54 protein-coding genes and 1 pseudogene (2 of these 55 only partly in view) are annotated in these 56,451 nt (G+C 63.7%); 30 read left to right on the top strand and 25 right to left on the bottom strand.

Translation table 11 applies throughout. The features are described from left to right. Nucleotides 1-298 carry the beginning of a hypothetical protein gene (locus AC0L2J_RS16770; protein WP_473392128.1) on the bottom strand. 530 nt of this gene lie to the left of the window's left edge, so the window shows 298 of its 828 coding nt (coding positions 1-298); it begins with the start codon at nt 296-298; its stop codon lies off the left edge, out of view. A 78-nt stretch (nt 299-376) separates the two neighbouring features. On the opposite strand from AC0L2J_RS16770, the gene AC0L2J_RS16765 reads away from it, so the two are divergent. Further along, a complete protein-coding gene (locus tag AC0L2J_RS16765; protein WP_473392125.1) occupies nt 377-538 on the top strand; it encodes a hypothetical protein in 162 nt (53 codons plus the stop codon). 228 nt (nt 539-766) lie between these two features. On the opposite strand, the gene AC0L2J_RS16760 is transcribed toward AC0L2J_RS16765, so the two are convergent. Both AC0L2J_RS16760 and AC0L2J_RS16755 read right to left on the bottom strand, forming a co-directional pair. Beyond that, nucleotides 767-1,147, bottom strand: coding sequence for a cupin domain-containing protein (locus AC0L2J_RS16760; protein WP_473392121.1), 381 nt, complete (start codon nt 1,145-1,147; stop codon nt 767-769). A 423-nt stretch (nt 1,148-1,570) separates the two neighbouring features. After that, a complete protein-coding gene (locus AC0L2J_RS16755) occupies nt 1,571-2,026 on the bottom strand; it encodes a hypothetical protein (protein ID WP_473392117.1) in 456 nt (151 codons plus the stop codon). Between the two features lie 401 nt (nt 2,027-2,427). Between AC0L2J_RS16755 and AC0L2J_RS16750 the strand changes: the two genes are divergently transcribed. After that, nucleotides 2,428-3,543, top strand: a complete 1,116-nt coding sequence (locus AC0L2J_RS16750; protein ID WP_473392113.1) for a transposase — start codon at nt 2,428-2,430, stop codon at nt 3,541-3,543. A gap of 461 nt (nt 3,544-4,004) precedes the next feature. Here the strand turns inward: AC0L2J_RS16750 and AC0L2J_RS16745 are convergent, their stop codons facing one another. Then, a complete protein-coding gene (locus AC0L2J_RS16745; protein WP_473392109.1) occupies nt 4,005-4,610 on the bottom strand; it encodes a hypothetical protein in 606 nt (201 codons plus the stop codon). Nucleotides 4,611-5,078: 468 nt separating this feature from the next. On the opposite strand from AC0L2J_RS16745, the gene AC0L2J_RS16740 reads away from it, so the two are divergent. Next, nucleotides 5,079-6,329: a multidrug effflux MFS transporter gene (locus tag AC0L2J_RS16740; protein WP_007611867.1), complete on the top strand. Its 1,251-nt coding sequence runs from the start codon at nt 5,079-5,081 to the stop codon at nt 6,327-6,329. A gap of 53 nt (nt 6,330-6,382) precedes the next feature. Continuing rightward, entirely contained in the window at nt 6,383-6,526 is a 144-nt protein-coding gene (locus tag AC0L2J_RS16735; protein ID WP_473392103.1) for a hypothetical protein, read from the top strand. Nucleotides 6,527-6,613: 87 nt separating this feature from the next. Here the strand turns inward: AC0L2J_RS16735 and AC0L2J_RS16730 are convergent, their stop codons facing one another. Next, on the bottom strand, nt 6,614-8,221 hold the full coding sequence (locus AC0L2J_RS16730) for an ABC transporter substrate-binding protein (protein ID WP_007611869.1): 1,608 nt from the start codon (nt 8,219-8,221) through the stop codon (nt 6,614-6,616). Nucleotides 8,222-8,501: 280 nt separating this feature from the next. On the opposite strand from AC0L2J_RS16730, the gene AC0L2J_RS16725 reads away from it, so the two are divergent. From AC0L2J_RS16725 to AC0L2J_RS16690, 8 genes are all read left to right on the top strand, one after another. After that, nucleotides 8,502-9,632: a M20/M25/M40 family metallo-hydrolase gene (locus tag AC0L2J_RS16725; RefSeq protein ID WP_473392100.1), complete on the top strand. Its 1,131-nt coding sequence runs from the start codon at nt 8,502-8,504 to the stop codon at nt 9,630-9,632. Nucleotides 9,633-9,799: 167 nt separating this feature from the next. After that, complete coding sequence (locus AC0L2J_RS16720; protein ID WP_007602533.1) at nt 9,800-10,741, top strand: ABC transporter permease; 942 nt, start codon at nt 9,800-9,802, stop codon at nt 10,739-10,741. A 21-nt stretch (nt 10,742-10,762) separates the two neighbouring features. After that, the gene (locus AC0L2J_RS16715) at nt 10,763-11,650 is read left to right on the top strand and encodes an ABC transporter permease (RefSeq protein WP_007611875.1); all 888 of its coding nucleotides are present in this window, start codon (nt 10,763-10,765) and stop codon (nt 11,648-11,650) included. Between the two features lie 128 nt (nt 11,651-11,778). After that, entirely contained in the window at nt 11,779-13,428 is a 1,650-nt protein-coding gene (locus tag AC0L2J_RS16710; RefSeq protein WP_473392096.1) for an ABC transporter ATP-binding protein, read from the top strand. A gap of 297 nt (nt 13,429-13,725) precedes the next feature. Further along, nucleotides 13,726-15,231, top strand: coding sequence for a M81 family metallopeptidase (locus tag AC0L2J_RS16705; RefSeq protein WP_473392093.1), 1,506 nt, complete (start codon nt 13,726-13,728; stop codon nt 15,229-15,231). A 13-nt stretch (nt 15,232-15,244) separates the two neighbouring features. After that, nucleotides 15,245-16,417 carry a M20 aminoacylase family protein gene (locus tag AC0L2J_RS16700; protein WP_473392089.1) on the top strand — a complete coding sequence of 391 codons (1,173 nt, stop codon included), beginning with the start codon at nt 15,245-15,247 and terminating at the stop codon, nt 16,415-16,417. Beyond that, nucleotides 16,410-17,831 carry an amidase gene (locus AC0L2J_RS16695; protein ID WP_473392087.1) on the top strand — a complete coding sequence of 474 codons (1,422 nt, stop codon included), beginning with the start codon at nt 16,410-16,412 and terminating at the stop codon, nt 17,829-17,831. Before AC0L2J_RS16700 ends, AC0L2J_RS16695 begins: the two co-directional genes overlap by 8 nt. A 147-nt stretch (nt 17,832-17,978) precedes the next feature. Next, on the top strand, nt 17,979-18,869 hold the full coding sequence (locus AC0L2J_RS16690; protein WP_007611887.1) for a crotonase/enoyl-CoA hydratase family protein: 891 nt from the start codon (nt 17,979-17,981) through the stop codon (nt 18,867-18,869). A 114-nt stretch (nt 18,870-18,983) separates the two neighbouring features. Here AC0L2J_RS16690 and AC0L2J_RS16685 read toward each other — a convergent pair whose 3' ends face one another. Further along, nucleotides 18,984-19,961, bottom strand: a complete 978-nt coding sequence (locus AC0L2J_RS16685) for an NADPH:quinone oxidoreductase family protein (RefSeq protein ID WP_473392082.1) — start codon at nt 19,959-19,961, stop codon at nt 18,984-18,986. Further along, on the bottom strand, nt 19,961-20,566 hold the full coding sequence (locus AC0L2J_RS16680) for a DsbA family protein (protein WP_473392078.1): 606 nt from the start codon (nt 20,564-20,566) through the stop codon (nt 19,961-19,963). The genes AC0L2J_RS16685 and AC0L2J_RS16680 overlap by 1 nt, the downstream gene beginning before the upstream one ends. 110 nt (nt 20,567-20,676) lie before the next feature. Here AC0L2J_RS16680 and AC0L2J_RS16675 point away from each other — a divergent pair, with 110 nt between their 5' ends. Beyond that, nucleotides 20,677-21,699, top strand: a complete 1,023-nt coding sequence (locus AC0L2J_RS16675; protein WP_007611891.1) for a methionine synthase — start codon at nt 20,677-20,679, stop codon at nt 21,697-21,699. A gap of 4 nt (nt 21,700-21,703) precedes the next feature. Continuing rightward, complete coding sequence (locus AC0L2J_RS16670; protein ID WP_473248656.1) at nt 21,704-21,931, top strand: hypothetical protein; 228 nt, start codon at nt 21,704-21,706, stop codon at nt 21,929-21,931. Here the strand turns inward: AC0L2J_RS16670 and AC0L2J_RS16665 are convergent. The 3 genes from AC0L2J_RS16665 to AC0L2J_RS16655 all read right to left on the bottom strand — a co-directional run bounded on the left by AC0L2J_RS16665 (nt 21,928) and on the right by AC0L2J_RS16655 (nt 23,954). Continuing rightward, nucleotides 21,928-22,545 (bottom strand): hypothetical protein, encoded by a 618-nt coding sequence (locus tag AC0L2J_RS16665; RefSeq protein ID WP_063995837.1) that lies wholly within the window; start codon nt 22,543-22,545, stop codon nt 21,928-21,930. The genes AC0L2J_RS16670 and AC0L2J_RS16665 overlap by 4 nt on opposite strands. A gap of 107 nt (nt 22,546-22,652) precedes the next feature. Then, nucleotides 22,653-23,180: a xanthine phosphoribosyltransferase gene (gpt, locus tag AC0L2J_RS16660; RefSeq protein ID WP_007611893.1), complete on the bottom strand. Its 528-nt coding sequence runs from the start codon at nt 23,178-23,180 to the stop codon at nt 22,653-22,655. A 36-nt stretch (nt 23,181-23,216) separates the two neighbouring features. Next, on the bottom strand, nt 23,217-23,954 hold the full coding sequence (locus tag AC0L2J_RS16655; RefSeq protein ID WP_473392075.1) for a competence/damage-inducible protein A: 738 nt from the start codon (nt 23,952-23,954) through the stop codon (nt 23,217-23,219). Nucleotides 23,955-24,231: 277 nt separating this feature from the next. Here AC0L2J_RS16655 and AC0L2J_RS16650 point away from each other — a divergent pair, with 277 nt between their 5' ends. The 5 genes from AC0L2J_RS16650 to AC0L2J_RS16630 all read left to right on the top strand — a co-directional run bounded on the left by AC0L2J_RS16650 (nt 24,232) and on the right by AC0L2J_RS16630 (nt 29,224). Beyond that, nucleotides 24,232-25,650: a circularly permuted type 2 ATP-grasp protein gene (locus tag AC0L2J_RS16650; protein WP_007611895.1), complete on the top strand. Its 1,419-nt coding sequence runs from the start codon at nt 24,232-24,234 to the stop codon at nt 25,648-25,650. A 4-nt stretch (nt 25,651-25,654) separates the two neighbouring features. Then, entirely contained in the window at nt 25,655-26,599 is a 945-nt protein-coding gene (locus AC0L2J_RS16645) for an alpha-E domain-containing protein (protein ID WP_473392071.1), read from the top strand. A gap of 109 nt (nt 26,600-26,708) precedes the next feature. After that, complete coding sequence (locus AC0L2J_RS16640) at nt 26,709-27,557, top strand: transglutaminase family protein (protein WP_007611900.1); 849 nt, start codon at nt 26,709-26,711, stop codon at nt 27,555-27,557. A gap of 123 nt (nt 27,558-27,680) precedes the next feature. Then, complete coding sequence (locus tag AC0L2J_RS16635; protein WP_007611902.1) at nt 27,681-28,439, top strand: proteasome-type protease; 759 nt, start codon at nt 27,681-27,683, stop codon at nt 28,437-28,439. A 26-nt stretch (nt 28,440-28,465) separates the two neighbouring features. Next, nucleotides 28,466-29,224 carry an SDR family oxidoreductase gene (locus AC0L2J_RS16630; RefSeq protein ID WP_063995833.1) on the top strand — a complete coding sequence of 253 codons (759 nt, stop codon included), beginning with the start codon at nt 28,466-28,468 and terminating at the stop codon, nt 29,222-29,224. Nucleotides 29,225-29,394: 170 nt separating this feature from the next. Here AC0L2J_RS16630 and AC0L2J_RS16625 read toward each other — a convergent pair whose 3' ends face one another. Then, nucleotides 29,395-30,633: an MFS transporter gene (locus AC0L2J_RS16625; protein ID WP_473392069.1), complete on the bottom strand. Its 1,239-nt coding sequence runs from the start codon at nt 30,631-30,633 to the stop codon at nt 29,395-29,397. 158 nt (nt 30,634-30,791) lie between these two features. Between AC0L2J_RS16625 and AC0L2J_RS16620 the strand changes: the two genes are divergently transcribed. Continuing rightward, entirely contained in the window at nt 30,792-32,042 is a 1,251-nt protein-coding gene (locus AC0L2J_RS16620; protein WP_473392068.1) for a NupC/NupG family nucleoside CNT transporter, read from the top strand. 103 nt (nt 32,043-32,145) lie between these two features. Continuing rightward, entirely contained in the window at nt 32,146-34,272 is a 2,127-nt protein-coding gene (locus AC0L2J_RS16615) for an O-linked N-acetylglucosamine transferase, SPINDLY family protein (protein ID WP_473392066.1), read from the top strand. A 12-nt stretch (nt 34,273-34,284) separates the two neighbouring features. Here AC0L2J_RS16615 and AC0L2J_RS16610 read toward each other — a convergent pair whose 3' ends face one another. After that, entirely contained in the window at nt 34,285-34,824 is a 540-nt protein-coding gene (locus AC0L2J_RS16610; protein WP_007611910.1) for a cupin domain-containing protein, read from the bottom strand. Nucleotides 34,825-34,977: 153 nt separating this feature from the next. Further along, nucleotides 34,978-35,265, bottom strand: coding sequence for an usg protein (locus AC0L2J_RS16605; protein WP_007611911.1), 288 nt, complete (start codon nt 35,263-35,265; stop codon nt 34,978-34,980). 374 nt (nt 35,266-35,639) lie between these two features. Between AC0L2J_RS16605 and AC0L2J_RS16600 the strand changes: the two genes are divergently transcribed. Both AC0L2J_RS16600 and groL read left to right on the top strand, forming a co-directional pair. Continuing rightward, a complete protein-coding gene (locus AC0L2J_RS16600) occupies nt 35,640-35,954 on the top strand; it encodes a co-chaperone GroES (protein ID WP_007611913.1) in 315 nt (104 codons plus the stop codon). Between the two features lie 44 nt (nt 35,955-35,998). Next, nucleotides 35,999-37,639, top strand: a complete 1,641-nt coding sequence (gene groL, locus AC0L2J_RS16595; RefSeq protein ID WP_007602475.1) for a chaperonin GroEL — start codon at nt 35,999-36,001, stop codon at nt 37,637-37,639. Between the two features lie 118 nt (nt 37,640-37,757). Here the strand turns inward: groL and AC0L2J_RS16590 are convergent, their stop codons facing one another. From AC0L2J_RS16590 to AC0L2J_RS16580, 3 genes and pseudogenes are all read right to left on the bottom strand, one after another. Beyond that, nucleotides 37,758-38,045 carry a GIY-YIG nuclease family protein gene (locus AC0L2J_RS16590; protein WP_473392063.1) on the bottom strand — a complete coding sequence of 96 codons (288 nt, stop codon included), beginning with the start codon at nt 38,043-38,045 and terminating at the stop codon, nt 37,758-37,760. Between the two features lie 67 nt (nt 38,046-38,112). Continuing rightward, nucleotides 38,113-38,859, bottom strand: a pseudogene (lepB, locus tag AC0L2J_RS16585) (signal peptidase I). Nucleotides 38,860-38,966: 107 nt separating this feature from the next. Then, nucleotides 38,967-39,800: a LysR family transcriptional regulator gene (locus AC0L2J_RS16580; RefSeq protein WP_007611916.1), complete on the bottom strand. Its 834-nt coding sequence runs from the start codon at nt 39,798-39,800 to the stop codon at nt 38,967-38,969. A gap of 132 nt (nt 39,801-39,932) precedes the next feature. On the opposite strand from AC0L2J_RS16580, the gene AC0L2J_RS16575 reads away from it, so the two are divergent. From AC0L2J_RS16575 to AC0L2J_RS16565, 3 genes are all read left to right on the top strand, one after another. After that, nucleotides 39,933-40,526 carry a cysteine hydrolase family protein gene (locus AC0L2J_RS16575; RefSeq protein WP_473392060.1) on the top strand — a complete coding sequence of 198 codons (594 nt, stop codon included), beginning with the start codon at nt 39,933-39,935 and terminating at the stop codon, nt 40,524-40,526. Between the two features lie 13 nt (nt 40,527-40,539). Beyond that, nucleotides 40,540-41,178 (top strand): glutathione binding-like protein, encoded by a 639-nt coding sequence (locus AC0L2J_RS16570; protein WP_473392057.1) that lies wholly within the window; start codon nt 40,540-40,542, stop codon nt 41,176-41,178. 111 nt (nt 41,179-41,289) lie between these two features. Continuing rightward, nucleotides 41,290-42,654 carry a caspase family protein gene (locus AC0L2J_RS16565; RefSeq protein WP_473392054.1) on the top strand — a complete coding sequence of 455 codons (1,365 nt, stop codon included), beginning with the start codon at nt 41,290-41,292 and terminating at the stop codon, nt 42,652-42,654. Between the two features lie 18 nt (nt 42,655-42,672). On the opposite strand, the gene AC0L2J_RS16560 is transcribed toward AC0L2J_RS16565, so the two are convergent. From AC0L2J_RS16560 to AC0L2J_RS16530, 7 genes are all read right to left on the bottom strand, one after another. After that, complete coding sequence (locus tag AC0L2J_RS16560; protein WP_473392050.1) at nt 42,673-44,109, bottom strand: NAD-dependent succinate-semialdehyde dehydrogenase; 1,437 nt, start codon at nt 44,107-44,109, stop codon at nt 42,673-42,675. Nucleotides 44,110-44,136: 27 nt separating this feature from the next. Continuing rightward, nucleotides 44,137-44,796, bottom strand: a complete 660-nt coding sequence (locus tag AC0L2J_RS16555; RefSeq protein WP_204511621.1) for an ATP-binding cassette domain-containing protein — start codon at nt 44,794-44,796, stop codon at nt 44,137-44,139. Beyond that, a complete protein-coding gene (locus tag AC0L2J_RS16550) occupies nt 44,797-45,498 on the bottom strand; it encodes an ABC transporter ATP-binding protein (RefSeq protein ID WP_473392047.1) in 702 nt (233 codons plus the stop codon). Continuing rightward, nucleotides 45,495-46,238, bottom strand: coding sequence for an ABC transporter ATP-binding protein (locus tag AC0L2J_RS16545; protein WP_473392045.1), 744 nt, complete (start codon nt 46,236-46,238; stop codon nt 45,495-45,497). The genes AC0L2J_RS16550 and AC0L2J_RS16545 overlap by 4 nt, the downstream gene beginning before the upstream one ends. After that, entirely contained in the window at nt 46,235-47,278 is a 1,044-nt protein-coding gene (locus tag AC0L2J_RS16540) for a branched-chain amino acid ABC transporter permease (protein ID WP_473248645.1), read from the bottom strand. Before AC0L2J_RS16540 ends, AC0L2J_RS16545 begins: the two co-directional genes overlap by 4 nt. 5 nt (nt 47,279-47,283) lie before the next feature. Continuing rightward, nucleotides 47,284-48,204: a branched-chain amino acid ABC transporter permease gene (locus tag AC0L2J_RS16535; RefSeq protein WP_063995820.1), complete on the bottom strand. Its 921-nt coding sequence runs from the start codon at nt 48,202-48,204 to the stop codon at nt 47,284-47,286. A 106-nt stretch (nt 48,205-48,310) separates the two neighbouring features. Next, nucleotides 48,311-49,555, bottom strand: coding sequence for an ABC transporter substrate-binding protein (locus AC0L2J_RS16530; protein WP_063995819.1), 1,245 nt, complete (start codon nt 49,553-49,555; stop codon nt 48,311-48,313). Nucleotides 49,556-49,738: 183 nt separating this feature from the next. Between AC0L2J_RS16530 and AC0L2J_RS16525 the strand changes: the two genes are divergently transcribed. Both AC0L2J_RS16525 and AC0L2J_RS16520 read left to right on the top strand, forming a co-directional pair. Further along, nucleotides 49,739-50,572 (top strand): MurR/RpiR family transcriptional regulator, encoded by an 834-nt coding sequence (locus AC0L2J_RS16525; protein WP_473248644.1) that lies wholly within the window; start codon nt 49,739-49,741, stop codon nt 50,570-50,572. A gap of 22 nt (nt 50,573-50,594) precedes the next feature. Then, the gene (locus AC0L2J_RS16520) at nt 50,595-51,419 is read left to right on the top strand and encodes an SDR family NAD(P)-dependent oxidoreductase (RefSeq protein WP_473392040.1); all 825 of its coding nucleotides are present in this window, start codon (nt 50,595-50,597) and stop codon (nt 51,417-51,419) included. A gap of 68 nt (nt 51,420-51,487) precedes the next feature. On the opposite strand, the gene AC0L2J_RS16515 is transcribed toward AC0L2J_RS16520, so the two are convergent. Next, the gene (locus tag AC0L2J_RS16515; protein WP_473392037.1) at nt 51,488-52,561 is read right to left on the bottom strand and encodes a DUF2778 domain-containing protein; all 1,074 of its coding nucleotides are present in this window, start codon (nt 52,559-52,561) and stop codon (nt 51,488-51,490) included. A gap of 656 nt (nt 52,562-53,217) precedes the next feature. On the opposite strand from AC0L2J_RS16515, the gene AC0L2J_RS16510 reads away from it, so the two are divergent. Together AC0L2J_RS16510 and AC0L2J_RS16505 are read left to right on the top strand one after the other, a co-directional pair. Then, nucleotides 53,218-53,742, top strand: a complete 525-nt coding sequence (locus AC0L2J_RS16510; protein ID WP_473392034.1) for a FecR domain-containing protein — start codon at nt 53,218-53,220, stop codon at nt 53,740-53,742. Between the two features lie 104 nt (nt 53,743-53,846). Then, entirely contained in the window at nt 53,847-55,736 is a 1,890-nt protein-coding gene (locus AC0L2J_RS16505) for a CHASE2 domain-containing protein (RefSeq protein WP_473392031.1), read from the top strand. Between the two features lie 26 nt (nt 55,737-55,762). Here AC0L2J_RS16505 and AC0L2J_RS16500 read toward each other — a convergent pair whose 3' ends face one another. Further along, nucleotides 55,763-56,451, bottom strand: the end of a protein-coding gene (locus AC0L2J_RS16500; RefSeq protein WP_473392028.1) for a glycosyltransferase family 39 protein. 814 nt of this gene lie beyond the right edge of the window; only the last 689 of its 1,503 coding nucleotides appear in the window; the start codon falls outside the window, past its right edge — the gene reads right to left on this strand; its stop codon occupies nt 55,763-55,765.

Below are 56,451 nucleotides of genomic sequence, written 5' to 3'. Positions count from 1 at the left end.
TGCCGCACGCAACGCCCGCGCTCAGCATGGTAACCAGGAGCCGCCGCCCGTCAGCATTGAAGAACCAGCGGCGGTAGACTTTGACACCCCGCGGTCCGACCCAGTCGACGTCGTTGAGTTCATCCTTCCAGAACGAGGAGAACTCGGGATCTTGGGGATTCTGAACTGTCACCTCAGAGTAGGCCAGCTTCTCCGTCAGCAGCGGGCCGGCCTGGCTGGGCAGCACAGTGGTGATGATGTGCAAGGCCACAAAGATCAGCGCCGTCCGAATACGGCCGACAATCGACTGAAAATTCATCAAGCATGCCCCGGAATCCAACGGAGCTGTCATAGCCAATAGCTTTTGCGGACTGCTTGAACCGAAAGGTGACATTTTATGGATTTACTCTGCCAGGCTACGCCTCGGCACGACCTTAAAGCTGATCTGGCACAGAGCGCCGGCGGCACCGACAGCGAAACCTGCTCCACCCCCGCCGAGTACGGCAAGAACCGCTACAACCCCGCCACCGGCCACATGCAGGTCTGCGTCCCGCGCTAACCACGCCCGCGCGGCAACGCCACCAAACCCCAGGACTTCACCCCGAACAATCGGGTGAACGTCCAAAGCCACGGATTTGCAACAAATCCGCCATTCCACCCAGCAAAACTTTGCAAATCCGTTGCCTCGACTCGGCTCCTTGAATCTTGCAAATCCGTGACACGAGGTCATGCGGCGACGTTGCAGATCCGTCACCCACCGGCTTAGCGGAGTGCCGTTCTTCGCCGCCTACTTGACGAACTCCGTCATCGTCTTGCCCTTGTCCACCACGAAGACGTTCATCATCTTCAAAGACGTGGACCCACCTACCTTGAAGCCGGCGTGCGGAACGTCGCGGGCGTTGATGATGGCGGCACCCGTCGGCAATTCACGATGGCTGCCATCGGGCAGATCGAGGGTGGCGCCCTGGAGCACGTAGACGATCTCCTCGCCCGGATGGATGTGCCTTGCCAGCGCCTCGCCCGGCGGCACCTCCACCACCACTACGACAACGTCCATGTCCTTGCCGGTCAGGTCGCCTCGCTTCAATTCGGTTCTGGTGATTGAGCTCTGGGCGCCGGCAGGACCGGCCAGGATTGCAAGAAGCAGCAGAGACATTGCGGAACGCATGCGAAGCCTCCCAAAACAGATGAAAATCAAGTGGTCAGAAGCTGCGAAAGCCGGAGATTATACCGCAACGCCAGGCTGCGCCATCCCTTTTGGGCAACGCAGGAACGGCTACAGCCCGCTCCGCATGCAGATCGTCATCCCTGGCTAACTCATGTTAATCGCGGCAGCAGGAATGGCGCGCTCAATGGAGTCGCCCGCGAAGCTTGTTGATAATCTCCCGCAGGCCGTTCGCGTACTCCTCAATAAGCCGCAGAATCTGCTCGGAGCGCGACGGGCTCACTTTCGGCGCTTCTACGTCGGGAGACCGCTCTTGATCGGGCTGTGTCATTGCTCGCAGTCGAGGCCGACCCGAAGAGGCTCTCTTGATTCAAATCAATGCCCATGCAGGCCTGCGTCCCGCGCTAAAAAGCCTAAGCCAACCTCTCAGCTGGGTTTCAAGGCCCCAAACCCGAGCGGACTTGCGTTGACAAACAGAACGGCAACAATCGCCGCCAATCCAATCAGCACCACAACGGGGACGTAGCCGAAAAGGAAATCGGTCGACTTTTTGAAGCTGGTGGCTTCCCGTGTGTCGCTGAGCGAAAGCAGTTTCTTCACTTTGCCATCCGCCCGCTCTTCCGCCGCGAGGTTCTCCCGGATCCAGTAAGCAGCGTAGACAGTGAGGAAGAACAACGCACCGGCCATCGCGTAACGTGAAGGATGATCCGGCCTTATGTTCTCTTTGGAGGTCAAGGCAATCATTCCCCCAATCACCGCTACCAGAATAGTGACCGCCCACGAGAAAATGTCCCATTGCTTCTTCCTGCGATAGTCGAGCTCGTAGCGTGCGAACTCCAGAACCTTAGGATCAGACTCGGCTTTTTGCGGGACATCGGACATCTCTCTACCTCCAGTACTACCGCCTCCCGGAGCCTACCTCGGCTTTTACCGATTGCAATCCAAGATAGTCAGTAATGGGCCCGCCCAAGATGGCGCGTTGGAATGCCAACCGGGCTCTACGCGCAGGCGCGCCGGGCCAAGAGGTCCCGGCCTCCGGTCACGATCCCTCGCGCAAGGACACGCCCCCGCGGCAACGCCACCAAACCCCAGCACTTCACCCCGAACAATCGGGTGAACGTCCAAAGCCACGGATTTGCAACAAATCCGCCATTCCACCCAGCAAAACTTTGCAAATCCGTCGCCCGCACAAGGCACCGTAAGAGTTGCAAATCCGTCACCCGCCAGGCGCCGACCTTCTTGCAGATCCGTGACACGGCAGCACGTGCGCGCCACGTTTGGACATGGCCGCCGATCACGCCCGACGAACACGATCCACGTCACCGAGACCGTCAGACATCAAGACGCCGGAGCGCTGTCCCCACTGCAACAGCACGCGGCTGGTAAAGAAGGGCACCCGTACCAAGAAGCTGGAGACCGTGGCGATGATGAAGTGCAAGGCCTGCGGCCGCACGTTCACGCCGGGCCCGCGCGCGCTGCGCAACAAGACCTATCCGCTCACCGAGATCCTTGAGGCGATCACCACCTACAACCGAGGCCACAGCCTGGCCGAGACCAGTGCCCTCTTGTCCTCGCGATACGGACATACTGTCAGCGGGCCGACCATCTCGCGCTGGGTGAACCAGCACCTGGCACTGACCACATACTCGCGGCTGCGTTCCGCCGGCAAGCGGCTCTACAGCCCGCGCCGGCTTATCCGCACCAGCAAGCTCTATCACCGGCAGGTCTACGAGTTCGCGTATCACCGCGCCAAGCTCGACCTGCTGCGCAAGGGAATGCTCGACCCTTTCATCCAGAGCAGGGCATCGCAGCCTTTTCAGAGGCTTGCGAATTTTATTGAAAGTATCCCGACAGCCTGCCCGCACGCGCTCTTCACCCGTGAGGACGCGGTACGCGGTTCGCAGCTTGGGGCCGCCTTCATCGACACCGGCAGCCTGCAGGTTATCGAACGCCAGAACGCCGCCACTGACACCGCAGCCCTGATCATTCCGGGAGTCGGCAGCAACCACCAGAGGCACGCCCTCTTACAGCGGTTCATGCTGGTCAACGATGCTGCGACCATCGCCGTCGAGGTGCCAATCTGGCTGGATGAAGCGGGTATTGCCAGCCTGGAGGCCGAGCATGGCATTGAGCTGGTGCCCAAACAGGTGAGCCCGGACGGTGGCCACGCGCCGAGGCAGGTCACCGGACACATCGACTTCCTGCAGGTGCGCAATGGCTGCCTGCATATTCTGGACTACAAGCCGGATGCCCGTACCAACCAGCCGTTTGCCCAGCTCACGATCTACGCGCTGGCACTGACCAGGCTGGTGCCCGGCCTGCGGCTGTTCAACATCAAGTGCGCCTGGTTCAACGAGACCGCCTACAACGAGTTCTATCCGCGCAAGCTGGTGCTTTGAATGATCTCTCTCCCGACCGGCGGATTGCTGGCGGGAGGCGCTACCGGCACACTTCCACGGCTCGCAAGGGCAACGCACCTCCGTGCTAAACCAAGAAGAAAAAGGAGGTCGCGATGCGTACAGCGAGCGCCTTCCTAAGGCTTGCATGGAAGGGGCTTGAACTCGCGTTCAGCTTCACCATCAGGCTCTAGGAAAAAAGGAAAGGCCCCATTCGCGTGGGGCCTCCCTAGCTAAACCAAGCTCGTGCGTTAGCGAGCAAAGGATTCATACGTCAAAATCAAAAAAACTTCAAGTTGTATTGATGTCTATCGCACCGCAGCCGGCACGCATCAAGGGTCAAGACGAGCGGCAGGGCCGCCCTTGACGCGCGCCGGCCGCGGTGCAAGGGGCTGGGCATCACCTACGCCGCAGTCTCGGCATAGGTGCCGTCGCATCAGCTGCGGATTTCGCCCCACGAGTGGCTAGGTGTAGCCGCGCTCATGAAGATCGGTCGCGCGCGTGAGTTTGAGCGGGTCTACCCAGTCCATCCCGCTCGGCTGAATGAAGGTGCCTTTGACGTCCAGATGACTGGCGATCGGGAGGCGGGTGCCACGGCCGGCATACGACCTCCACCTGGGAGGCATCAGCATGCCAGGCGCCGCCTCATCAAAAACCCGCGTCTCGTCGAATGCCCAGATTTTCGAATAGTTGCCCTTGAAGGACCGTTGGAGCAGAGCCCGAGGGATTCCAAGCCTCGCGGAGGCCGGCGCAAGCAGCATCTGTTCAAGGACATCAATGATACGCCGATTGAAGGCCTCGCCTTCTTCTGGGCTCAGGTAATATTGCGCGCGATAGCCACAGCGGCCGTTGAACAGCTGATCGAAGAGGTGCTCTGACAACGGAATCTGGCTAACGATACGGTAAGTATCCGGTGGCGCTTCCTTGTCTTCAGCCGGTTGCCACTGGAATTCTACCTGCTTAACCGCCAGAGCCGTTTCCGTGGCAATGGAGAGCTGGGCAATCAGGGCGTCGCTTGAAACCTCTTCCAGCAGACGCTTGCGGCGATCCGCACCGAAAAGATTGGTCACATCCCAATCTGAGCTAGGAACTGATCGCATCGCTCGTCTCGTCTCCGTTGGCACCTCAAGAATCTGGTAAGGCTCACAGCTTAGAGTCAGGTCCAAGAGACGGCCAAGAAGTTGTGCTGACCGTTTCAGCGTTTCTCGGATAACTAGCTCGAAAGAGGCCCCAAGGGGCCGTTTAGCACAAATTTTAGCACGCGCTTAGCACAACACATAAAAACATAAGCAAAACAAGCTACTTACTGCTTGACAAGAGGACTTAAAATCCCTCGGTGCGCAAGCGCTGTGCCGGTTCGATCCCGGCTGCCCGCACCACGAGAGCTGCGCGGATGATCCCGCCGCGCGCCGCGGCCCCGAGCGCTGATACCTCATCAATCTTGTCCGCTCCTGCTCCGCCTGTCAGCTATCCCGAAACGTCGCTTGTGCAACGCAGCATTGAAGATAGATAAGGGCCTCAAATCAGAGGTGCGCTTCTTGTCCGACGTCAATGCCGACGATTGGGTGTCCTCGGGACACCGTCCGATGGGTTTTCCCGAATTCGTCATCGTGATCGCGTCGATCATGGCGCTGAATCCGCTTGCGATGGACATGATGCTGCCGGCGCTGCCCAATATCGGGGCAGCCTTCCAGATTCCCAACGCCAATCATCTTCAACTGGTGCTGTCGACCTTCCTGATCGGCTTTGGCGCGGGTCAGTTCGTCATGGGCCCGTTGTCGGATCGCTTCGGCCGCCGCCCGGTGCTGCTCGGCGGGATGGCGGTCTATGCGGTGGCGAGCGTGCTGGCGATTGCCGCGCCTTCGTTCGAGACGCTGCTGCTGGCGCGAGCACTGCAGGGCTTCGGCACCTCGGCGACGCGCGTGATCGCGACCTCGATCGTGCGCGACTGTTACGTCGGCCGCCGCATGGCGAGCGTGATGTCGCTTGCGATGATGATATTCATCGCGGTCCCCGTGATCGCGCCCTCGTTCGGACAGGCGGTGCTGCTGGTGACGGCGTGGCGCGGCATCTTCGTCGTGCTGATGCTCTACGGTCTGCTCGCGCTCGCATGGTCCGTGCTGCGGCTTCCGGAGACCTTGCCCGAGAGCGAACGCAGGTCGCTTGCCCCGGCCGACGTGCTCACGGCCTATTGGCAGACCGTGACCCATCGCCAAACCCTCGGCTACGCACTCGCAGCCGGCAGCGTCATGGGCGCGCTGTTCGCCTACGTATTTTTGGCTCAGCAAGTTTTTGTCGGCATCTATCACCTCGGCCATTATTTTCCGCTGGCCTTCGCCGCGATCGCGGCCGGCACCGCCATTGCCGGCTTTCTCAACGCAAGATTCGTCGGGACCCTCGGCATGCGCGTGATCTCGCACGGCGCCCTGACGCTCTACACCACGGTGGCAGGCGTGATGCTGCTGACGGAAAGCCTTGGCGCGTTGCCACTTCCCCTGTTCATGGTGCTTTCGGCGCTGATGATGTTCTCGTTCGGCATGATGGTCGCGAACTTCACCGCGCTCGCCATGGAGCCGCAGGGCCATATCGCCGGCACGGCGTCCTCGCTCTACGGCTCGATCACCACGCTGATCGGCATCGCCATCGGCATGGCGATCGGACAAAGCTTCGACGGCACGCTGCTGCCGTTCTCGGTCGGCTTTTTCGTGTCGTCACTCGCCGCGCTCGCGATCGTGCTGGTGGTGGAGAGGGGACGGCTGTTCAAGCCGCATCATCGCGCCATCGGGTGAGGAACTTCGCGGCGCTCTCGATGTTGTACTGCAACATTCGAGAGGAAGGCGAGATGGAACACGAGAGCAGATTCGATCAGCCCGCGCGCGAGATCGAGCGGCCCGCCCCACGGCAACCGGTTTCTGAGCAGCAGCCGGACAGAAGCCTGCCGTTCGCAGGTGAAGGGCTCGAGCAGCTGCGCGACAGCCACTGCTAGAAGAGGTCGAGCCAGTACCGCTTCATGGAAACGGCGCCGCGGAGGGATCCACGGCGCCGTTTCGCTTTTAGACCAGGAGCCTTCGCCCTACTCCGACTTGTCGACGTTCCAGAACAACGGGGTCGCGGGACCGTCGAGCACGCCGGTCAGCGATTTGCGCCAGCCGCTCGGCAGGAGATACTGCCCCAGCGGGATGTAGATCACCTGCTCATAGGCTTCCTTCTGGATGTCAGCGGCGATCTTCTTCTGATCGTCGAGCGAGGCGGCGCGAACGAAGTCGTCCTTGAGCTTTTCGATCTTGGCGTTCTCGGCCCAGCCGAACCAGCCCTTCTTGCCCTGGCCGCCGATCGAGAGATTGGCGATCGGGTTGGAGACGTCGGCCGCGACCCAGTTCGTGAAGAACATGTTCCAGCCACCCTCCTTCGGAGGCTTCTGGCTGGCGCGGCGGCTCACGACCGTCTGCCAATCGGTCGCTTGCAGGTCGACCTTGAAGCCGGCCTCGCGCAGCAACTGAGCCGCAACGATCGGCTGTGCCTTCAGCGTCGTTACATCGCCGGGGGCCATGATCACGATCGGGGTGCCGTCATAGCCGGATTCGGCGAGCGCCTTCTTGGCTTCGGCCATGCCGTTGCCCTTCACCAGCGTCTCCCCGCCGACTTCGGTCGCGAACGGCGTATCGCACACGAAGAAGGCACCACAGATCTTCTGATATTTGGCGTTGCCGACGAGCGCGTCGAGAACGTCCTTCTGGTTTATCGCCAGCAAGGCAGCACGGCGCACTTTGACATTGTCGAACGGCGGATGAAGGAAGTTCATTCGGCCGAGCGTCTGGAAACCGAACTTGTTCGAGACCTCGATCGTGATCTCCTTGTTCGCTTCCAGCAACGGGAGCATGTCGTAGGGCAGATTTTCCACGAAGTCGATGTCGCCCGACTGCAACGCGTTCACCGCGGTCTGCGAGTCCGGCATGGTGATCCACTCGACGCGGTCGACCTTCACCACCTTGCCGCCGGAGGTCCAGCTCGACGGCTCCTTGCGCGGCACGTAATCGGTGTTCTTGACGTAGACCGCCTTCACGCCTGGCTGGAATTCCGACTGCACGAACTTGAAAGGACCCGAACCGATCTGCTCGGGGATCTGCTTGTCCGGCGGCGTCTCGGCGAGGCGCTTCGGCATCATGAAGGCAACGCGGGAGGACGGCTTGCCGATCGAGTCGAGCACGAGGCCGTAGGGCTCCTTCAGCTTCAGCGTGATGGTCTTGGCATCGGTCGCCTCGATGCTCGCGGTGAAGTCGAGCAGTTTCTGGCCCATGCCGTCGACTGCGGCCCAGCGCTTGAGCGAGGCAACGCAGTCCTCCGCCGTCACCGGCGCACCGTCATGCCACTTCAGGCCGTCGCGCAGCGTGAACGTGTAGGTGAGCTTGTCGTCGGAGATCTTCCAGTCCGCCATCTGCGGCTGGATCTTGAAGTTCGAATCGGGCGCCACGAGCGTGTCGTAGATCATGTAGCCATGGTCGCGCGTGATGTAGGCCGTGGTGAAGATCGGATCGATGATGCGCAGATCCGAGTGCATCACCGCCGTGATGGTCTTGCCGGCCGCAAGCACCGGCGAGGCCAGTGCGGTCGAAAGCGCGACGACCGACAGCGCAAGTTTGGAGGCGAACGCGCGAGGCCCCCGGCGCATCAACTTAAACATAAAAAGTTCTCCTGACGTGAAACTGTTCAAAGGCAGGTTATCGATTGAGCATCCGGTTCGTTCTTTAGGCGAACTAACCTCATGCAATGCCTTTATCTTTTCGAGACTTGCAGACAGTGCCGAGCGCGTCAATCCGGTTTCGCTGCAAGCCCAAGCGGCGCGCGCACGGGCTCCACAAGGATCGGTTTGGCTCTACAACGCTCTCCGCCTGTCCTGCCCTGCGCCGATGCAATGCGCGTTCCATGTTCCGAAGCCCAAGAGACATTGGAGAGACATTGAGATGAATCCAGCCAATCTTCCCTTCGATTCCGAAGCAATGCTCCAGGGTCTGCGCGGCTGGGTGGAATGCGAAAGCCCGACCTGGGACGCGAACGCCGTGAACCGCATGCTCGATATCGCAGCGCGGGAGATGGCGATCATGGGTGCGACGATCGAGCGCATCGCCGGTCGCCAGGGCTTTGGCGGCGTAATCCGCGCCCGCTTTCCGCATCCGAAGCAGGGCGAGCCGGGCATCCTGATCGCCGGACATATGGATACGGTCCATCCCACGGGCACCATCGAGAAGCTGAAATGGCGCCGCGAGGGCAGCAAATGCTACGGACCCGGCATCTACGACATGAAGGGCGGCAATTATCTTTCGCTGGAAGCGATCCGCCAACTGGCCCGCGCCTCGTTCACGACGCCGCTGCCGATCACCGTGCTGTTCACGCCCGACGAGGAAGTCGGCACACCCTCCACGCGCGATATCATCGAGGCGGAGGCCGCGCGCAACAAATACGTGCTGGTGCCCGAGCCCGGGCGCGCTGACAACGGTGTCACCACCGGACGTTACGCCATCGCGCGCTTCAATCTCGAGGCGATCGGCCGGCCCAGCCACGCTGGGGCGACCTTGTCGGCGGGCCGCTCTGCTATCCGCGAGATGGCGCGGCAAATCCTCGCCATCGACGCGATGACGGGCGAGGACTGCACGTTTTCGGTCGGCGTCGTGCATGGGGGTCAATGGGTCAATTGCGTTGCCACGACCGCCACCGGCGAAGCGCTTTCGATGGCCAAACGCCAAGCCGACCTCGATCGCGGCGTCGAGAGGATGCTGGCGCTCTCCGGTACAACCAATGATGTCACGTTCAAGGTGACGCGCGGCGTGACACGGCCGGTCTGGGAGCCCGACGCCGGCACCATGGCGCTTTATGAACAGGCACGCGTTATCGCCAAGTCGCTCGGCGCAGAACTGCCGCATGCGAGCGCCGGCGGTGGCTCCGACGGCAATTTCACCGGCGCAATGGGCATCCCGACTCTCGACGGCCTGGGCGTGCGTGGCGGCAACGGCCACACGCTCGAAGAGTATATCGAGGTCGAAAGTCTGGTCGAACGCGGCCGGCTGATGGCGGGGCTGCTCGCGACGCTCGAGTAGTGGCGCGAGCCACGCCACCAAAACCGAGCCAGGTCGCCAAAACAAGGTGACCGCACTGCAAAAACCGTGGCCCGGATGGCATGGGAATTGCTGAAATGTTAGGCTGGTGGCAGAACGCAGCCCTCAGCCGCTGTCTCTGATTTGACTCTAATCTGACGGGATCCAACTTGCTCGGATATCTCCTTCGCCGAATTCTCGCCGCCGTGCCCGTGATGGGCGTGGTGGCGCTGTTCGTCTTCCTCCTGCTCCGCCTCACCCCGGGCGATCCCGCCGCGATTCTTGCCGGCGACAACGCCACGCCGGAGCGGCTCGAGCGCATCCGCACCTCGCTGGGCCTCAACGAGCCGCTGATCGTGCAGTTCATCACCTGGCTGAACAAGCTGCTGCATGGCGATCTCGGAACTTCACTCATCTCCAACCTTCCGGTGATGAAGATGATCGGCCAGCGGGTCGAGCCGTCGATCTCGATTGCGCTGTCGACCATCATCCTCGCCGTCATCGTCGCTGTTCCCCTGGGCGTGATCGCGGCCTGGAAGCACGGCACCTGGATCGACCGTTTCGTGATGGGCCTGTCCGTGCTCGGCTTCTCGGTGCCGGTGTTCGTGGTCGGCTACATCCTGATCGAGGTCTTCGCGATCGACCTGCGCTGGGTGCCGGTGCAGGGCTTCCGCAGCATCTCGAACGGTTTTGGGCCGTTCTTCGAGCGCATCATTCTGCCGACCTGTGCGCTGTCCTTCATCTACATCGCGTTGATCGCGCGCATGACGCGCGCGGCGATGCTCGACGTGCTCGGGGAGGATTACGTCCGCACCGCGCGCGCAAAAGGCATCAACGAAGTCGCCGTGATGATGCGCCATGCGCTGCGCAACGCCGCCGTGCCCGTGATCACGGTGATCGGTACCGGCTTTGCACTTTTGATCTCCGGGGTCGTCGTCACCGAAAGCGTTTTCAACATCCCCGGCATCGGCCGCCTTACGGTGGATGCGGTGCTGGCGCGCGACTATCCGGTGATCCAGGCGATGATCTTGCTGACGTCGTTGATCTACGTCGTCGTCAATCTCCTGATCGACGTCGCCTACACGCTGCTCGATCCCCGGATCCGGTACTAGGGCTAAGGATAACAACAAAAAATGTCGGTCGATACCCTTCCCCAGTCGTCCATCCCGATCACGTCGCCGCTGCGGCCGCGCTTCGGATTCCTGACCTCGACGCCGATCATCGCGGCAGCGACCATCTGCCTGGCGTTGGTTGTGCTGATCTCAATCCTGGCGCCGTTGATCGCGCCGTATGATCCGATCCAGCTTGCGCCCTCGCAGCGGCTGAAGCCCTCTTCGGCGCAATTCCTGCTCGGCACCGATGCCTATGGCCGCGACCTGCTGTCGCGCGTCATGTATGGCGGGCGCATTTCGCTTCTGATCGGCATCGGCTCGGCGATCATGTCGATCGTCATTGGGTTGGCGATCGGCCTCGTCTCCGGCTTCTTCAAGCTGGTCGATTCCGTCATGATGCGGATCATGGACGGCCTGATGGCGATGCCGAGCATCCTGCTGGCTATCGCCGTGGTGTCGCTGTCCGGCGCCAGCCTCTGGACCGTGCTGATCGCGATCACGATCCCCGAGGTTCCGCGCGTGGCACGCCTGGTGCGCTCGGTCGTGCTGTCTGCGCGCGAAGAGCCCTATGTTGAAGCGGCGATCTCGGTCGGCACATCCCTGCCAAAGATCATGTGGCGGCATTTGATGCCGAACACGATCGCACCTCTGATCGTGCAGGGCAGTTACGTCTGCGCGTCCGCGATCCTCACCGAGGCCATCCTCTCCTTCCTCGGCGCCGGCATCTCGCCGGAAACGCCGACCTGGGGCAACATCATGGCCGAGGGCCGCCAGTACTTCCAGCTCAAGCCGACGCTGATCTTCTGGCCCGGCCTGCTGCTCTCGATCGCCATCCTCAGCATCAATTTGATCGGCGACGCCGCCCGCGACGCACTCGATCCGCGCATGAAGCAGCGGGAAGGCAAATGATTTGTCTCGCCGGCCGTGCCCCTTGTTCCGTCATTGCGAGCGAAGCGAAGCAATCCAGTCTGCATCCGCGGACAGATTTCTGGATTGCTTCGTCGCTTCGCTCCTCGCAATGACGACGGAGTAACCTGATGACCAGCCCCATCCTCGACATCAACAACCTCGTCGTGTCCGTCGGCAAAAAGCCGAATGCCGCCAACATCATCGACCGCATCTCGATCCAGGTGCACGAGCGCGAGACGCTGTGCCTCGTCGGCGAAAGCGGCTCGGGCAAGTCGGTGACCTCCCTGACCACGATGGGTCTGCTGCCGAAGGGCACGCTGATTCCCACCGGCGGCAGCGTCAAGCTGGTCGGCGAGGAGATTCTCACCGCGACCGACCGCCGCCTGCGGCAACTCCGCGCGACCCGGATGGCGATGATCTTCCAGGAGCCGATGACGGCACTCAATCCGGTGATGCCGGTTGGCCGCCAGATCGACGAAGTCCTGCGCGCGCACACCAAACTCGATGCGAAGGCGCGCAAGAAGCGCATCCTCGACATGATGGAGCAGGTCCGCCTGCCCCAAGTCGAGCGTATCTTTGCCTCCTACCCTCACCGACTCTCCGGCGGTCAACGCCAGCGCATCATGATTGCGATGGCGCTCGTGCTCGAACCGAAGCTGCTCATCGCCGACGAACCAACCACCGCGCTCGACGTGACAACGCAGAAGCAGATTCTGACCCTGATCCGCGATCTCCAGCGCGATCACGGCACCGCCGTGCTGTTCATCACCCATGACATGGGCGTGGTCGCCGAAATCGCCGACCGCGTTGCGGTGATGCGGCAGGGCCGACTGGTCGAGACCGGAACGCTGGATTCCATCCTGCGCAATCCGACCATGGAGTACACCCGCAACCTGCTCTCCGCAGTGCCGAGCCTGGTGCCGCGCGCGGCCCGGCCGGAGACCAAAGAACCCGTGGTGGTGGAGGCCCACGCACACGGCAAGGTCTACCGCGAGCGCGCGTTCTTCGGTAAAGGCCGTGAAGTCGTCGCTGCCGACAAAGTCACGCTGACGCTGCGCAAGGGCCGCACGCTCGGCATCGTCGGCGAGAGCGGCTCAGGCAAATCGACCGTGGCGCGCTGCATCGTCCGCCTGATCGACCCGACCTCCGGCGGCGTGCGCCTCTCCGGCCGCGAGATCTCGGACATCTCGCGGCGGCTGTTGCAGCCGCATCGGAAGAAGATCCAGATCGTATTCCAGGACCCCTACCGCTCGCTCAACCCGCGCGTCACCGTCGGCAAAAGCATCGCGGAAGGCCCGATCAATTACGGCGTGTCGCATGCCGACGCAATGAAGCGTGCCCGCGAGTTGCTCGAGCTGGTCGGCCTGCCCGCCGATGCGGTCGCGCGCTATCCGCACCAGTTCTCCGGCGGCCAGCGTCAGCGCATTGCGATCGCCCGCGCGCTCGCGCTCGATCCCGACGTGCTGGTGGCGGACGAGGCGGTCTCCGCCCTCGACGTCTCCGTGCAGGCGCAAGTGCTGGAACTGTTCGACGAGATCCAGAAGCGGCTCGGCATCGCCATCCTGTTCATCACTCACGATCTGCGCGTCGCAGCACAGATCTGCGACGAGGTCGTGGTGATGCAGCACGGCCGCGTCGTCGAGCAGGGTCCGGCCGCCGAAGTGCTGACGCATCCGAAGGAAGCCTACACCAGAGCCCTGCTCGAGGCAGCGCCAGGCCGCGGCTGGGATTTTGCGAACTTCCGGCCGGTGTCGGAGGGCGTGGCGGCCACTCTGTAGCAACACTCTCCGCTGTCGTCCCGGCGAAGGCCGGGACCCATACCGCGTGATCTATCGATCGCGTGCGGCGCCAAGCCCAAACATCCAGTCTTCGCCAAACTGCTCCCTGGGGTTATGGGTCCCGGCCTTCGCCGGGACGACACCGAGAGCGTGGTGGCGTCTTTAGCTCCAACACCCACGCATCCGCAGCAATCCCAAAATGGCTTGACCCTATGCGCGGCGCGATTGCTTCCCGGCTTGCTCTCGCCGCAAGCACAGGGCTAACGTCGCGCACTTTCAATTGCTGGACTTGAGTTGATGACACGCATCGCCGTCGGCGGCTTCCTGCACGAGACCAACACCTTCGCTCCGACGAAGGCGACCTTCGCGGACTTCCAGCACGGCGGCGGCTGGCCGGCGATGACGCAAGGTCCCGACGTGCTGAAGGTGATGCGCCGCATCAATGTCGGTCTCGCCGGTTTCGTCGACAGCGCCGAGGCCAACGGCTGGGAACTCGTTCCGACAATTGCCTGCGGCGCGAGTCCTTCGGCGCACGTCACCAGGGACGCCTTCGAGCGCATTGTCAAAGCGATGATCGACGGCATCGCGGCCGCCGGCCCGATCGACGCCGTCTATCTCGATCTGCACGGCGCCATGGTCACGGAACATCTCGACGACGGCGAAGGCGATATCCTGGCGCGCGTGCGACGCGTCATCGGCAAGGACATTCCGCTGGTCACCAGCCTCGATCTCCACGCCAACGTCACCCCCGAGATGATGGAGCATGCGGACGCGCTGATCGCCTACCGCACCTATCCCCATGTCGACATGGCCGAGACCGGCCGCGCCTGCGCGCAACATCTCGCATTGCTTCTGAAGACAAAGCAGCGTTTCGCAAAGGCCTTCCGGCAATTGCCGTTCCTGATCCCGATCAGCTGGCAGTGCACCAACGACCAGCCGACCAAGGGCATCTACGAAAAACTTGCCGCGCTGGAGAGCGACGCGGTTCCGACGCTGTCCTTCGCGCCCGGCTTCCCCGCCGCCGATTTTCGCGATTGCGGGCCGAGCGTGTTCGCCTATGGCAAGACGCAAGCCGATGCCGACCGCGCGGCGGATGCGATCGTGAAGCTGATCGAGAGCCACGAGGACGATTTCGACGGCAAGATCTGGTCACCCGATGACGGCGTGCGTCACGCGATGGAACTCTCGAAGGGCGCGAGCAAGCCGATCATCATCGCCGACACCCAGGACAATCCCGGCGCCGGCGGCGATTCCGACACGACGGGCATGCTGCGCGCGCTGGTGCGCAACAAGGCGAGTGCTGCGACCGGCGCGATCTACGATCCGGCATCGGCGAAAGCCGCGCATGAAGCCGGCGTCGGGGCGACCGTCTCGCTGTCGCTCGGCGGCAAGTCCGGCATTCCCGGCGACGAGCCCTATCGCGAAACCTTCGTGGTCGAAAAGCTCTCCGACGGCCGCTTCATCGCGCCCGGGCCTTATTATGGCGGCCGAGAGATGGAGATGGGCCCCTCCGCCTGCCTGCGGATCGGCGATGTCCGAATCGTCGTCTCCTCGCACAAGGCGCAACTCGCCGACCAGGCGATGTACCGCTATGTCGGCATCGAACCGACCGAAGAGAAGATTCTGGTCAACAAGAGCTCGGTGCACTTCCGCGCCGATTTCGAGCCGATCGCGGAAAAGCTGATGATCTGCGCCGCCCCCGGCGCGATGCCCGCCGACACAGCCACGCTGCCATGGACGCGCCTACGGCCGGGCATCCGCATCAAGCCGAACGGCCCGGTTTTCACTCCCTCCTCACGCTAACTGGACAGAACACATGCCCACGATCGACCGCATCGACGGCTATGCCGACGAACTCACAGCTATCAGGCGCGACCTTCACGCCCATCCGGAAATCGGGTTCGAGGAAGTGCGCACCTCCGGAATCGTCGCGGACAAGCTGAAGAGCTGGGGTATCGAGGTGCATCGCGGTCTCGGCGGCACCGGCGTGATCGGCGTCATCAAGGGCAAGGGTTCGGGCGGCAAGCGTATCGGGCTTCGCGCCGACATGGACGCGCTGCCGATGGAGGAGAACACCAATCTGAAATGGAGCTCGAAAATCCCGGGCCGTTTCCACGGCTGTGGCCATGACGGCCACACCACCATGCTGCTCGGAACCGCGCGCTACCTGGCCGAGACCAAAAACTTCGACGGTACAGTACACCTGATCTTCCAGCCGGCCGAGGAAGGCCTCGGCGGCGCCCGCGCCATGATCAAGGACGGGCTGTTTGAGAAATTTCCGTGCGACGAGCTTTACGGCCTGCACAACGCGCCCGACCTCAACCACGGCGAGATCGCGATCCTGCCCGGCCCTGCGATGGCCAGCGCCGACTTCTTCGATCTCCGCATCACCGGCTATGGCGCGCACGGCGCGATGCCCGAACGCTCCAAGGACGCCGTGATCATCGCGACCACGCTGGCGCAGGCGATCCAGACCATTGTCAGCCGCAACGTCGAGCCGCTGCAGGCCGCCGTCGTCTCGATCACCCAGATCCACGCCGGTTCCGCCTACAACGTCATCCCCGGCGACGCGCATCTCTGCGGCACCATCCGCACCTTCTCGAAAGAAGTCCGCACCCTGATCAGCGAACGCATCCGCACGATCTGCGCCGGCATCGCGAGCGCCTATCAATGCGTGATCGACGTCGACATCCGCGACACCTTCGATGTGCTGGTCAACCAGGTCGAGCAGTCCAAGGTGGTCGAGGAGGTCGCGCGCACAATCGTCAACCCCGCCAACGTGATCACCCGCGCCCAGCCGAAGATGGGCAGCGAGGATTTTGCCGACATGCTGCAAACCATTCCCGGCGCCTATTTCTGGGTCGGCCATGACGGCTCGGTACCCGTGCACAATCCCGGCTTCGTGCTCGACGACAAGATCCTGCCGATCGGTGCCAGCATGTTCGCCCGGATCATCGAGACCCGTATGCCGGTGGGTGCCCATGCATAAAAAGGGTGTCGAAGAGGAAGTCACCTCGCTGCACGATCTCTCCGCGGTCGACCTGATCGCGGGCTATCGCGCCAAGCAGTTCTCGCCGAGCGAGGTGCTGGAAGACGTACTCGCGCACGTCGCCGCGTGGGAGCCGCACCTCAAGGCGCTTTATGCATTTGATCCCGACGGTGCGCGCGAGGCCGCGAAGGCCTCGACCGCACGCTGGTCCGGGGGCGAGCCGTCCGGCGCGCTCGACGGCGTGCCGGTGACGGTGAAGGACAATATCGCGACCAAGGGCGTGCCGGTGCCGCTGGGCGCGGCCAGCGTCAAGCTCGTGCCGGCCGAGAAGGACGCACCACCGGCCGCGCGCCTGCGCGAGGTCGGTGCGATCATCTTCGCCAAGACCACCATGCCCGATTACGGCATGCTGTCCTCGGGGCTCTCCAGCTTTCATGCGCTCGCGCGCAATCCCTGGGACCTCTCCAAGAATCCCGGCGGCTCCAGCGCCGGCGCGGGCGCTGCGGCTGCGGCCGGCTATGGTCCGCTGCATCTGGGGACCGATATCGGCGGCTCGGTCCGGCTGCCCGCGGGCTGGTGCGGCCTTGTCGGGTTGAAACCGAGCTTTGGCCGCGTGCCGATCGATCCCACCTACGTCGGCCGCGTCGCCGGTCCCATGACCCGCACAGTCGACGATTGCGCGCTGATGATGAGCGTGATCGCAAAGCCCGATCGCCGCGACGGCATGAGCCTGCCCGCCGAGCCGCTCAACTGGAAGGGGCCGGAGAAATCCCCGCGCAAGCTGCGCATCGGCCTGATGCTCGATCCGGGCTGCGGCCTGGCGCTGGAGAAGCCGGTGCGCGAGGTCGCGGTGAAGGCGGCGAAAGCGTTCGAATCCGCAGGGGCCGTCGTCACCGAGGTCGACGGCATCCTCACGCGCGAGATGCTCGACGGCCTCGACAACTTTTGGCGCGCACGGATGTGGGATGATCTGTCGAAGCTGACGCCCGCCGAACAGGCAAAGGTGCTGCCCTACATTTTCAAGTGGGGCGAATCCGGCGCGAAGCTCTCGGGTGTCGACGTCATCAGGGGCTTCAACCAGACCATGGCAATCCGCGCTGCGGCATCAAAGCTGTTCTGCGAGCTCGACTATGTGATCTCGCCGACCGCGCCGAACGTGAACTATCCGGCGGAGTGGGCCTCGCCGACCAACGATCCCATGAAGCCGTTCGAACACATCGCCTATACCGTGCCATGGAATATGTCGGAAAATCCGGCGATCTCCATTAACGGCGGCTTCGACCCCAAGGGTTTTCCCATCGGCGTGCAGATCGTCGGCCGCCGCTTCGACGATATCGGCGTGCTTGGCATGGCCAAGGCATTTGAAAGCCTGCGCGGGCCGCAGAAGCCCTGGCCCAGCCCGCCGGCGAAGTAATCTACATACTCCGTCATGGCCGGGCTTGTCCCGGCCATCCACGTCTATACGCTTGCACCGAAGCAAGTACGTGGATGCCCGGGACAAGCCCGGGCATGACGGCAGGCTGCGTAGCAACCAATAACAAAGAAAAGGAAGGAAACCACCATGGCGTATGAGACGATCAAATACGAGGTCGCCGAGCAGATCCTCACCATCACGCTGAACCGGCCCGACAAGCTCAACGCCTTCAACGCGCAGATGCAAGGAGAGCTGATCGACGCGTTCGACGCCGCCGACAAGGACGACGACGTCCGCGCCATCATCGTCACAGGCGCCGGTCGCGGTTTTTGCGCGGGCGCAGACCTTTCGTCTGGCGCCGACACCTTCGATCGCGACGCACGGCGCGGGCCCGTCAAACGCTTCGCCGACGGCAAGGTCGACTACAGCGATTCCCAGGTGCGCGACGGCGGCGGCCAGGTGACGTTGCGCATCTTCAAATGCCTGAAGCCGGTGATTGCCGCGGTGAACGGTCCCGCGGTCGGCATCGGCGTCACCATGCAGCTCGCGATGGACATCCGCATCGCGTCCGAGGCCGCGCGCTTTGGCTTCGTGTTCTCCCAGCGCGGCATCGTGCCCGAGGCCGCCTCGAGTTGGTTCCTGCCGCGCATCGTCGGCATCTCGCAGGCGCTGGAATGGTGCTATTCGGGCCGCGTCTTCCCGGCGCAGGAAGCCCTCGCCGGTCGCCTCGTCAGCAAGGTCGTAGCCCCAGACGATCTGCTGCCGACGGCCCGCGCGCTCGCCAAGGAATTCGCGGCCAAGACGGCGCCGGTGTCGGTGGCGCTGATCCGCCAGATGATGTGGCGCATGATGGGCGCCGACGATCCGATGGAAGCGCACAAGGTCGACAGCCGCGGCATCTATGCCCGCGGCCGCTCCGAGGACGTCAAGGAAGGTGTGGTGTCTTTCCTGGAAAAGCGCCCTGCGCAGTTCAAGAACAAGGTGTCGAGCGATATGCCGGATTATTTCCCGTGGTGGACCGAGCGGGAGTATAAGTAGCTCGCCGTCATTCCGGGGCTCGCAAAGCGAGAACTCTGGTGCGCACTTGCGCACCTGAGAATCTCGAGATTCCGGGTTCGCCCTACGGGCGCCCCGGAATGACGGTGATAGGGGTCACTCCATCACCAGCGCGACCCGCCCAATCGCCTTGCGGTCGATCAGCAGCCGCATCGCCTTTGCAACCTCCTCCAGCGGCAGGCGGTGCGAGACGTTGGGCCGCAGCTTGCCCTCCTCTGCCCATTGGAGCAGCGCCTTCAGCCGCACCTCACCGAGCGCGGGATTTTTCCGTACCGCCTCGCCCGCGCGCACGCCGAGCACGCTCGCACCCTTGATCAGCAAGAGATTGGTCTTGGCCGAGCCGATGCCGCCGGTGAAGCCGATCACCAGCAGCCGCGCGCCCCAGGCGATGCAACGCATCGAATTCTCGAACACTTCGCCGCCGACGGGATCGAACACGACGTCGGCACCGCGACCGTCGGTGATGCGCTTGACAGCGTCACGAAACGGCTCGCGGTCGTAGCGCACGAGATGATCGGCGCCGCGCGCCTTGGCGATCGCGAGCTTTTCGTCGCTGGACGCCGTCGCGATCACGGTCGCGCCCAACATCTTGCCGATCTCCACGGCAGCAAGGCCCACGCCCCCACCGGCGCCATGCACCAGCAGCACCTCGCCCGGCACCACCCGGCCGCGGTCGATCAGCGCGTGATAGGCGGTGCCGTGCCCGGCGAGATAGGTCGCAGCTTCCGCATAGTCGAACGTCGATGGCATCGGCGTGAGCTGCGTCGGCATCACCACCGCTTCATCGGCGAAGGCGCCGTGCCGCATCTTGACGATGACCTTGTCGCCGACGGCGACGCCTCTCGCCTCTGCGCCAACCTCGGTCACGTCGCCGGCTGCCTCCATCCCCGGCGTAAACGGCAGCTCCGGCTTGAGCTGGTATTCGCCGGCCGCCATCAGCACGTCGGGGAAATTCAAGCCGCCGGCACGGATCGCGACGCGCACTTCGCCCGGCTTCAGGGCGCGCGACGGAAACGCTTCAAGCTGCAATTTTTCGGGCGCGCCGAGCGCGCGGCAGACGACAGCCCGCACCATCAGGCCGCGCTCGCCTTGCGCAGCAGAGCCTCGCGGATCAACGGCAGGCGGTCATTGCCGAAATACATGTCGGTCTTGCCGACGAAGATCGTCGGCGACCCAAAACCGCCGCGGGCGACGACCTCTTCGGTGTTGGCCTTGAGCTGATCCTTAATCCCCTGCCCCGAAATGCCCGCAAAGAATTTCTGCTCGTCGAGGCCCACCTTCCTGCAGATCTCGGCGAGCACTGCGTCCTGCGAGATGTCCTTGTCCTCGCCCCAATAGGTCTCGAACACCGCCGTGGCGAAAGGCACCGTTTCCTGCCCGAGCCAGATGCAGCCGCGCATCGCCTTCACGCTGTTTACCGGAAACACCGTCGGCGGCATCTTGATCGCGAGACCGGCCGAGCGGGACCAGTCGGCAAGGTCCTTTTTCATGTAGCGTGCCTTCAGCGGCACCGGTGTCTCACGCTGCGCATAGACACTTGGGTTGACCGTATTGAAGATGCCGCCCACCAGGATCGGCCGCCAGATGATCTCCACGCCAACCTCCCTGGCCAGCGGCTGGATGTTGTGGAAGGCGAGATAGGTCCAGGGGCTGGAACAGTCGAAAAAGAATTCGATCATGGCGTTTCCCGTCCGGCGCCGCCGGTTTCGAGGCGACTTTTGTTGTTCTGTACCTCGACGTTAAGACATGGCAGGAAGGGGCGCAATCATAACCCGCCGTGAGGGCCGCCATGCTGTTTCCAACCACGATCGCCGGCTCCTTGCCGAAGCCGGAATGGCTCGCCGAACCCAACATGCTCTGGGCGCCCTGGAAGTCGCAGGGCGAGGAGCTCGTCCGCGCCAAGCGCGATGCGACGATGCTTGCCGTCAAAGTCCAGGAGGATGCCGGCATCGACATCGTCACCGAGGGCGAGCAGGCCCGGCAGCATTTCGTCCACGGTTTCCTGGAGAAGATCGAGGGCATCGACTTCGCCCACAAGGTCGAGATGGGCATCCGCAAGGATCGCTACAAGGCGATGGTGCCGCAGGTCGTCGCCCCGCTCCGGCTGAAGAGCCGCGTCCACGCCGACGAGGCGCGCGTCGCCCGCGCGCACACGAGAAAGAAGCTGAAATTCACCCTGCCCGGCCCGATGACCATCATCGACACCATTGCCGATCGCTACTATGGCGATCGCGTCAAGATGGCCTTTGCGTTCGCCGAACTCCTGAACGAGGAAGCCAAGGCGCTCCAGGCCGACGGCGTCGATCTCGTGCAGTTCGACGAGCCCGCGTTCAACGTCTACATGGACGAGGTCAACGATTGGGGCATCAAGGCGCTGGAGCGCGCCGCGCAGGGCCTGACCTGCGCCACCGCCGTGCATATCTGCTACGGCTACGGCATCAAGGCCAACACCGACTGGAAGGAAACGCTCGGCGCGCAATGGCGGCAGTACGAGCAGATCTTTCCTGCGATCGACGCCAGCCCGATCCAGCAGGTCGCGATCGAATGCCGCAACTCGAAGGTGCCGCTCGACCTGCTCGCCCTGCTCAAGACCAAGATCGTGCAGGCTGGCGTGATCGACGTCGCGAGCGACACGGTCGAGACCGCCGAGGATGTCGTGCAGGTGATCGACGCCGTTTCGAAATTCGTGCCCAAGAGCAACATCATCGCCACTACCAATTGCGGCATGGCGCCGATGCGGCGCGAGATCGCCGAAGCCAAGCTGATGGCGCTCGGCGCCGGTGCCGCGCTGGCCCGCGAGAAGCTGGGTTGAGGCGGTGGTCCGTCTGACGTTCACCATTGCAGCGCTTGCAGCGTTCGCGCTGCCTGCGCATGCGGAGGATCGTTCCGTGCTGCTCAATTGCAAAGCCATCGTGGAGCGTGCGTCGAAGGATGCGAATGTTGCGAGCGAAGCCGAGCTGACACGGTGCCGCCAAGTGATCCGCGAATGGGCGTTGCGCGATGCGCGGACGACAGTGGATGAAAACGGTAAGCCGCTGCGCTAGCTGCGCGCGGTCGGATGCAGCACAGGTTGATATCCAGCGATGATCGCGCGCAGCGTGGAAGGCGGCGTCAGCAACATCGGATGATCGAGGGCGCTCGAATGCGGGGCGTAACCCGCGGATGACCACAGCAGCGCCTTGCCCTGCGCGATGAGGAAGCAGTCGTCGCCCTGTTGCACCATCGCGCCGGCCGGCAATTCCGCGAGCGGCATCGGCAGCGCGTGCAGCCGCTTCTTGCCACGATCGAGTCGTTCCCGATGCAGTACGGCATCCATCGCCTTGGCGCTGGTGCCGCGGGCATCGTTGCCCATCTCCCATGCTGCGCGAAAGCGCTTCGCATCATCGCGGCGGCAGAAGAAGCAGGGACGGTGTCCCGCGGCAAAGGCGGTGGCCTCGTCAAGGAAGAACAGCTCGGTCCAGCTCCGCCGTGCCATCACGGGCCGGCGCCAACCGCGGAATTCGCACAGGCAGGTGATCCAGGCCGGCGACGACCAGCGCTTTTTCAACAGCGTCTTCGTCGCGGGATCATGGATGATGCCGCGGTTGCCGGTGAACAGGCCGCGGTGCGGCGTGGCAATGATCTCGCCAGTCGGCGTGACGCGGTTTTGCAGGGGCATGGTCGCCTCCGCCCGTCATTGCGCGGAGCGAAGCGACGAAGCAATCCAGACTGTTTCCGCGGACACATTTCTGGATTGCTTCGCTGCGCTCGCAATGACGGCGATGATTACGCCGCCCCGTCGCGAAGCGGCGGGTGATAGGACAGCGCGGTGTCCCAGGGGAAGAAGATCCAGGTGTCCTGCGAGACTTCCGTGATGAAGGTGTCGACCAGCGGACGTCCCTTCGGCTTGGCGTAGACGGTTGCGAAATGCGCGTCGGGCATCATCGCACGCACCAGCTTGCCGGTCTTGCCGGTGTCGACGAGGTCGTCGACGATCAGGAGCCCCTTGCCGGTGCCGCCGCCAAGCTTCATCACGTCTTCGGAAATGCCCTTCAGCACTTTGAGGTCGCCCTGCTTGTCGTGGTCGTAGCTGGCGATGCAGACCGTATCGATCACGCGCACGCCGAGCTCGCGCGCCACGATCGCCGCCGGCACAAGGCCGCCGCGGGTGATCGCGATCACCGCATGAAACGGACCAACCTCATTGAGCCGCCAGGTCAGTGCCCGGCAATCCCGGTGGAACTGGTCCCACGAGACCGGAAAGGGGCGGCCCGCCCGTTCTTCCGCACTTAGTTCCGGTGCTTCACCAGCCATCCTCGTCTCCTGCTTCGCCTGCCGGCAGCTAGGTTGCTAGCGGGTGATGTTCAATCCCGCCAGCATTTCCTTCACCGCCGCCACTGCGGCTGCGAGCTTGTCCGCATCGCGCGAGCGCACCACCAGATTGGTGTTCGGCTTCTGCTCTTCATCCATGAAGGGATAGCTGCCGATGATGGTGTCGGGATGTTGAGCGGCAATCGCCCGCAGCGGGCCGCCGATGTCGCCCTCCCGCGCATTGGCGCGGACCGATTCGGAAAGCATGCGCACGCCCGATTTCAGCTTGGGCGAGACGATGTCCATCATCGCCTGCATGATCGAGGGCACGCCCGCCATGACGATGACATTGCCGATCTTGAAGCCCGGCGCGAGGATGGTCGCGCTCTGGATCAGCTCGGCACCATCGGGAATGCGGGCCATGCGCAGGCGGGCCTCGTTGAGGTCCTGCTCGCTCCAGCGCTCGCGGAAACGGGCGACCACCTCCGGGTGATGGTCGATGCCGACGCCGAACGCCTTGGCGACGCTGTCAGCGGTGATGTCGTCATGGGTCGGCCCGATGCCGCCTGTGGTGAAGACATAGGTGTAGCGATGCCGCAGTGCATCCAACGCCGCAATGATGTCGGGCTCGTCGTCGGAGACGACCCGGACCTCCTTCAGGTCGATGCCGATATTGGTCAGGTATTCGGCGATGAAGCCGATGTTCTTGTCCTTGGTCCGGCCGGACAGGATTTCATCCCCAATGACCAGAATGCCCGCCGTGACGATCTCGCTCATACCTCAAGTCCCTCACCTATCGGCCCGACTTTGCCGAGGTAACGCGTTGAAGTCACGCGGTTTTGCTGCCGAAATAAGCAGTCCTCAGCCATTTTTTCAGGCAAGCCGCCGGCCATCCCCGGCAAATGTCCTCTCCCCATGCTTATCGCGCTGGCCCGGCCCTTGCTACCGCATGAAAGTCATGCACTCTTGCCGCATGGCCAGGACGTTGCGGTCTTCACCAAGGCCTGGCGACCTGTCGAATGGCGCAACGCCTTGCGGAGACAAGTCGGGATCTATGGCAGTCGCGTTTGATGAAATGAACATTCCCGGTGGGGACCTTCGCCCCGCCTATCAGGAGCTGGCGCGCTGGCTCAAGGAGACGCCTCCCGAGGCGCTCGAATATCGCCGCCAGGAGGCCGAGCTCCTCTTCCGCCGCATCGGCATTACCTTCGCGGTCTACGGGGACTCCGAGTCCACGGAGCGCCTGATTCCCTTCGACGTGATTCCGCGGATCATGTCCGGCAAGGAATGGGCGCTGCTGGAGAAGGGCCTGAAGCAGCGCGTGCGCGCGCTCAACATGTTCTTGCGCGACATCTATCACGGCCGCGACATCCTCCGCGCCGAGATCGTACCCGACGACCTCATCTTTCAGAACCCGGTTTTCCGTCCCGAAATGAATGGCCAGCAGGTGCCGCACGACGTCTACGTGCACATCGCCGGCATCGACATCGTCCGGGTCGATTCCGAGGACTTCATCGTGCTGGAGGACAATGCGCGCACGCCCTCCGGCGTGTCCTACATGCTGGAAAACCGCGAGATCATGATGCGGTTGTTTCCGGACCTGTTCGCCCGCCACAGGGTGGCGCCGGTCGAACGCTATCCGGACGAGTTGCTGTCCGCTCTTCGCTCTGTGGCGCCGCAAAGCGCCTCCGGCGAGCCGACCGTCGCGTTGCTCACGCCGGGCGTCTACAACTCGGCCTATTACGAGCACTCCTTCCTCGCCGACAAGCTCGGTATCGAGCTGGTCGAGGGCCGCGACCTCATCGTCAAGAACAACGAAGTGTTCATGCGCACGACCGAGGGCGTGAAACGGGTCGACGTGATCTACCGCCGCGTCGACGACGACTACCTCGATCCCCTCACCTTCCGCCCCGATTCCGCGCTCGGCGTGCCCGGGCTGATGTCGGCCTATGCGGCAGGCAACATCACGCTCGCCAACGCCGTCGGCACCGGCATCGCCGACGACAAGGCGATCTACTCCTACATGCCGGACATCGTAAAATTCTACCTCGGCGAGGAGCCGATTCTGAAGAACGTGCAGACCTGGCGCTGCCGCGAGCCGAAGGATCTGGCCTATGTGCTGGATAATTTGAGCGAACTCGTCGTGAAGGAGGTGCACGGCTCCGGCGGCTACGGCATGCTGATCGGTCCTGCCGCGACCAAGGCGACGATCGAGGCCTTCCGCGAAAAGCTCAAGCGCGAGCCCGAAGGCTTCATTGCGCAGCCGACGCTGGCGCTCTCGACCTGCCCGACATGCACGGCATCCGGCCTCGCGCCGCGCCACGTGGACCTGCGGCCGTTCGTGCTCACAGGAAGCAAGAGCACCACGATCGTGCCCGGCGGGTTGACACGCGTTGCCCTGAAGGAAGGCTCCCTGGTGGTGAATTCGAGCCAGGGCGGCGGTACCAAAGATACCTGGATCCTGGACGAGTAGAGAGATGCTGTCGCGTACCGCCGAAAACCTCTATTGGCTCGCCCGCTACGTCGAACGGGCCGAGTATCTCGCGCGCACCATCGATGCGACGCTGCGCGTCACCGCGCTTCCCGCCGCCTATATCGGCAAGACCAACGAATGGGACTCGGCGCTTTTGACCGCCGGCGTCGCCGCCAGCTTCTATCAGCAGTATGAAGAAGCCAACGAGCGCAACGTCGTCGACTATCTCTCGTTCTCGGCGGATAATCCGTCGTCGATCAGGAATTGCATCGAGGCGGCGCGGCTGAATGCGCGCTCGGTGCGCACGGCACTGACGAGCGAGATGTGGGACACCATCAACTCGGCCTGGATCGAATTGCAGGAGGTCTGGAGCAGAGGGACCTCCACGCGCGAGGAACTCGCGAAATTCCTGCGCTTCGTGCAGGAGACCTCGTTGCGCTTCGACGGCTCGGCCTACCGGACCATGTTGCGCAACGACGCCTACTGGTTCTCGCGGATGGGCCTGCATCTCGAACGCGCCGACAACACCGCGCGTATTCTCGACGTGAAATACCATGTGCTGCTGCCCGAGGAGGAGCATGTCGGCGGCCCGCTCGATTTCTACCAGTGGACCTCGATCCTGCGGTCGGTCTCGGCGCTGACGGCCTATCACTGGGTCTATCGCGAGACGCTGAAACCCTGGCTGATCGCGGATTTGCTCATCCTCAACGATTCGTTGCCGCGTTCGCTCGCAAGCTGCTACGGCAATCTGGTGCGCAATCTCGATCAGATCGGGGTCGCCTATGGCCGCCAGGGCCCGGCCCAGCGCCATGCCCGCGGCATCCGCAACCGGCTGGAACACAGCAATATGAACGACATTTTCCAGCATGGCGTGCATGAATTCATTCAGGAATTCATCTCGGACAATTCCAGGCTGGGCGAAATCATCACGAAGCAGTATTTGATCTGATCTTCTGTCATTCCGGGATGGTCCGTAGGACCAGACCCGGAATCTCGAGATTCCGGGTTCGATGCTGACGCATCGCCCCGGAATGACCACCTAGAAATCACGGTCCCCCATGCGCCTGCGAATCCTGCACACCACGACCTATCGCTACGAGCCGCAGGCCACGAGCGTGATCCAGATCCTGCGCATGACGCCCGGCAGCCATGACGGGCAATATGTGGCGGAGTGGCAGATCGACGTGTCGACCGACACCAAGCTCGACACCCACGAGGACGCGTTCGGCAACGTCACCCATGTGCTGTCCTGCGGACCCGTCGGCGATATCAAGATCACCGCCGAGGGCCTGATCGAGACCCACGACACCGGCGGCGTTCTTCGCGGCGCCGACGAGCGCTTTCCGGCCGGCATGTTCTTGCGCGCCACCGACCTCACCACGGTCAATCCGGCGATGAATGCGGTCGCGCGCCAGCTGCGCAGCGAGGCCGAGAGCGACACGCTCGGCTTCCTGCACACGCTGATGACGCAAATCAGCGATCACATGACCTTCGACGAGGACCCGACCAACAGCGGCACGTCGGCGGCGGAAGCGTTCACGCTCAAGCGCGGCGTCTGCCAGGATTACGCGCACATCTTCATCGCCTGCGCCCGCAGCGGCGGCGTGCCGGCGCGCTTCGTCTCCGGCCACTTCCTGCGCTCCGACGGCACGGTGCATCAGGACGCGGGCCATGCCTGGGCGGAGGCCTATGTCGACGGCCTCGGCTGGGTCGGCTTCGACCCTGCCAACAGCATCTGCGCCACCGACGCCCATGTCCGCGTCGCGATCGGGCTCGATTATCTCGGCGCAGCCCCCGTGCGCGGCACCCGCTATGGCGGCGGCGCGGAGACGCTTTCGGTGGCGGTCAAGGTCGAGCAAGCCGGCCGCGGCGGACAGTCGCAATCGCAGTCCCAGCGGCAGAGCTGAGCCGCGCAGCGCGCGCCCCTCAGCCACGGCCGGTTTCCACCCTGCCGCCCCGCGGCAATCGGGGGTTGGAGCGGCCCTTGAAATTGGCTAGTAATTCCGCGCAAACGCGTTCGGGGACAGGAAATGACCTATTGTTGCGGAATTCTGGTTCGGGACGGTCTGGTGATGATCGCCGACACCCGCACCAATGCCGGCCTCGACAACGTCTCGACCTTCCGCAAGCTCCACATCTTCTCCAAGCCCGGCGACCGCATCATGGCGATCGCCAGCGCCGGCAACCTCGCGATCAGCCAGTCGGTGCTCTCGACGCTGACCGAGGGCCTCGAAGACCCCAACACGGGTGAGATCGAGACGCTGATGAACGCGCCGACCATGTTCCAGGCCGCCCAGCGCATCGGCCGGGCGATCCGGGCCGTGCACACGACCGAAGGGCCGGCGCTCAAATCAGAGGACGTGTCGTTCGACGTGTCCTTCCTGTTCGGCGGCCAGATCAGCGGCGCGCGCATGCGCCTGTTCATGGTCTACACCGCCGGCAATTTCATCGAATGCACCACCGACACACCCTATTTGCAGATCGGCGAGCACAAATACGGCAAGCCGGTGCTCGACCGCGCCATGCATTACGACGTCGAGCTCTACGAGGCGCTGAAGACGGGGCTGATCTCGATGGATTCGACCATGCGCTCGAATCTCGGCGTCGGCCTACCGATCGACGTGCTGGTGGTGCGCGCCGACGCCTGCGAGGCCGATCTCAACCACCGCATCGAGGCGGGGGAGCCCTATTTCCACGATTTGCGCTCGCGCTGGTCGGCGGCCTTGCGCGCCGCGCATCAGAACATTCCGCGGCCGCCCTACAAGAACGAAAAAGAATCCAAAACCTGACAACTCAAGAGAAAAGGCAGGAAACGATGAGTGAAGCGAAAAAGATCGCAGTGGTGACGGGCGCCGGCACTGGAGTCGGGCGCGCGGCGTCGCTTGCGCTGATGAACACAGGCTTCACCGTGGTACTCGTCGGGCGCCGGCCGGACATGCTCGAGGAGACGGCCAAGCTCGGCCCCGCCGGAAAGAGCCTCTGCGTCACCGCCGACATGACCAAGCCGGACTCGATCGCCGCGCTGTTCGACAAGGTGAAGGCCACCTATGGCCGGCTCGACGTGCTCTTCAACAATGCCGGCATGGGCGCACCGCCAGTGAATTTCGAGGATCTCAGCCTCGAACAGTGGCAGGCGGTGGTGAACACCAACCTCACCGGCCCGTTCCTGTGCACCCAGCACGCCTTCCGCATCATGAAGGAGCAGAGCCCGCGCGGCGGCCGCATCATCAACAACGGCTCGATCTCGGCGCATGCGCCGCGGCCGTTCTCGGCGGCCTACACCTCGACCAAGCACGCCATCACCGGCCTCACCAAGGCGTCCAACCTCGACGGCCGCATGTACGACATCGCGGTCGGCCAGGTCGACATCGGCAATGCCGCAACGCCCATGACCGACCGCATGGTCAACGGTCCCGGCGTGCTGCAGCCCGACGGCACGTCGAAGCAGGAGCCGCGCATGGATGCGAAAGCGGTCGGCGATGCCGTCGCCTACATGGCCGGCCTGCCGCTCGATGCCAACGTGCTGACCATGACCGTCATGGCCACCAAGATGCCGTTCGTGGGACGGGGCTGAATCAAAAACGCGAAAACAACCCCATGCACAGTAGGCGGCATGGGGTTGCGACCTCGCTCTGCAAGCGGACGCGAGGTCGGCTAAATCTCACCACTGCTTCAACAATCGTCATTGCGAGCGCAGCGAAGCAATCCAGACTACCACCGCGGCAAGATTCTGGATTGCTGCTCCTACTCCAGCCTCTCCACCTGCCGCAGGCTCGGAAACAGCTTCATCCACAACAGCGCCACCGCGACCGTGCAGACGCCGCCCAGCACGGCTGCCGGCATGGCGCCGAACAGTGCGGCGGCAACCCCGCTCTCGAACTGGCCGAGCTGGTTGGAGGCATTGATGAAGAGGAAGTTCACCGCACCGACCCGGCCGCGCATCTCGTCGGGGGTCGCGAGCTGCACCAGCGAGAAGCGGATCACGACGCTGATCGTATCGGCCGCGCCGAGAACGGCGAGCGCGAGCACCGACAGCCACATCCAGGACGACAGCGCGAACACGATCGTTGCGACGCCGAACACGATCACCGCCTGAAACATGCGCAGGCCCACATGCCGCGAAATGGCGTGACGGGCCAGCACCAGGGTCATCAGCAGCGCGCCGACCGCGGGCGCAGCGCGCAGGATCCCGAGCCCCATCGGGCCGGTCTGGAGGATATCTCGGGCATAGATCGGCAGCAGCGCCGTGACGCCGCCGAACAGCACCGCGAACAGATCGAGCGAGATGGTGCCCAAGATCGCCGGATTGCTGCGGATGAAGCGCACGCCGGCAAAGATATTGTCGGCGCCCGCCATATCCTTGGCGATGGCCTGCGGTCGCGGCCGGATGAAGCCGGTCAGGATCATCCCAAGGATCCAGAACAGCACCATCACTGTGTAGGCAAGATGCGGCGCGACCGCGTAGGCAAAACCGCCGAGCGCCGGCCCTGTAATGGTCGCGACCTGCGCCGCACCACTGGAGACAGCGGTGGCGCGCTGGAGCGAGCCCTGCGGCGCAATCGCCGGCAGCAGCGCGGCAGTGGTCGGACTTTCGAAGGCTCCGGCAATACCGAGCACGAAGGTTGCCACGAAAATCTGAACTTCGCTGACCAAGCCGAAATAGGTGATGACGCCGAGATAGAGTGCGGTCGCCGCCTCCACCAACTGGCAGAGCTGAACCACGCGCTCGCGCTCGTAGCGGTCGGCGGCATGGCCGGCGACGAACACCAGCAGCGCCGTGGGTAAGAACTGCACGAGACCGACCATGCCGAGGTCGAAGGCCGAGCCGGTGAGGTCGTAGATCTGCCAGCCGATCGCGACCGCCGCGATCTGGCTGGAAAAACGCGACAGGCTGCGCGAGAGCAGGAAGAACAGGAAGGCGCGATGGGAGAGGAGCGCGCGGGCACTGACCGGCGGGTTTCCCGATATTGGCTGGTCTGGCATCGCCTCTTCGGTCACGCTCGGACTATCCGGCTCCTGATGTCGACGTGCTCCGCGTGGCTGACGCGGACCTGCTTGTCAACAGCGTGACGCCCCGCCAATCTCCCGGCATTGCGTTTGCAACGCAGGGGTGGCCATAATCATCGGGGTTTGGGGGCATCATGCTGCGGCTGCAATCGGCACTCGGCGTTTTCGCATTGCTGTTGATCGCCCTGGCACTGAGCGAGAATCGCCGCGCGGCCTCGCTGCGCCAGGCGGCAATCGGCCTCGTCGCCACCTTCGTCACCGCGATCGTTCTTCTGAAGGTGCCCGTCGTCGCGCGCGCCTTCGGTACCATCAACGACGCCGTGGGCGCGATCTCGGCGGCCTCGCGCGCCGGCTCCTCCTTCGTGTTCGGCTATGTCGGCGGCGGTCCCCTGCCCTTCGACCTGAAAGCACCGGGTGCCGATTTCGTCCTGGCGTTCCAGGCGCTGCCAATCGTGCTGGTCATGAGCGTGCTGACGACGCTCTTGTTCTATTGGCGCGTGCTGCCGCCGATCGTGCGCGGCATGGCCTGGCTGCTGGAGCGGACGCTCGGCGTCGGCGGCGCGGTCGGACTCTCGACCGCGGCCAACATCTTTCTCGGCATGGTCGAGGCGCCGCTGTTCGTGCGGCCTTATCTCGTGCAGATGACCCGCAGCGAGTTATTCCTGGTAATGACCGGCGGCATGGCTGGCATCGCCGGCACGGTGCTTGTGCTGTATGCGACGCTCCTTGCTCCCCTCATTCCCGACGCAGCGGCGCATTTCGTCATCGCCTCGGTGCTGGGCGCGCCGGCCGCGATCCTGGTCAGCCTCATCATGGTGCCCGAGACATCCGACAAGCGCACCGGCGGCGCACTGGAAGATCCCGACATGGAAGTCTCCGGCACGATGGATGCGATCGTGAAAGGGACCGGCGCGGGGATCGAGCTGCTGATCAACATCGTCGCCATGCTGCTGGTGCTGGTGGCGCTGGTCTACCTCGTCAATGCAATCCTCGGCCTGCTGCCTGATTTCGGCGGCGCCGCGATCTCGTTGCAGCGCCTGCTCGGCCTCATGATGGCGCCGGTGTGCTGGCTGATGGGATTGCCGTGGGACCAGGCGATCACTGCCGGCAGCCTGATGGGCACGAAAACCGTGCTGAACGAGCTGATCGCCTATGTCGACTTCTCGAAGCTGCCGCCCGGCACGCTCGATCCACGCTCGCGCCTGATCATGCTCTATGCGATGTGCGGCTTCGCCAATTTCGCCAGCCTCGGCATCATGATCGGCGGTCTCGGCGTGATGGCGCCGGAACGGCGCGAGGAAATCAACGCGCTCGGGCTAAAGTCGATCGTGTCGGGGACGCTGACGACGTGTCTGATGGGAGCGGTGGTGGGGGTGCTGACGTGAAGCTTGTGTGAGGCTGGCGTCCTCGTCGCTCCGATGGGGCGCAGCGCAATCCGAACAATCCTTCCATGTTAATCTCGTCGGGAGATTCGGGTGGAATTGATTCATGAGCGACAGCGTCGGCCAGCGGGCATTTCAGAATGCCCGGCTTCAGAAACGGCAGAAAGCTGAGGTGACGCCGTTGCTCGCGCGCGCCCTCCAGCTGCATAAGGCAGGACTTCTGCGCGAGGCAAAGGCGGCCTATCGCGAACTCCTGGAGCTCGCGCCCAACCAATTCATCGCGCTGCATTTGCTGGGCGCCCTGGAGTCTGAGGCCAAAAACTATCGGCAAGCGCAAGTTCTGCTGAGCCGAGCGGTTGCCGTGGATCCGCGATCTGCCGAAGCTCATGTGAGCCTGGGCGTCGCGCTCAACGGGCTAAAACGTCACAATGAGGCCCGCGAGAGCTATCGAAAGGCCCTCGCCTTGCGACCCAACTACGCCTTGGCTTTGTCTAATCTCGGTAACGCGAGCGCGGCCCTCGAGCTTTACCAGGAAGCGCTCGAGAGCTACGACAAGGCGCTCGCAATCGACGGAAAACTTTCCGAAGCCCATAACGGCCGTGGTTGGGCGCTCTGCCGTCTGCGCGCCTATGACGAGGCTATCGCAAGCTTAAACCGCGCGCTATCGATCAAGCCTGACTATGCCTCGGCGCTGTCGACCCGCGCCGTTGCTTTGCGAGAACTTCAGCGATTTGACGAAGCCATGGCGGATTGCAATCGCGCAATCGCGCTTGCACCCGACGACGCGAATGGATGGCTCCGGCGGGCCAGTATCTTGCTCCTGACCCGGCAAGTTGCCGAAGCATTGTCCGATTGCGAGAAGGCTCTCGCGACCGATCCCGGCTTCTCTCAGGCCCACGGCCTGCTCGGACAATGTCTCGCGGCACTTGGCCGGGTCGACGAAGCCCTCGCCAGTTTCGACAGAGCTATCGACATCGAGCCTGATCAGAGCACGATCTCGAGCAAGATATTCACCCTCGATTTTATCGCCGACGCCAGCGTTGCGCAGCATCAGCAAGCGCGACATGTATGGTGGGAGCAGATCGGTGCGAAGATCGCCTCGGCAGCGGCGGGACCGCATGAGAACAGCCGAGATCCGGATCGCCGTCTGGTGCTGGGTTATGTCTCGTCGGATTTTCACGCACATTCGGCGGCGTTCATTTTCAAGCCGGTCCTGCAGCACCACGATCGGGCACGGTTCGAGATCGTCTGCTACGCGTGTTCAGTGAAAACGGATGCGACGACCCGCGAATTTCAGGGAATGGCCGATCGCTGGCGCGACGCCTCGCAATGGTCCGACGATCGCCTCGCCGCTCAGATCCGCGCCGATGGCGTCGACATCCTGATCGATCTGTCCGGCCATACCAGCGGAAACCGCCTCGGCGTGTTTGCGCGCAAGCCTGCACCTGTTCAAGCGCATGGCTGGGGCCATGGTACCGGCACCGGGCTGCCAACGATCGATTATCTATTCTCCGACCCCGTCGCGATTCCTGTCGCGGTTCGACATCTGTTTGCGGAGACCATCGTCGACTTGCCGTGCTTTGTGACGTTGGCGCCGCTGCCGGCCGGGATTGCGCGGGCGCCGACGCCGGCGATTGCGAACGGCTTCATCACATTCGGTGTCTTCAACCGCATCAGCAAGATTTCGAACGAGGCGGTGGAAGTCTGGTCCAGGATTCTCGAGCGGGTGCCGGGATCGCGACTGCTGATCAAGGATACTGCGCTGGATGCTCAGCTGGTCCGCGACAATCTACTGGCGCGGTTTGCCGCTTGCCGTTTGCCGGCCGAACGCGTCGATCTGCTCGGAGCCACGTCACGAGACGAACATCTGGCAGCGTTCAATCGCGTCGATATTGGCCTCGACCCATTCCCCCAGAATGGCGGCGTCAGCACGTGGGAAGCATTGCAGATGGGCGTGCCGGTGGTGGCGAAGCTGGGTCACAGCCTGCCGAGCCGTGCTGCCGGCTCCATCCTCACCGCGCTGGGCCTGCCGGAGTGGGTCGCGGATAGCGATGAGGCCTATGTCGAAATCGCAGCGAGCCGTGGGTTGCAGATCGGCGAGCTCGATAAGTTGCGCGGCGTACTGCCCGGACAGATCAGGGCTGCCGCCGCCGGCAACCCCGTCTCATACGCGCGAGCGGTGGACGATGCCTATCGCGCGATGTGGAAACGCTATTGCAACGACGGCGGCTGATCTCCGCCTCGCCTACGCCTTCAACTCCACGGTCCTGAACTCCGCCGGCAGGATCACCTCCAGCAGCTCGACGTCGTCCGAATAGTCCAGGATCATGTGCTTGATCTTCGGCGGCTGTGTCCAGGCGCTGCCTTGTTTCATCAGCGTCTCGCCCTCTCCGTCCATATAGGTCTTCACCCAGCCCTTGAGCACGTAGACCATCTGGAATTCGACGTCGTGGAAGTGCAGCTTCGACACCTCGTCCGGATTGCAAGGGCCTTGCAGCCGGATCACGTGCGCCTGCGCGAGGCCGTGGCTCGCGGCGGCGATGCCGAGATCGCGATACTTCGCGTAAGTGCGCAGACCGTCGGCCTTGAAGTCTTCCTCGCGGTGATGGCTGATCGCAATGCGCTGCTTGGGGCGCGCCGGTTTCTTGACGGATGACTTTGCCGGTGTCGCGCGAGCTTTCGCCTTCACCGCCTTGCGCGCCGAGGATCGTGCGGCGGGTTTGGCCCCGCTTCGCTTCTTCACCGCCGCCTGCGATGCGCTACGCGATTTTGCTTTCTTGGCCATGGGCGGTCTCCCCTGTTGTTATGGGGAGAGGCTAGCACAGAATGCGAAACCGCAGGGTGGGTTAGCGCTAACGTACCCACCACTTCTTTCCGCAACCGTTGAAGCATGGTGGGTTACGCTGACGCTAACCCACCTACAGCCCCGCGCTCGCCTTCAATGCAGCCGGAACACGCCGTCCACCGCACGCAACTCGGCCGGTTTGATCAGCTTGGAATGCGCCACTGTCACCGAGTGAAGCGGTCCGTCGAGCTTTTCCTGCCAGAACGCCAGGAAATCCTTCAGCGCCGGAAATTTCGGAAACATGTCGTAGTCCTGCCAGACGTAAGTCTGGAGCAGTGAGGGATGATCCGGCATCCGATAGAGAATCTGCGCGGTCGTCATTCCGTAACCCAGCAGCTGTTTCCGGAAATCGTCCGAAACGGCTCCACTCCGCAAGCCCATGCCAACCTCCTTTGCAGGAGCGCATTCAAGGGGTGGCTTTCCGGTGCGCCTTAAGAGCCACCCGCTGCTGATGCGCTCACATGAGAGAAATGTGACGCAAACTGACAATCCATCTCAAGCCCAAAAGTTTAACAAGCTGTTGAAATTCAATGCGTTAGCAGCAGATACAGCTACGTGCTAATACGGGCGCCGAGCGCGATTAACGATGGAAAGAGATTTTGGCAGGCGGCGCTTCCGAGTGCTATTTTTCTGCTACAAGCCCTTGCTCCCGCCAAAATCCTGCCTTATCTCAGCTGGGCCTGTGCTAGCACTCGCCGGCACAGACTGCTAACAATCCAAAATTCCCAACTCGTGCAAAAGCTTAGGAGAACTGCATGAATTTCCGTCCGCTTCACGACCGCGTCGTGGTCAAGCGCATCGACGCAGAAGAGAAGACCGCTGGCGGCATCATCATTCCCGACACGGCGAAGGAAAAGCCCTCGCAGGGCGAGATCGTCGCCGTCGGCCCGGGTGGCCGCGACGAAGCTGGCAAGCTGATCCCGATCGACCTGAAGGTCGGCGACCGCGTGCTGTTCGGCAAGTGGTCCGGCACCGAGGTCAAGATCGACAACGTCGACCTGCTGATCATGAAGGAAAGCGACATCATGGGCGTCCTCGACGTCCCCGCTTCCAAGAAGAAGGCGGCCTAAGAGCCCCTCTCTCATCCAGTTAAACACCTAAGGAAAAAATCCAGATGGCAGCTAAAGAAGTCAAATTCTCCGTCGATGCGCGCGACAAGATGCTTCGCGGCGTCGACATTCTCGCCAACGCGGTGAAGGTCACGCTCGGTCCGAAGGGCCGCAACGTCGTGCTCGACAAGTCGTTCGGCGCTCCCCGCATCACCAAGGACGGCGTCACCGTCGCCAAGGAGATCGAGCTCGAGGACAAGTTCGAGAACATGGGCGCGCAGATGGTGCGCGAAGTCGCTTCGAAGTCCGCTGACGCGGCCGGCGACGGCACCACCACCGCCACCGTGCTGGCCCAGGCGATCGTGCGCGAAGGCGCCAAGTCGGTTGCCGCCGGCATGAACCCGATGGATCTGAAGCGCGGTATCGACCTCGCGGTCGAAGCCGTCGTTGCGGACCTCGTCAAGAACTCCAAGAAGGTCACCTCGAACGACGAGATCGCCCAGGTCGGCACCATCTCGGCCAACGGTGACGCGGAGATCGGCAAGTTCCTCGCCGACGCCATGAAGAAGGTCGGCAACGAGGGTGTCATCACCGTCGAGGAAGCCAAGTCGCTCGAGACCGAGCTCGACGTCGTCGAGGGCATGCAGTTCGACCGCGGCTACATCTCGCCCTACTTCGTCACCAACGCCGACAAGATGCGCGTTGAGATGGACGACGCCTACATCCTCATCAACGAGAAGAAGCTCTCCTCGCTGAACGAGCTGCTGCCGCTGCTCGAGGCCGTGGTGCAGACCGGCAAGCCGCTGGTCATCGTCGCCGAGGACGTCGAAGGCGAAGCGCTTGCGACCCTGGTCGTGAACCGTCTGCGTGGCGGCCTGAAGGTCGCTGCCGTCAAGGCTCCGGGCTTCGGTGATCGCCGCAAGGCCATGCTGCAGGACATCGCGATCCTGACCGGTGGCCAGGCGATCTCGGAAGATCTCGGCATCAAGCTCGAGAACGTCACGCTCAACATGCTCGGTCGCGCCAAGAAGGTGATGATCGACAAGGAGAACACCACGATCGTCAACGGCGCCGGCAAGAAGGCCGACATCGAAGCGCGCGTGGCTCAGATCAAGGCGCAGATCGAGGAAACCACCTCGGACTACGACCGTGAGAAGCTCCAGGAGCGTCTTGCCAAGCTCGCTGGCGGCGTCGCGGTGATCCGCGTCGGCGGCGCGACCGAGGTCGAGGTGAAGGAGCGCAAGGATCGCGTTGATGACGCGATGCATGCGACCCGCGCGGCTGTGGAAGAAGGTATCGTCCCGGGCGGCGGCGTCGCCCTGCTCCGTGCCTCCGAGCAGCTCAAGGGCCTGCGCACCAAGAACGACGACCAGAAGACCGGCGTCGAGATCGTGCGCAAGGCGCTCTCCGCGCCCGCTCGCCAGATCGCGATCAACGCCGGTGAAGACGGCTCCGTCATCGTCGGCAAGGTCCTCGAGAACAAGTCGTACGCCTACGGCTTCGACTCCCAGACCGGCGAATATGTCGACCTCGTCAAGAAGGGCATCATCGACCCGACCAAGGTGGTCCGTACCGCGATCCAGAACGCAGCCTCGGTTGCGGCTCTCCTGATCACCACGGAAGCCATGGTCGCCGAGCTGCCCAAGAAGGGCGGCGCCGGTCCGGCGATGCCCCCGGGCGGCGGCATGGGCGGCATGGATTTCTGATCCAGCCATTCCGGCAAACGACAAAATGCGAAACCCCGGCAGCGATGCCGGGGTTTTTGTTATTCGGTGTCATTCCGGGGCGCGCGAAGCGCGAGCCCGGAATCCATAACCACGAGCCTCAGTTCGCTATCCCGGGATAGAGATCATCCCAGTTCGGATTTTGCTCCTCGATCAGCCGCGTCTTCCAGTCGCGTCGCCACTTCTTGAGCTCTTTCTCGCGGGCAATGGCAGTTACGGCGTTGTCGAAGATCTCGAACAGGACGAGCTTGTTGACGCCGTACTTCGTTGTGAAGCCGGGAACGGCTTTAGTCCTGTGCTCGTACACGCGACGCACGAGATCGTTGGTTACTCCACTATAGAGCGTGCCGTACTTCCTACTTGCAAGGATGTAGACGTAGTAGGCCATCACACCCGCCTGGGGTTATGGATTCCGGGCTCGGCACTTCGCGCCGCCCCGGAATGACGAACTCGAATCACCACACCTTCCCCAGCCGCTCCATGTGTGGCTCGCCGTGTTGGTCGAGCGACCAGAATATCCGCGTCACCTTGCCGACCAGATTGTCCATCGGCACGAATCCGATCGACGACATCACGCGGCTGTCGCTCGAATTGTCGCGATTGTCGCCGAGCACGAAGAAATGGCCCGGCGGCACGGTGTAGACGTCGGTGTTGTCGTAGTAGCCGTTGTCGATGCAGTCCTGCGTGACGTAGGAGGCGCCGTTCGGCAGCGTCTCGCGCCAGCGCTTGGCCTTCGCACCGTCATCCACGCCGCAGGTGGAGCCGGCCACCACCGCCTTCAGGGCAACGCGCGTCACCGGGCGGTCGTTGAGGATGAGTTGGCCCTGCCGCATCTGGATGCGATCACCGGGCAGCCCGACCACGCGCTTGACTTAGTCGACGGAGGTGTCCTTTGGCGTCCGGAACACGACGACGTCGCCATACTCGGGCTCGGCGGCCCGGACACGCCCGGAGATCCATGACGGCGCGAAGGGAAACGAATAGCGGCCATAGCCATAGGCATATTTTGCGGCAAAGACGTAGTCGCCGACGACCAGCGTCGGCGTCATTGAGCCGGACGGGATGTTGAACGGCTGAAACAGGAAGATGCGAAACAGGAACGGCGGCGACCACAGCACCGGGATCAGGAGGATCAGGATGACGATCGCCTTCCATTCCCGCACTTTGGCCTGCGGGTGGATGGTTTCCTGAAGAGTGGTCATGCGCCTGCCCTGATCAAGCCCGTAGTCGTCGCGAGATTACGCAACCTTTGCGCGCGCGCAATCCCATAACTTGGTCGCGCCGCGCACGGATCGCGTTCACGCCGCAATCAGCCGCGCGCGAGATCGCTGAAGCAGCGGCGGATCCATTCGATGGTGAGCCGCGTCGCCGGATCGCGCTTGAGATGGTTCTGCACCAGCAGCCAGACGTCGCGGCGCCCAGGCAGCAGCGTGGCGCGCAGGCGGCGATCGCCGAGCAAGTCCGCGCAGACATGCTCCGGCAGCACGCCGGCGGCCTGATGCGCGCGGATCAGATTACGGATGACGCGAACGTTGTCGGTAACGCAACGCGCGTGGGCTTGCTTCATGCGCAGGAACTGCATCTCGGGAATGGCACCGAGTTCGTCCGGATAGGCGCACAGCACCGGCTCGCCCTCGGTCGCAACAGGCTCGAAATAATAGAGCTTGACGTCACCGAGCCTGGAGATTGCGAAGTCGCCCTTGTCGGGCTTGCGCAGCCGGATAGCGAGATCGGCTTCCCAGCGCGAGAACTTGACGTTCTCGCTCGAGGTGAGGAATTGCAGCGTCAGGCCGGGATTGGCGCGCAGGAAGTCGCTCGCGCGCGGCGACAGAACCTCCTCGGCGACCGTGTTGGTGGAGGCGATACGCAGGCGTCCCACCGGGCCTGCCAGACTCTCGCCGACGCGACCGATCTCGGCGGCATGTGCGGCCATCGCCTCGACATGCGCCAGCACCGCCTCGCAACTCCGCGTCGGCCGGCGCTGGCCGTCCACCGCATCGAACAGCGGCACGCCGAGATCGCGCTGGATGCGTGCGAGCCTGCGGCCGACGGTGGTCTCGTCGATGCGCAGCCGCGCGCTGGCGCCGGCATAGGTGCCCTCGTCCCTGACCGCGGCGATGATGCGCAGATCGTCCCAATTCATGGTGATGAGCCTAGCAGGCGCGACCGGTGCCTGCAAATTTGCAGCCATATGCTGCAATAGTCCTGCACATTGGCAGGGCGCCACCACGCTAGTGTCGCGCCATCCGATATTCCCCAGGAAGGCCCGATCCGCATGACCGCCCCTAAAACTCTGCTTGAACTGTCCGGCGCCGATCTCACTCCGCCCAGGCTCGCCGATTCCTGCCTCGTGCTGATCGACATCCAGAACGAATATTGCGCCGGCCCGCTCGCCTTGCCGGATGCGGAGCCCGCGATCGCCGCCGCGGCGCGCCTGCTCGCCCGCGCGAGGGCGAGCGGCGCTGCGATCTTCCATATCGCGCACAAGGGACGTGCCGGCAGCCTGTTCGACCGCGAGGCCGCGCGCGGCGCGATCGTCAGCAACCTGGCGCCGCTCGCCGGCGAAGCCGTGATCGAAAAGGCGCTACCGAACGCTTTTGCCGGCACCGACCTGCAGGGCCAGTTGGCCGCAACCGGACGCACGAACATCGTGCTGGCCGGTTTCATGACCCATATGTGCATCAGCTCGACCGCCCGCGCCGCGCTCGACCTCGGCCTGCGCACGACGATCGCAGCCGATGCCTGTGCCACACGCGATCTTCCCGACGGCCGCGGCGGAGCGATCTCGGCAAGGACCATCCACGAGGTCGCCCTGGCCGAATTGTCGGACCGGTTTGCGATCATCGCGCAAACCGAGACGTTGACCTGAAGGAGCGTGGGCGATGCTGCAACTCTATTTCTCGCCGATGGCCTGCTCGCTTGCGAGCCGCATCGCGCTGATGGAAGCGGGCCTCGATGCGCGCTATCATCCGGTCCATCTCCAGACCAAGCAGGTCGTCGACGACGGCAGCGATTTCCTCGGCGTTTCGCCGAAGGGCGCGGTGCCGGTCCTGGTGCTGGAGAATGGCGAACGGCTGACAGAAAGCGCGGCGGTGCTGCAATACATCGCCGATCTGAAGCCGCAGGCGGGCCTTGCACCCGCATTCGGCGATCCCGACCGCTATCGGCTCCAGGAATGGCTCAGCTTCATCGGGGCCGAGATCCACAAGGCGTTTTTGTTTCCGACCTTCTGGTACAAGGACGACGCCTCGCTCGCCAAGCCGCGTGCAAGGATCACGCAGACATTATCGGTGCCATCCGCGCACCTTGAGGGCCGCGAATTCCTCGTCGGCAACAGTTTTACAGTCGCGGATGCCCACCTCACCTGGGCTTTGCTGCTGCTTCGTCCCGCAGGCGTCGACATCGCGCAATGGCCATCCTTGTCGACCTATCTCGCGCGCATGCAGGCGCGGCCCGCCGTGCGGGACGCGATTGCGACCGAAATGGCGGTGCGCAAGACGATGACGGCGAGCCCGGCGTGACAGGATGTCACGGCCGCGAAATCCAAGCGTTTTCTCTGGCGGGGCATTGATGTCGGCGCGGCATGCGCTAATCTGGAGGGATATTTTTCTACATTTCCTTGGAAGGCATTCATGCGTGCTCTTTCCAGATTTTGCCTCGCCAGATTTTGCCTCGCCAGACTCTGTCTCGCCCTCCTGGCTTGCTGGCTTTTCCTTGCGCCGGCATCGGCAGAAACCCGCGTCGCGCTGGTGATCGGCAATGGCGCCTATGCCAGTACGGCGAAGCTTCCCAATCCGTCGCACGATGCCGAAGACGTCGCCGCCTCGCTCAAGCGCAGCGGCTTCGAGGTGCTCCAGGGCATCGACCTGCGCCAGGCTGACATGCAGGACCTCACCATCCGCTTCGCGCGCGCCGCGAGCAAAGCCGACGTCGCGATGTTCTACTACAGCGGCCATGCGATGCAATACAACGGCGTGAACTATCTGATGCCTGTCGACGCCGTTCTGAGCGACGAAGCCGACCTGAAGCGATTCGTGCGGGTGGACGACATCGTGAACGATCTTCAGCAGGCCAAGAACCTGCGCATCCTCATCCTCGATTCCTGCCGCGACAATCCACTGGCCGACATGCTGAAGCGCTCTGCGACTCGCGCCGCCTCGATCGGGCGAGGCTTGTCGAAGGTCGAAGCACCGCGCGGCACGATCGTGTCGTTCTCAACCCAGTCCGGGCAGACCGCGGCCGATGGCAGCGGTCGCAACAGTCCCTACACGACGGCGTTCCTGAAGCACATCGAGGAGCCGCAGGAGATCGGCGAAGTCTTTCGCGACATCAGCAGCGACGTCTACGATTCCAGCGGCAAGACCCAGCTCCCGGAGCTGTCGCTCTCAATCATCGGGAAGTTCTACTTGAACGGACCAGTGTCGGTCACGGTGGCGCCAGCGGCGCCGCAAGCCGCACCCCGGGCTGATCCCTGCACAGCCGCAGAGGCGCACTGGAAGGCCGCGGACGGCATCGGCACCCTTGGCGCCTACGAGGACCATCTCACGAGATTTCCGAATTGCATCTTCGCCACGCTTGCCAAGGCGCGAATTGAAGGCCTGAAGCAGAAGGTGGCGCTCGCGCCTTCAGGCAACGGCCGGACCGGCGGCAGCAAGGATTATGACGGCAACTGGGACGTGACGTTGAACTGCCTGGCCTCCGGCAAGGCGCAGGGCTTCACCAGGGCCCTGTCGGCCACGGTTGCGAACGGCGTGTTTCATGCCGACGCCCAGGGCCAGGGCGCCGTCAACCGGCTGGAGATCGACGGCCAGATCCCGGCGGACGGCAAGACCACCTTGAGCGCGCGCGGAACGACGGGGGCGAGCACCTATACCCTCAACAATCTCGCGCCCGGCTCGCCATACGCCTTTACGGTCGATGCACAGTTCGACCGCACTCGTGGCAACGGCAAGCGCAACGAGGCACGCGCCTGCAATCTGGTCTTCGTCAAACGCTAGCTGCGCATCCCCCGCCGGTCACACGCCCGTCTGGCTGATGAACTTGGTGTTGAAATAGCCCTCCATCGCCTCGGTGCCGCCCTCCGAACCGTAGCCGGAATCCTTGATGCCGCCGAACGGCACCTCGGGCAGCGCGAGACCAAAACTGTTGATCGACATCATGCCGGCTTCGACCGCCGAACCGATCGCGGCCGCCGTCTTTGCCGAGCTTGTGAAGGCGTAGGACGCCAGCCCAAACGGCAAGCGGTTGGCCTCCTCGACCACCTCGTCGAAGGATGAGAAGCGCGAAATCAGCGCGAGCGGGCCGAACGGCTCCTCGTTCATGGCGCGCGCATCTTTCGGCACGTCGCTCACCACGGTCGGCTCGAAGAAATGGCCCTTGTTGCCAACGCGTTTGCCGCCGGTCTCGAGCTTTGCACCCTTGCCGACGGCATCCTGCACCATGCCTTCGATGGCGGTGACACGGCGCGGATTGGCAAGCGAGCCCATTTTGGATTCGGGGTCGAGCCCGTTGCCGACCTTGAACGACTTGGCGCTGTCGACAAAGGTGTCGACGAATTCACGGAACACGTCATCCTGCACCAGCATCCGAGTCGGCGAGATGCAAACCTGTCCGGCATTGCGATATTTTGCTGCCGCCAGAATCTTCGCAGCCGACGTAACGTCGGCGTCCTTGAAAACGATCGCGGGCGCATGACCGCCGAGCTCCATGGTGGCGCGCTTCATGTGCAGGCCCGCGAGCGCATTGAGCTGCTTGCCGACATGCGTCGAGCCGGTGAACGAGATCTTGCGGATCACCGGATGCGGAATGAGATATTCGGAGATCTCGGCAGGAACTCCGTAAACAAGGTTGATGACGCCATCGGGCACGCCGGCGTCCGCAAACGCGCGGATCAGCTGTGCGGGCGAGGCCGGCGTCTCCTCCGGGGCCTTGACGATGATTGAGCAGCCGGCGCCGAGTGCGGCGGAGAGCTTGCGCACGACCTGATTGATCGGAAAATTCCAGGGCGTGAACGCCGCGACCGGACCGACCGGCTCCTTCATCGCGATCTGGTAGATGCCCGGGCCGCGCGCCGGGATCAGCCGGCCATAGGCGCGCTTGGCTTCTTCCGCAAACCACTCGATCACGTCCGCGGCAGCCATCGCCTCCATTTTGGCCTCGCCAAGAGTCTTGCCCTGCTCCATCGTGAGCAGCGGCGCGATCTCGTCATTGCGCTCGCGCATGATCGCGGCGGCCTTGCGCATGATCCGGCAGCGCTCGAAGGGGGCAACGTTTCGCCAGATCTTGAAGCCGGCGCTGGCTGCGGCGAGTGCCTCGTCGAGGTCGGACCGTCCGGCATGGGCGACGGTGCCGATTACCTCTTCGGTCGCGGGATTGCGCACCTCGATCACCTTGCCCGAATGGGCCGGTCGCCATTTGCCGCCAATGAAAAGCTCGGTGTTCGAATAGGCCAACGGATTCTCCTGTCGTCGTTTTCTGCCTTAGGTCGGGATGGGAATGGCTCGGTGACAAATCGCGTCCGCCGCCTTTGTCATCTCCGGCCCAAGATAGGAGCGGAAGCGCGGCTCGGCGACCAGAGCGCCGAAATCGGCCATGCGCGTCACGCCGCCGCCGGCCACAAAGAGGAATCGCCCGGCAATCTCGGCGAGAATGTCGAGGTGCCAGGCCGCCGTCGGATGCATACAGAGAACGACCAGCCGCCCCTCATCACGCAGCTTGCGGAAGAAATCGAGCATGAAGCCGATATAGCCATCCTGCAGGTTGAACTGCGGTTCGTCGAACAGGTGAACCAGCGGCGTCCGGGTCGGGGACGGCGCCAGGAAGGCGGAGGGAATGCGCTTGCGGAAGCGCCTGACCTGATAGGACTGGTGATAGTGGATCGCGAGCCGGTCGCGTTCCCGATATTTGACACCATGGATATCGGTGCCCGCGACCAGCACGCGTCCCGAGGTCGGGGCGTTCGAGCCCGTCATCATCTCAAACAAGGTCGTCTTGCCGGCGCCATTCGGGCCGACGACCCCAACGATATCAGGTTCGTCCAGCGACAGGTTTGCCTGTAGCGTGAATGTCGGTCGGCGGATCACGCGGCCCCTTGTATAGACCTTGCGAACGTCGTCGAGAACGAGCAGCGGTGCGGCCACTTATTGTACTCCCAGCAAGCGCTGACGAAGCCCGCGATCATCCCGCAAGACCGCGGCCTCCCCGGTCCAGACGATCCGGCCGCGATCGATCACCGCGGCATGGTCTGCGACCGATAGCGCGATCTCGGCGTTCTGCTCCACAACCAGCGAGGCAATGCCCTCGTCCTTCATGCGCAGAATCGTCGCAAGCACGTCGCCGACGATTTTCGGCGCCAATCCCTGGCTCGGCTCGTCGAACAGCACCAGTCCCGGCGAGCCGACCAGCGCGCGGGCGATCGCCACCATCTGCATTTCGCCGCCCGACAGGTTTTCGCAGTCGCGCTCCATGAGATATTCGAGCGGCGAGAAGATCGCAGCGGCCTCCTTGACGCTCCAGTGGCGAAAGCGCGTGCGCTTTTGCGCGATCGACAGGTTGCGCGCGACCGTCAATGTCGGGCACAGCCGTCGGTCGTCGGGCACCCAGCCGATGCCGGCGCGCGCAATTTCGTGGGTCGGATCGCGCGTGACATCGTGACCGTCGAAACAAATCGAGCCGCGGCGCGGACGCGTCAGCCCGAGAATCGAGCGGAGCATGGTCGTCTTGCCGGCGCCGTTGGGGCCGAGCAGCGCAAACACCTTGGCGTGCCCGATGGCGAGCGAGGCGCCGAACAGCGCCTGGGTCTCGCCGTAGAAGGTATCGACCGCGTCCACTTCGAGGATCATGCGAACTTCCCGAGATTGGAGCGCCGCACCCATTCGTTCTGCTGCAGTTCGTGTGGCGTTCCGCGCGCCACCACCTGGCCCCAATGGATGACCGAGATCCGGTCAGCCAACGAGAACAGGAACTCCATATCGTGCTCGATGGCGACGATGGTCAGCCGCCCCTTCAGGCGGGCAATCAGGGCTGCGAGCCGCTGCACCCCGTCGGAGCCGAGGCCGGAGGTCGGCTCGTCCAGGCACAGCACGCGCGGTGCCTGCGCCAGGGCGACCGCGATCTCCAGCGCGCGCCGGTCGCCATAAGACAGGTCCTTGGCGCGGATATCGCCCTTGTCCACGAGCCCGGCTGCCGCCAGCGCTTCGGAGGACTTCGCGGCAAACCGGCTATCGCCCGCTGCGGCGCGCGCGATATCGTGGCCACGGGCGCGAAACTCGGGCAAGCCCATCATGACGTTGTCACGCGCGGAGAATTCGTCGAACAGTGTCATGATCTGAAACGAGCGGGCGATGCCCTTGGCGGCGATGCGGTGCGGGCTGAGGCCCGTGACATCCTCGCCGCCGAGCAGGACTCGGCCCCGGTTCGGCTTCACCCGGCCGGTAAGGACGTTGAAGAACGTGGTCTTGCCGGCGCCGTTCGGACCCATCACACCGTGAAACTCCCCCTCCGCGACCGCGAGATCGACGCTCTCCAGCACGACGCGATCGCCGAAGCGGACATGAACGGCTGCGGCCTCGATCATGTTCATCGCCCGCTCCCGAACAGCAGCCGCATCGCCGACGTACCCCTCTGCCGTAAGGCGCCAAGTGAGTGTTGCTGCACGGCAGCGGATATCGCGCCGGCAATGCCTTCGGGGCGAAACAGCACGATCGCGATGAACAGGAGACCAAAATAGAGCATCCAGGCATTGGTCAGCGCGCCGATCACGTCTCGGGCGGTGAGGAAGAGAAACACGCCGATCACCGGCCCCCAGAAGCTGACAAGCCCACCGCCGACGAGCGTCATCATCACGACGTAGCCGGATTGATGCAGGCTCATGACGTCAGGGAATGCGGCGAGCTGAGCCATGGCGAACAATCCGCCGGCAAAGCCCGAAACTGCGGCCGACAGCGCAAAGACCGCGACCTTGTAGAGCCACACATTATAGCCAAGATGGCTTGCCCGAACCTCGCTCTGCCTGATCGCAGCGACCACGCGGCCATAAGGCGAGTTCACTAGCCGCCACAACGCGGCGGTGCCGACCGCAAAGACGGCGAGCACGAAATAGTAGAAGGCGACATTGTCGTTGAGATCGAACGACACAAGCCCGAAATCGGCCGGCAACCGTTTAATCTTGAGAAGACCGTCTTCGCCGCCGGTGATCCGGTGCGATTTGATCGCCAGCGTCCAGAAGATCTGGCCGAACGCAATCGTCATGAAGGCGTAATAGATGCCGCGCCGGTGCGAGATGAACATCGCCACCAACACGCCGGCGAGGCCCGCGACCGCGGCCGCGGCAATCAGACATATCCAGAGATTGGCAACGATTTCGAACTGGCAGAGGCCGAACGCATAGGCGCCGATGCCGAAATAGGCACCATGACCGAACGACGGAAGTCCGGCGGTGCCCAGCACCAAATTGAACGCGAGCGCATAGAGCGACCAGATCAGGATCTCAATCCCCAGATAAGGATAGAGCCCGACCCGCGTGATCCAGAGCGGCACCGTTGCAAGCACGAGCCAAAGCACCAGCATCGTCGGCGTCACGAGGCGCGCGGCGTCCGGTGAAGATTTTGATTTCACAATCATTCCCTTTAGGCCTCGAGCACGCTCTTCTTGCCCCACAAGCCGCGCGCGCGGAACGTCACGACGGCAACGAGCAAGATGTACATCGACAACAGCGACCATTCGGACGCGTAGGCACCGGCAAGGCCGACACACAAGCCGACCAGCAGTCCGGCCGCGACCGCACCCCAAAAGCTGCCGACGCCCCCGAGCACGATCACCAGGAACGCAGGAATAACGGCATCGACCCCCATATGCGGACGAATGCCCCAGATCGGCGCGACGATGATGCCCGCGATCGCGGCCAGCATCGTGCCGAACACGAACACCAGCAGCCGCAATCGTGACAGGTTGATGCCGAGCGCGCGCACGATCTCACTGTCATGAGCGCCGGCCTTGACCGTCGCGCCGAACGAGGTCTTTTCGATCAGCAGCCAGACCAGGCCGATGATCCCGGCCGCGATACCTGCTGCGTAGAAGCGATAGGTTGACCAGATCAGATCGCCGAACAGGAAGCCGCCATTGATGGCGGACGGCACCTGCAGCACGTAATCGCGCGTGCCCCAGACCAGGCGGATCATCTCCTCGATCACCATCGCGGCGCCGAAGGTCAGGAGCAGCCCGTAGAGCGGATCCTTGCCGTAAGTGCGCCGCATGCAGAGCTCGATCAGCATGCCGACCAGACTCACGATCACGGGCGCGATGACCAACGTGGCGGCATAGCGCCAGCCGAGCGGCAGCGCGAGCCACGCATTCGCAAGTTCCATCGGCAATGGCGGGCGCGGCCCCGTGAGCTGCATGGCGACATAAGCCCCGAGCGCGAACAGCGAGCCGTGCGCGAGGTTGATCTGCTCCATCAGCCCGACAATGAGCATGAAGCCGAGTGCGATCAGTGCGAACAACAGGCCGAGCGTCAGGCCGTTGAGGAGATGCGGAAGAAGGTCGAACAAGGTTTTGGGCTCTCGCAACTGGCATGTTTCACCCGGGACGCCGACGGTCCCGGTGCGCGGCGCACGAGATCGCGCGCCGCTCGTTGTGCGATGTGACGCACCGTCTTCAGGAGTCGACGGTCGGCACCTGCTCGTAGGGCGTGAGCTTGCACTTGCCGGCCGCCGCATCGTCGGCGGCGGATTTCGGCTCCGTCCAGCTGATGATCTCGAACAGATCGGTATTGTCGGCCGGCTTGGCGTTGCGCCGCGCCAGATAGATCGTCTGCTGCATCTGGTGCGTCATCGGATCCATGTAGGCGTCGAAATGCTGCATGCGGTCGGTCGCCGAGACCTTGAGGTTCTCGAGCTCCTTGATGATCTTGACGTTGTTGGTCGACCCTGCCCGCTCGATCGCACGAAGCAGTTCGCGCGTGGACATGTAGCCGTTGTAGGAGACGTTGCCAGGCACCGGGATCGGGCCGTCCTTGTTGGCGGCCTGCCACTTCTTGACGAATTCGGCGACGCCGGGCAGCGGCAGCTTGTGATACCAGGTCGTGCCGAACACGCCGAACAGGCTGTCGGGCGCGCCCCACACGTCGGGCCAGTCCTGCTGGTTGTTGATCCAGGCCGGCTTGCCGTCGAGCTTGAGCTGCGCCACTTGCTCACGCAATGCCTTGATATCGTCGCCACCAACCGCGGTCGCCACGACATCGGGCTTGGCCTGCTGGATCTTCAGCAGATAGGCAGTAAAATCGCGCGTGTTCTGCGGCACCAGCAGATTGTCGAGGATCTTGCCACCGGCGCTCTCGACCTGTGTCCTGGTCGCGGCAGACGTCGTGTGACCCCAGACATAGTCATTGGTCAGCAGCATCCAGTTCTTGCCGATGGAGTCCACCGCGTTCTTGACCGACGCCTTGGAAAAATTGGTGCCGTTGCCGTCCCAGACGAATTTCACGCGTGAGCAGTTCTCCCCGGCTTCGCTGGGCGCGGAGGAATTGGTGTTCATGTAGATCACACCGTATTTGCTGGCGACCTGCGTGATGGCGTTGGCGACGCCCGAATGCAGCGCGCCGATCAGGATGGTGCAGTCCTCGCGCGTGATGAAGCGTTCGGCGACGCGGCTGCCGGTGGCTGGCGTCGTCTCGGTGTCCGCGGTGATGAACGTGACCTGGCGCCCGAGCACGCCACCTTTGGCGTTGATCTCGTCGATCGCCATCTTGATGCCGCGGAAATCATCCTGGCCGCTGTTGCCGTATTGACCGCTGGCATCGCAGGTCAGGCCAAGCTTGATCGGTTTCGCGCCTTGCGCCCAGGCATGATTCTGCCGCCATGGCCCAAAGAAGCTGCCGGTGCCGCCGATGACACTCGCCATCAAGCTGCCCTTCAGAACGCTTCGCCGTGAGATCTGACGCCCTCTCATCGTGTCCTCCCGTCTCAGTAGCCTTTTGCTTTTTGTGCGATTAGAATATTCATTCCATCTGTTATGTAAAGTAGAATATTTGATCCAAACGGGGAAATGCAGTTAAACAGGCGACCGATCCGGAGATCCGACTCGATGAACAAGGCGGCTGGCGCCATGAGTTATGACGAACTGCGCGGCGCGATTGCGCAGCGGCACCGGGCGCTGTCCGGCCGGCTGCAGCAGATCGCGGAGTTCGTGCTCGATCACCCGACCGATGTCGCACTCGGCACCGTGGCGGAGGTGGCGCAGCGCTCGGGGGTGCCGCCGTCGGCGATCGTTCGCTTCGCGCATGCGCTCGGGTTCGGCGGCTTCACCGAGATGCAGCAGGTGTTCCGCTCACGCCTCGTCGCCGGCGTCGCGCCAAGCTACAAGTCGCGCCTCGCCCGCATGAAGAGCCAGGAGAAGTCAGTGCTCGGCCGCCAGCCGGCCGCGGTATTGTCGCGCTTTGTCTCGGAAGCCCAATCGGCGCTGGTCACGCTGAGCCAATCCGTGCATGCGCGCGAACTCGACGCCGCAACCGCGATCCTTGCCAAGGCGCGCGACATCTATCTGCTCGGCCTCGGTGGCTCGTTCCCGGTTGCGATTCATCTGGCCTACGTGCTGCGCAAGCTGGGACGGCGTGTCGTCCTGCTCGACGGCACCGGCGGCAGCATCCACGAGCAGTCGCATGCCGCGACCACGGAGGACGCACTGGTCGCGATCAGCTTCCGGAATTACTATCCGGATACGGCGCGGCTGTTTCCTGAACTCGTCGCGCGGGGCGTCCCCACGATTTCCATCACCGACAGCCTCCTGAGCCCGATCGTCGAGGGCGCGAGCGTCGTGTTCGAGATCCAGGACATGCCTGAGCCTGCGCTACGCACGCTTGTCGCACCGATGTGCCTCGCGCAGGCGTTGGCGATTGGCCTCGATCTCGCAGCCGACTGATAGTCACAACAGGAACAAGATCATGGCATCGCATGACACCAACAAGGTTCTGGCGGGCAAAGTTGCGCTGGTGACCGGCGCGGGGCGCGGGCTCGGCCGCGCGTTTGCAGAGAAGCTTGCCGCGCTCGGCGCTGACCTCGCCATCCACGGCATGCGCGAGAACGGGCCGGCCGAATATGGCGAGGGCACCACCCTCACCGCGGTCGCCGCCGAGATCGGACGGGAATTCGGCGTTCGCAGCCAGCGCGTGCTCGGCGATCTCACCAAGGGCGAGGACATCGCACGCGTCATCGCGGAGACCGAAGCGGCACTCGGCCCGATCGACATTCTCGTGCACAATGCCGGCGGCGATATCGCGGCCGGCGGCGGCAAGCCCGATCCGAACGATGCGGTGAACATCAAGGAGGCCGATGTGCGCGCGGTGCTGGAGCGCAATCTGCTCTCCACCATCCTGACATGCCAGGCGGTCGCGCGCGGCATGATGGAGCGCCGACGCGGCCGCATCGTCACGCTTGGCTCGGTCGCCGCTTTCAAGGGGCGTACTCAGGGCTCGATCTATGCGGTGTCGAAGGCCGGCGTGACCCACTACACGCGATGCCTGGCCGACCAGCTCCGCCCCTACGATATCTCCGTCAACTGCATCGCGCCCGGAGATACCCGCACCGGCCGCTTCCTCGGAACGCGCGCAGTCGACCCCGACAGAATGGTCGAGACCGGCACGCTCGACCGGATCGCGACGGTCGACGAGGTTGCGCGCGTTGTCGAATTCTTCGCAAGCCCCATGGGCGCCTTCGTTTCCGGCCAGGTGCTGCGGATCGACGGCGGCGGGCAGTGCTGGCCGGGCTAAAACGCAGGCGCGAAGCGAAAAAGGGCCGCTGCAGGCGGCCCTTTTGCGTGATCTCGAATTGACTGAGCCTAGTCCACCCGCGCCAGCACCGCGAGCTTGCGGATGCCCTTGTTGCGGTAGGCGTCGAGGAACGCGTAATAATCCTTGAAGGACACGCAGCCGTTGGAATCGCCATTCGGCCCGAGCATGAAGGTGTGCGCGAGAAGGCCGTCGCGGCCGTAGATCGCGCTCTCACCGCCAATCGGGGTCAGGCGCAGCGCAGGCACGCCGTGAAACAGCGCCTCGCGCGGCTTCAGCGTGTAGATGTGCGGCGGCGTCACGCCGCGCATGCGGACGCGCGAGGAGCGCGGGTCGTCGAGGTTGGAGCCGAGGCCGGAATGCGCCTCGAGCTTGGTGCCGTCTGGCAAGTAAACCGCCTTGGCGGAGATGTCGTAGACCGCGGTGTCGCGCTCATAGGGCGCCGAACCGCCGAGCATGGGGTTCTGCTCCCTCGGCGCGATGGATGCGGTTACGCTGGCGTCGGCCGAGGCATAGGCGAGCAGCCCACCGGACGGCTCGCGCTTGCCCCAGAGCTTTTCCACCATCGACTGGCGCGGTCCGGTGATCGACATCACCGCAGCCTTGGCGCGATCGGCAATCGATCTTGGCTTCGCCTCAGGCGCCGGCACGATCTCGGCCGGATCCGCCGAGGCAAGCTGCACCGGCGCGTCGGCGCCGCGCTTGGACTTGGCGGCGTCAGCGATCTTGGCGGGACCTGGCTTCAGGACTTCCGCGACCCTCGCGATCACGCTCGGCTTCGGCGCGTCCTTGGCTTCGGCGACCTTGGTTGCGGGCGCGGCGCTGGCCGCATTCGATGTCACGCCTTGGGTCGCAGCCGCGGCAAAGCGATCGTTGAACATCTCGCGCGAGATCGGCGCTGCCACCTGCAACCGGTCGGACAAGAGCGCAAAGGCTTCCTTGACGGCCTCACCCGCTTCGCGGAGCGCGACCCTGGGCGCGCGCTTGATCACGGGCTCGTCGTAGCCGCTGCTGCCGACCGTCGGATAGACGCTGGCGGCGAAGATGTTGCTGTAGACGGTCCAGCCGGCGCCAAGCACGATGCAGCCGATCACGGCGGCGCCAAGCACGTTGTGGGTCGTCATTTTCCGGGAAGGCTTCCGATAAGAAGTGCTCGAGAATCCTTTGGACTTTCGTGCCGCGATGCCTTGCGCAGCGATACTCGTACTCATTCGCCTTGCGTCCAGAACGGTGTCACTCAGTCCCCCTTCGAAGCGCCGCTGGTCACGATCCGGGAACAGCATTTCGCAGAGGGTCGGAGCGTCATTAAGGCCACTTTTAGTTAAATGCGGATTAAGTTCGGGCGGATGTGGGGCAACCCGTTCGGGTCGTCCCATTTCGAGAAAAAAGCCCGCAGGACTACGGACTTAAGCGCGTCTATTAACCATGATTCTCGGCGGGATTTGGCGTTGCCGGCGACCGTCTCCGGCCGCATCTCTAAGGCCATCCAACCAAGTCGTTTTCGTGGTCTTCAATACCCGGAAGATAGCGGGCAAACGTTGCGCGAGGCTGGTGCGCACAGCACCCTCTCCTCCGCAGCCGCAGCGCGGTTGGCAGCAGCCACATCACACACCGCGCACGCGAGCCGGTGCCCTGACCGAAAGTTGATCGCACCGCATTGGAAAAGGCCGCAGCGAGAAAATAGCTACGGCAACCGGCACTTTTCAGCAGCCTCTGCGTGTGATACGGTACCGTATCAACATCGCTTTGAACTGTGCCTGACACGCAAACGGAGGCTGGCATGAGAGAGTTCGCGCGCGCAGGGCTTTTCGCTCTGGCGGGGTCGTTTCTGTTGATCGGACATGCGATTGCCCAACCTGCCGCCAATGTGGGCTGCACGGCGGCGCCGTCTGCTGCCGGTACGCAGACCTGGCGCTGCGACAACGGCGTCACGATCGTTGCCGAAAGCGGTGCCAGATTTGAACTTAAGGACGCTAACCGCGACGGACATATAGACTCCGTGGAGTTGAGCAGCAAAGCGCTGCTGGTCGAGGTGCCCAAGAAGCCCGGCGGCAATCCATTCAAGGTCCTGACGCCGCAGGCGATCGCCGCGGTGCGCGGCACGAAATGGGCGGTCGATGTCGCGGAGGCCAAGACCTCCGTCTTCGTGGCTGACGGCCGTGTCGGCGTGAGCCGCAGGAGCGGCGGGCGCAGCGTGGTATTAGGCCGTGGCGAAGGCGTCGACGTGGAAGCGACAGGCGCGTTGACGGTCAAGACATGGGGCCAGCCGCGCGTCGACGCATTGATGGCAAGACTTGGTCAATAGGGCTAGGTCACGAGACCAGGTCAATAAAACCAGGCCAATAAGTTCGGGTAACCTGGGCCCGGCGAACAGCATTTGGACGATAGAAAAAATTGCAACACGACCACATGAGTAGCCGACGCGTTCAGATCCTGGTGGCACTCGTCCTCACCGCGCTGTGGGGCGCGGGCATCTATGCCGGTCACGCCAACGGTCGTCTGCGCTTTCTCGATCGCCTCGAGGCGACGCTGACGGATTGGCGGACTCAGGTCCGCGGCGTGCGGGTTCCGCCCGATCTCGTCACCATCGTCGCGATCGACGACACCGTCGTGAAGCGCGGCGGCAGCTACCCGCTGCCGCGGGCCGATCTCGCCCGAATCGTCGACACCATCGTGCAGTTCAAGCCGAAGGTCGTCGCGATCGACCTGCTCCTGGTCGACCGCAGCGCTGCGATCGGCGACGCCACGCTGGCAAATACGCTGGCTACCGGTCCCATGGTTCTTGCCGCCGCGGCGATCTTCCCGTCCGCCAGTGAGACCGTGGAGACCAGCGGCCAAGGTCCCCTCGCCGCCCTGCCGCAGGCCGAGCGCTTCCTGCTGCCCTTGCCGGCGTTCGCCGATCATGCCGAGGTCGGCGTCGTCAACGTTGCGACCGGACAATCGGGCTCGCCGCTCTCGGTGCCGATGCTGTTCCGGACCAGCGACAAGGTCGAGCTGTCCTTCCCGTTGCGGGTCGCGGCGCGCGCGCTCGACAAGTCGCTGACGATCGCGCCGGACCATCTGATGCTCGGCGACCGCGCGGTGCCGACCGATACCGACTTCGCGCTGCCGATCACCTATTACGGCCCGCGCCGGACCATCCGCACCGTCAGCGCACAGAGCATCTTCGACGGCACGCTCAATCGCGCGGCGATCGAGAACCGGATCGTCGTGATCGGCGCCTCCGTCGCCGGCGGCGGCGATTTCTACCCGACGCCGTTCGAATCTCTGATGCCCGGCGTCGAAGTGGTCTCCACGGCGATCACCCATCTGGTTGCCGGCGACAGCATCGTGCGCGACCGCAAGGTCCACATCGCCGACGCACTCATCGCGATCCTGTTGCCGATGCTGCTGGTGGGCCTGCTCGCCTGGCGGCGCAGCGCGCTCGGCATCATGGCGGCGGCCGCGGTGATGATCGCCTGGGCCGGCTTCAATCTGTTCGCGTTCACGCACGGCGTCTGGCTGAACGCCGCGACCACGCTCGCCGCAGCAGCGCCGCCGGTTGCGGTCTTTGCCGGCGTGCAATTATGGGCGGGAGGCCGCCGCACGCAATATTTCGCAGCCAAGAGCCGGTCGCTCGCGCAATTCCAGGCGCCGGCGGTGCAAGAGTGGTTGGCGCGCGATCCGAATTTCCTGTCGAAACCCGTCCGGCAGGACGCAGCAATGGTCTTCATCGATCTCTCCGGCTTCACGGCACTGAGCGAGCGGATCGATCCGGGCGAACTCCAGGACATTCTGAAGGCGTTTCACGCGCTGGTCGAGAAGACCGCGGTCGATTGCGGTGGCATGATCAGCGGCTTTCTCGGCGACGGCGCCATGATCCTGTTCGGCCTGCCCGGCGCGATGCCCGACGACGCCGCGCGCGCGCTGAAATGCGCGATCGACCTGCACCGTGGCGTCGAACGCTGGATCGCATCGTTGCCGCCTGCGATGCGGGATCAGCTCGGCTTCAAGATCGGCGCGCATTTCGGCCCGATCGTCGCCTCGCGCCTCGGCGAAAGCCATCAGCACATCACGGCGACGGGCGACACCGTCAACGTCGCGAGCCGGTTGATGGAGGTTGCCGTTCAGAACGGCGCGCGCCTCGCGCTCAGCGATACGCTGCTGGATGCGGCCGACTTTCAGGGCGGTCCCGACGGCGTTCTGTCGGGCCCCCTGCTCACGCAGGTCCGCGGCCGCTCCGGCGTCGTGACCGTCTGGTTCTGGCGCGACCAGGACAGGCCGAACCACGCCGCGACCAAGGCCGAGATGATCAACTGAACCTTCGCCGTCGTTCCGACGAAGAGCTACCGCGCTTCCGGCGGTGGCGAGCGGTCCAGCACGTCGCCCTTGGCGCCTTCGAGCAGATCGATGCTGTAAGTCTCGATGACGAGCGGGCCGCGCTTGCGCTGCAATTGCGCGACCTGCGTCACCTTCGCAAAGAGATCGTGGACGGCGGGATGGCCGTCAGGACGCAGCTCATCGACATAGATCAGCTTGCCCGCAAGCAGCTTTGTATCCGGCTCGGGCATGTTGGCCCAGCGGATGCGCTGGTTCTGCTGCGCCACGCAGCTGCCGCGCGGCAGATAGAAGGCAAGCCAGCCTGTCGTGCCGTAGTCCGGCGCAAGCACGCAGGTCGCGCCATTGCGGACGCGCACCGCTTCGATTTCGGCAGCGAGCTCGCGCCAGCCGACGCCGACGCTGCGCACGGTCGCATCGCGGCGATAGCCGGACAGCCAGCCGGTGTTGGCCTGCACGATCAGCGCGGCAAACATCACGATGCCGGTGGGTGCGGCCCAGCGCAGGCAGAAATCCACCAGGCGACGCTGCCGCGGCTTCCACTGCACGAGATTGGCGGCGGCGGCCGCCGCGATGACGAAGGGCGGATAGACGGGCGCGAACCAGTTGGCCTCGACGCGGGCATGCAGGGAATGCCAGATGAAATAGACGACGATGGTCCAGAACATCGTCTCGATCAGCACGCGCGAGGCCAGCG

The sequence above is a fragment of the Bradyrhizobium sp. MV1.5 genome, assembly GCF_055807615.1.
The sequence above is the reverse complement of the archived record's forward strand: the minus strand, read 5'-3'. Positions and strand labels throughout refer to the sequence as shown.

Coding starts and splice junctions, on each gene's coding strand:
- AC0L2J_RS16765 (WP_473392125.1), top strand. CDS start 377: ATGGATTTACTCTGCCAGGCTACGCCTCGGCACGACCTTAAAGCTGAT.
- AC0L2J_RS16760 (WP_473392121.1), bottom strand. CDS start 1,147: ATGCGTTCCGCAATGTCTCTGCTGCTTCTTGCAATCCTGGCCGGTCCT.
- AC0L2J_RS16755 (WP_473392117.1), bottom strand. CDS start 2,026: ATGTCCGATGTCCCGCAAAAAGCCGAGTCTGATCCTAAGGTTCTGGAG.
- AC0L2J_RS16750 (WP_473392113.1), top strand. CDS start 2,428: ATGGCCGCCGATCACGCCCGACGAACACGATCCACGTCACCGAGACCG.
- AC0L2J_RS16735 (WP_473392103.1), top strand. CDS start 6,383: ATGGAACACGAGAGCAGATTCGATCAGCCCGCGCGCGAGATCGAGCGG.
- AC0L2J_RS16730 (WP_007611869.1), bottom strand. CDS start 8,221: ATGTTTAAGTTGATGCGCCGGGGGCCTCGCGCGTTCGCCTCCAAACTT.
- AC0L2J_RS16725 (WP_473392100.1), top strand. CDS start 8,502: ATGAATCCAGCCAATCTTCCCTTCGATTCCGAAGCAATGCTCCAGGGT.
- AC0L2J_RS16715 (WP_007611875.1), top strand. CDS start 10,763: ATGTCGGTCGATACCCTTCCCCAGTCGTCCATCCCGATCACGTCGCCG.
- AC0L2J_RS16710 (WP_473392096.1), top strand. CDS start 11,779: ATGACCAGCCCCATCCTCGACATCAACAACCTCGTCGTGTCCGTCGGC.
- AC0L2J_RS16705 (WP_473392093.1), top strand. CDS start 13,726: ATGACACGCATCGCCGTCGGCGGCTTCCTGCACGAGACCAACACCTTC.
- AC0L2J_RS16700 (WP_473392089.1), top strand. CDS start 15,245: ATGCCCACGATCGACCGCATCGACGGCTATGCCGACGAACTCACAGCT.
- AC0L2J_RS16695 (WP_473392087.1), top strand. CDS start 16,410: ATGCATAAAAAGGGTGTCGAAGAGGAAGTCACCTCGCTGCACGATCTC.
- AC0L2J_RS16690 (WP_007611887.1), top strand. CDS start 17,979: ATGGCGTATGAGACGATCAAATACGAGGTCGCCGAGCAGATCCTCACC.
- AC0L2J_RS16685 (WP_473392082.1), bottom strand. CDS start 19,961: ATGGTGCGGGCTGTCGTCTGCCGCGCGCTCGGCGCGCCCGAAAAATTG.
- AC0L2J_RS16680 (WP_473392078.1), bottom strand. CDS start 20,566: ATGATCGAATTCTTTTTCGACTGTTCCAGCCCCTGGACCTATCTCGCC.
- AC0L2J_RS16675 (WP_007611891.1), top strand. CDS start 20,677: ATGCTGTTTCCAACCACGATCGCCGGCTCCTTGCCGAAGCCGGAATGG.
- AC0L2J_RS16665 (WP_063995837.1), bottom strand. CDS start 22,545: ATGCCCCTGCAAAACCGCGTCACGCCGACTGGCGAGATCATTGCCACG.
- gpt (WP_007611893.1), bottom strand. CDS start 23,180: ATGGCTGGTGAAGCACCGGAACTAAGTGCGGAAGAACGGGCGGGCCGC.
- AC0L2J_RS16655 (WP_473392075.1), bottom strand. CDS start 23,954: ATGAGCGAGATCGTCACGGCGGGCATTCTGGTCATTGGGGATGAAATC.
- AC0L2J_RS16650 (WP_007611895.1), top strand. CDS start 24,232: ATGGCAGTCGCGTTTGATGAAATGAACATTCCCGGTGGGGACCTTCGC.
- AC0L2J_RS16645 (WP_473392071.1), top strand. CDS start 25,655: ATGCTGTCGCGTACCGCCGAAAACCTCTATTGGCTCGCCCGCTACGTC.
- AC0L2J_RS16640 (WP_007611900.1), top strand. CDS start 26,709: ATGCGCCTGCGAATCCTGCACACCACGACCTATCGCTACGAGCCGCAG.
- AC0L2J_RS16635 (WP_007611902.1), top strand. CDS start 27,681: ATGACCTATTGTTGCGGAATTCTGGTTCGGGACGGTCTGGTGATGATC.
- AC0L2J_RS16630 (WP_063995833.1), top strand. CDS start 28,466: ATGAGTGAAGCGAAAAAGATCGCAGTGGTGACGGGCGCCGGCACTGGA.
- AC0L2J_RS16625 (WP_473392069.1), bottom strand. CDS start 30,633: ATGCCAGACCAGCCAATATCGGGAAACCCGCCGGTCAGTGCCCGCGCG.
- AC0L2J_RS16620 (WP_473392068.1), top strand. CDS start 30,792: ATGCTGCGGCTGCAATCGGCACTCGGCGTTTTCGCATTGCTGTTGATC.
- AC0L2J_RS16615 (WP_473392066.1), top strand. CDS start 32,146: ATGAGCGACAGCGTCGGCCAGCGGGCATTTCAGAATGCCCGGCTTCAG.
- AC0L2J_RS16610 (WP_007611910.1), bottom strand. CDS start 34,824: ATGGCCAAGAAAGCAAAATCGCGTAGCGCATCGCAGGCGGCGGTGAAG.
- AC0L2J_RS16605 (WP_007611911.1), bottom strand. CDS start 35,265: ATGGGCTTGCGGAGTGGAGCCGTTTCGGACGATTTCCGGAAACAGCTG.
- AC0L2J_RS16600 (WP_007611913.1), top strand. CDS start 35,640: ATGAATTTCCGTCCGCTTCACGACCGCGTCGTGGTCAAGCGCATCGAC.
- groL (WP_007602475.1), top strand. CDS start 35,999: ATGGCAGCTAAAGAAGTCAAATTCTCCGTCGATGCGCGCGACAAGATG.
- AC0L2J_RS16590 (WP_473392063.1), bottom strand. CDS start 38,045: ATGGCCTACTACGTCTACATCCTTGCAAGTAGGAAGTACGGCACGCTC.
- AC0L2J_RS16580 (WP_007611916.1), bottom strand. CDS start 39,800: ATGAATTGGGACGATCTGCGCATCATCGCCGCGGTCAGGGACGAGGGC.
- AC0L2J_RS16575 (WP_473392060.1), top strand. CDS start 39,933: ATGACCGCCCCTAAAACTCTGCTTGAACTGTCCGGCGCCGATCTCACT.
- AC0L2J_RS16570 (WP_473392057.1), top strand. CDS start 40,540: ATGCTGCAACTCTATTTCTCGCCGATGGCCTGCTCGCTTGCGAGCCGC.
- AC0L2J_RS16565 (WP_473392054.1), top strand. CDS start 41,290: ATGCGTGCTCTTTCCAGATTTTGCCTCGCCAGATTTTGCCTCGCCAGA.
- AC0L2J_RS16550 (WP_473392047.1), bottom strand. CDS start 45,498: ATGATCCTCGAAGTGGACGCGGTCGATACCTTCTACGGCGAGACCCAG.
- AC0L2J_RS16545 (WP_473392045.1), bottom strand. CDS start 46,238: ATGAACATGATCGAGGCCGCAGCCGTTCATGTCCGCTTCGGCGATCGC.
- AC0L2J_RS16540 (WP_473248645.1), bottom strand. CDS start 47,278: ATGATTGTGAAATCAAAATCTTCACCGGACGCCGCGCGCCTCGTGACG.
- AC0L2J_RS16530 (WP_063995819.1), bottom strand. CDS start 49,555: ATGGCGAGTGTCATCGGCGGCACCGGCAGCTTCTTTGGGCCATGGCGG.
- AC0L2J_RS16525 (WP_473248644.1), top strand. CDS start 49,739: ATGAACAAGGCGGCTGGCGCCATGAGTTATGACGAACTGCGCGGCGCG.
- AC0L2J_RS16520 (WP_473392040.1), top strand. CDS start 50,595: ATGGCATCGCATGACACCAACAAGGTTCTGGCGGGCAAAGTTGCGCTG.
- AC0L2J_RS16515 (WP_473392037.1), bottom strand. CDS start 52,561: ATGACGACCCACAACGTGCTTGGCGCCGCCGTGATCGGCTGCATCGTG.
- AC0L2J_RS16510 (WP_473392034.1), top strand. CDS start 53,218: ATGAGAGAGTTCGCGCGCGCAGGGCTTTTCGCTCTGGCGGGGTCGTTT.
- AC0L2J_RS16505 (WP_473392031.1), top strand. CDS start 53,847: ATGAGTAGCCGACGCGTTCAGATCCTGGTGGCACTCGTCCTCACCGCG.